At 38.8% G+C, this 57,671-nt stretch carries 45 protein-coding genes and 5 tRNA genes (1 of these 50 running past the window's edge); 37 read left to right on the top strand and 13 right to left on the bottom strand.

Annotation, left to right across the window (positions count from 1 at the left end):
• The 4 genes from yaaA to H9565_RS18810 form a co-directional block, all read left to right on the top strand.
• On the top strand, positions 1-622 hold the 3' portion of the coding sequence (yaaA, locus tag H9565_RS18825; RefSeq protein WP_215441917.1) for a peroxide stress protein YaaA. Its footprint begins 140 nt before the window's first position; 622 of the gene's 762 nt are visible here — the last part of the coding sequence; its start codon lies off the left edge, out of view; it ends in the stop codon at positions 620-622.
• Positions 623-638: 16 nt separating this feature from the next.
• Complete coding sequence (locus tag H9565_RS18820; protein ID WP_215441916.1) at positions 639-1,247, top strand: Crp/Fnr family transcriptional regulator; 609 nt, start codon at positions 639-641, stop codon at positions 1,245-1,247.
• 72 nt (positions 1,248-1,319) lie between these two features.
• Positions 1,320-2,117, top strand: a complete 798-nt coding sequence (locus H9565_RS18815) for an alpha/beta hydrolase (RefSeq protein ID WP_215441915.1) — start codon at positions 1,320-1,322, stop codon at positions 2,115-2,117.
• Positions 2,101-2,676, top strand: a complete 576-nt coding sequence (locus tag H9565_RS18810; RefSeq protein ID WP_215441914.1) for a hypothetical protein — start codon at positions 2,101-2,103, stop codon at positions 2,674-2,676. Before H9565_RS18815 ends, H9565_RS18810 begins: the two co-directional genes overlap by 17 nt.
• Positions 2,677-2,757: 81 nt before the next feature.
• Here the strand turns inward: H9565_RS18810 and H9565_RS18805 are convergent, their stop codons facing one another.
• A complete protein-coding gene (locus H9565_RS18805; RefSeq protein WP_215441913.1) occupies positions 2,758-2,886 on the bottom strand; it encodes a 30S ribosomal protein THX in 129 nt (42 codons plus the stop codon).
• 196 nt (positions 2,887-3,082) lie between these two features.
• Between H9565_RS18805 and H9565_RS18800 the strand changes: the two genes are divergently transcribed.
• From H9565_RS18800 to H9565_RS18790, 3 genes are all read left to right on the top strand, one after another.
• Positions 3,083-6,535 carry a pyruvate carboxylase gene (locus H9565_RS18800; RefSeq protein WP_215441912.1) on the top strand — a complete coding sequence of 1,151 codons (3,453 nt, stop codon included), beginning with the start codon at positions 3,083-3,085 and terminating at the stop codon, positions 6,533-6,535.
• A 16-nt stretch (positions 6,536-6,551) separates the two neighbouring features.
• Positions 6,552-7,217 (top strand): uracil-DNA glycosylase family protein, encoded by a 666-nt coding sequence (locus H9565_RS18795; protein WP_215441911.1) that lies wholly within the window; start codon positions 6,552-6,554, stop codon positions 7,215-7,217.
• 311 nt (positions 7,218-7,528) lie between these two features.
• Entirely contained in the window at positions 7,529-10,075 is a 2,547-nt protein-coding gene (locus tag H9565_RS18790; protein ID WP_215441910.1) for a phosphoenolpyruvate carboxylase, read from the top strand.
• Positions 10,076-10,130: 55 nt separating this feature from the next.
• Here H9565_RS18790 and H9565_RS18785 read toward each other — a convergent pair whose 3' ends face one another.
• From H9565_RS18785 to H9565_RS18740, 10 genes are all read right to left on the bottom strand, one after another.
• On the bottom strand, positions 10,131-10,274 hold the full coding sequence (locus H9565_RS18785) for a hypothetical protein (protein WP_215441909.1): 144 nt from the start codon (positions 10,272-10,274) through the stop codon (positions 10,131-10,133).
• Positions 10,275-10,375: 101 nt separating this feature from the next.
• The gene (gene trpA / locus H9565_RS18780; protein WP_215441908.1) at positions 10,376-11,140 is read right to left on the bottom strand and encodes a tryptophan synthase subunit alpha; all 765 of its coding nucleotides are present in this window, start codon (positions 11,138-11,140) and stop codon (positions 10,376-10,378) included.
• A 77-nt stretch (positions 11,141-11,217) separates the two neighbouring features.
• Positions 11,218-12,402 (bottom strand): tryptophan synthase subunit beta, encoded by a 1,185-nt coding sequence (gene trpB / locus H9565_RS18775; protein ID WP_215441907.1) that lies wholly within the window; start codon positions 12,400-12,402, stop codon positions 11,218-11,220.
• Positions 12,403-12,439: 37 nt separating this feature from the next.
• Positions 12,440-13,123, bottom strand: a complete 684-nt coding sequence (locus H9565_RS18770) for a phosphoribosylanthranilate isomerase (protein WP_246560810.1) — start codon at positions 13,121-13,123, stop codon at positions 12,440-12,442.
• A gap of 25 nt (positions 13,124-13,148) precedes the next feature.
• Positions 13,149-13,931, bottom strand: coding sequence for an indole-3-glycerol phosphate synthase TrpC (gene trpC / locus H9565_RS18765; protein WP_215441906.1), 783 nt, complete (start codon positions 13,929-13,931; stop codon positions 13,149-13,151).
• A gap of 27 nt (positions 13,932-13,958) precedes the next feature.
• Positions 13,959-14,954: an anthranilate phosphoribosyltransferase gene (trpD, locus tag H9565_RS18760; RefSeq protein WP_215441905.1), complete on the bottom strand. Its 996-nt coding sequence runs from the start codon at positions 14,952-14,954 to the stop codon at positions 13,959-13,961.
• 49 nt (positions 14,955-15,003) lie between these two features.
• A complete protein-coding gene (locus tag H9565_RS18755) occupies positions 15,004-15,567 on the bottom strand; it encodes an anthranilate synthase component II (protein WP_215441904.1) in 564 nt (187 codons plus the stop codon).
• A gap of 2 nt (positions 15,568-15,569) precedes the next feature.
• The gene (locus H9565_RS18750) at positions 15,570-16,967 is read right to left on the bottom strand and encodes an anthranilate synthase component I family protein (RefSeq protein ID WP_215441903.1); all 1,398 of its coding nucleotides are present in this window, start codon (positions 16,965-16,967) and stop codon (positions 15,570-15,572) included.
• Between the two features lie 241 nt (positions 16,968-17,208).
• Complete coding sequence (locus H9565_RS18745) at positions 17,209-17,796, bottom strand: YceI family protein (RefSeq protein WP_215441902.1); 588 nt, start codon at positions 17,794-17,796, stop codon at positions 17,209-17,211.
• A 34-nt stretch (positions 17,797-17,830) separates the two neighbouring features.
• Positions 17,831-18,280: a MarR family winged helix-turn-helix transcriptional regulator gene (locus H9565_RS18740; protein ID WP_215441981.1), complete on the bottom strand. Its 450-nt coding sequence runs from the start codon at positions 18,278-18,280 to the stop codon at positions 17,831-17,833.
• A gap of 160 nt (positions 18,281-18,440) precedes the next feature.
• Here H9565_RS18740 and H9565_RS18735 point away from each other — a divergent pair, with 160 nt between their 5' ends.
• The 25 genes from H9565_RS18735 to H9565_RS18615 all read left to right on the top strand — a co-directional run bounded on the left by H9565_RS18735 (position 18,441) and on the right by H9565_RS18615 (position 41,020).
• Positions 18,441-18,752, top strand: a complete 312-nt coding sequence (locus H9565_RS18735) for a rhodanese-like domain-containing protein (RefSeq protein ID WP_215441901.1) — start codon at positions 18,441-18,443, stop codon at positions 18,750-18,752.
• A gap of 146 nt (positions 18,753-18,898) precedes the next feature.
• Positions 18,899-20,173: a DUF2851 family protein gene (locus H9565_RS18730; RefSeq protein WP_215441900.1), complete on the top strand. Its 1,275-nt coding sequence runs from the start codon at positions 18,899-18,901 to the stop codon at positions 20,171-20,173.
• A 73-nt stretch (positions 20,174-20,246) separates the two neighbouring features.
• Positions 20,247-20,474, top strand: coding sequence for a PspC domain-containing protein (locus H9565_RS18725; RefSeq protein ID WP_038234885.1), 228 nt, complete (start codon positions 20,247-20,249; stop codon positions 20,472-20,474).
• A 47-nt stretch (positions 20,475-20,521) separates the two neighbouring features.
• On the top strand, positions 20,522-21,484 hold the full coding sequence (locus H9565_RS18720; RefSeq protein ID WP_246560808.1) for a potassium channel family protein: 963 nt from the start codon (positions 20,522-20,524) through the stop codon (positions 21,482-21,484).
• A gap of 110 nt (positions 21,485-21,594) precedes the next feature.
• Complete coding sequence (locus H9565_RS18715; RefSeq protein WP_215441899.1) at positions 21,595-23,667, top strand: amino acid carrier protein; 2,073 nt, start codon at positions 21,595-21,597, stop codon at positions 23,665-23,667.
• A gap of 96 nt (positions 23,668-23,763) precedes the next feature.
• A complete protein-coding gene (locus H9565_RS18710) occupies positions 23,764-24,564 on the top strand; it encodes a ComEA family DNA-binding protein (RefSeq protein WP_317195449.1) in 801 nt (266 codons plus the stop codon).
• 11 nt (positions 24,565-24,575) lie between these two features.
• Positions 24,576-25,745: an acyl-CoA dehydrogenase family protein gene (locus tag H9565_RS18705; RefSeq protein ID WP_215441897.1), complete on the top strand. Its 1,170-nt coding sequence runs from the start codon at positions 24,576-24,578 to the stop codon at positions 25,743-25,745.
• Positions 25,746-25,879: 134 nt separating this feature from the next.
• Complete coding sequence (gene rpsU, locus H9565_RS18700) at positions 25,880-26,074, top strand: 30S ribosomal protein S21 (protein ID WP_038234876.1); 195 nt, start codon at positions 25,880-25,882, stop codon at positions 26,072-26,074.
• A gap of 135 nt (positions 26,075-26,209) precedes the next feature.
• Positions 26,210-27,100 (top strand): tyrosine-type recombinase/integrase, encoded by an 891-nt coding sequence (locus H9565_RS18695; protein ID WP_215441896.1) that lies wholly within the window; start codon positions 26,210-26,212, stop codon positions 27,098-27,100.
• A gap of 45 nt (positions 27,101-27,145) precedes the next feature.
• Positions 27,146-27,448, top strand: a complete 303-nt coding sequence (gene hpf / locus H9565_RS18690) for a ribosome hibernation-promoting factor, HPF/YfiA family (protein ID WP_215441895.1) — start codon at positions 27,146-27,148, stop codon at positions 27,446-27,448.
• Positions 27,449-27,549: 101 nt separating this feature from the next.
• A tRNA-Thr gene (locus H9565_RS18685) sits at positions 27,550-27,623 on the top strand.
• 26 nt (positions 27,624-27,649) lie between these two features.
• Positions 27,650-27,731: transfer RNA gene (locus H9565_RS18680), tRNA-Tyr, on the top strand.
• A gap of 53 nt (positions 27,732-27,784) precedes the next feature.
• Positions 27,785-27,857: transfer RNA gene (locus H9565_RS18675), tRNA-Gly, on the top strand.
• Between the two features lie 69 nt (positions 27,858-27,926).
• Positions 27,927-27,998, top strand: a tRNA-Thr gene (locus tag H9565_RS18670).
• A 55-nt stretch (positions 27,999-28,053) separates the two neighbouring features.
• Entirely contained in the window at positions 28,054-29,241 is a 1,188-nt protein-coding gene (gene tuf, locus H9565_RS18665) for an elongation factor Tu (protein WP_215441894.1), read from the top strand.
• A 70-nt stretch (positions 29,242-29,311) separates the two neighbouring features.
• Positions 29,312-29,384: transfer RNA gene (locus tag H9565_RS18660), tRNA-Trp, on the top strand.
• 21 nt (positions 29,385-29,405) lie between these two features.
• On the top strand, positions 29,406-29,594 hold the full coding sequence (gene secE, locus H9565_RS18655) for a preprotein translocase subunit SecE (RefSeq protein WP_194526328.1): 189 nt from the start codon (positions 29,406-29,408) through the stop codon (positions 29,592-29,594).
• 9 nt (positions 29,595-29,603) lie between these two features.
• On the top strand, positions 29,604-30,155 hold the full coding sequence (gene nusG, locus H9565_RS18650; protein ID WP_038234863.1) for a transcription termination/antitermination protein NusG: 552 nt from the start codon (positions 29,604-29,606) through the stop codon (positions 30,153-30,155).
• 67 nt (positions 30,156-30,222) lie between these two features.
• The gene (rplK, locus tag H9565_RS18645; RefSeq protein WP_215441893.1) at positions 30,223-30,660 is read left to right on the top strand and encodes a 50S ribosomal protein L11; all 438 of its coding nucleotides are present in this window, start codon (positions 30,223-30,225) and stop codon (positions 30,658-30,660) included.
• Positions 30,661-30,680: 20 nt separating this feature from the next.
• A complete protein-coding gene (gene rplA / locus H9565_RS18640; RefSeq protein WP_215441892.1) occupies positions 30,681-31,370 on the top strand; it encodes a 50S ribosomal protein L1 in 690 nt (229 codons plus the stop codon).
• A 28-nt stretch (positions 31,371-31,398) separates the two neighbouring features.
• Positions 31,399-31,914 carry a 50S ribosomal protein L10 gene (rplJ, locus tag H9565_RS18635; RefSeq protein WP_215441891.1) on the top strand — a complete coding sequence of 172 codons (516 nt, stop codon included), beginning with the start codon at positions 31,399-31,401 and terminating at the stop codon, positions 31,912-31,914.
• Positions 31,915-31,967: 53 nt separating this feature from the next.
• On the top strand, positions 31,968-32,345 hold the full coding sequence (rplL, locus tag H9565_RS18630) for a 50S ribosomal protein L7/L12 (protein ID WP_215441890.1): 378 nt from the start codon (positions 31,968-31,970) through the stop codon (positions 32,343-32,345).
• 144 nt (positions 32,346-32,489) lie between these two features.
• Positions 32,490-36,299, top strand: coding sequence for a DNA-directed RNA polymerase subunit beta (gene rpoB / locus H9565_RS18625; RefSeq protein WP_215441889.1), 3,810 nt, complete (start codon positions 32,490-32,492; stop codon positions 36,297-36,299).
• A gap of 55 nt (positions 36,300-36,354) precedes the next feature.
• A complete protein-coding gene (gene rpoC / locus H9565_RS18620) occupies positions 36,355-40,653 on the top strand; it encodes a DNA-directed RNA polymerase subunit beta' (RefSeq protein WP_215441888.1) in 4,299 nt (1,432 codons plus the stop codon).
• 55 nt (positions 40,654-40,708) lie between these two features.
• Positions 40,709-41,020 (top strand): DUF3467 domain-containing protein, encoded by a 312-nt coding sequence (locus H9565_RS18615; protein WP_215441887.1) that lies wholly within the window; start codon positions 40,709-40,711, stop codon positions 41,018-41,020.
• Positions 41,021-41,082: 62 nt separating this feature from the next.
• Here H9565_RS18615 and H9565_RS18610 read toward each other — a convergent pair whose 3' ends face one another.
• On the bottom strand, positions 41,083-42,672 hold the full coding sequence (locus H9565_RS18610) for a peptide chain release factor 3 (RefSeq protein ID WP_215441886.1): 1,590 nt from the start codon (positions 42,670-42,672) through the stop codon (positions 41,083-41,085).
• A gap of 399 nt (positions 42,673-43,071) precedes the next feature.
• Here H9565_RS18610 and H9565_RS18605 point away from each other — a divergent pair, with 399 nt between their 5' ends.
• The 4 genes from H9565_RS18605 to H9565_RS18590 all read left to right on the top strand — a co-directional run bounded on the left by H9565_RS18605 (position 43,072) and on the right by H9565_RS18590 (position 53,851).
• Complete coding sequence (locus tag H9565_RS18605) at positions 43,072-46,143, top strand: T9SS type B sorting domain-containing protein (protein WP_215441885.1); 3,072 nt, start codon at positions 43,072-43,074, stop codon at positions 46,141-46,143.
• A gap of 14 nt (positions 46,144-46,157) precedes the next feature.
• The gene (locus tag H9565_RS18600; RefSeq protein WP_215441884.1) at positions 46,158-47,117 is read left to right on the top strand and encodes a PorP/SprF family type IX secretion system membrane protein; all 960 of its coding nucleotides are present in this window, start codon (positions 46,158-46,160) and stop codon (positions 47,115-47,117) included.
• Positions 47,118-47,127: 10 nt separating this feature from the next.
• Positions 47,128-49,065, top strand: coding sequence for an OmpA family protein (locus H9565_RS18595; RefSeq protein WP_215441883.1), 1,938 nt, complete (start codon positions 47,128-47,130; stop codon positions 49,063-49,065).
• 277 nt (positions 49,066-49,342) lie between these two features.
• Positions 49,343-53,851, top strand: a complete 4,509-nt coding sequence (locus tag H9565_RS18590; RefSeq protein ID WP_317195448.1) for a Calx-beta domain-containing protein — start codon at positions 49,343-49,345, stop codon at positions 53,849-53,851.
• A 358-nt stretch (positions 53,852-54,209) separates the two neighbouring features.
• Here the strand turns inward: H9565_RS18590 and H9565_RS18585 are convergent, their stop codons facing one another.
• Complete coding sequence (locus H9565_RS18585) at positions 54,210-54,407, bottom strand: hypothetical protein (protein WP_215441882.1); 198 nt, start codon at positions 54,405-54,407, stop codon at positions 54,210-54,212.
• Here H9565_RS18585 and H9565_RS18580 point away from each other — a divergent pair.
• On the top strand, positions 54,406-57,671 hold a 3,266-nt coding region (locus H9565_RS18580), incomplete at its 3' end, for a beta strand repeat-containing protein (protein ID WP_215441881.1). The two genes, H9565_RS18585 and H9565_RS18580, sit on opposite strands and share 2 nt — an antisense overlap.

Genomic DNA, 57,671 nt, shown 5'->3' with positions numbered 1-57,671 from the left:
TGAGCTTATGGGCATTTCGGATAATTTGGCGCAATTAAATTATGAAAGGAACCAGAATTTTGAGGTGCCCTTTACCTTAAAAAATGCGAGACCTGCCATATATGCTTTTAATGGTGATGTGTATCAAGGATTGGATGCTTATACCATGCCTTCGCATAAAATGGAAAAATTACAAGAAAGACTACGCATTCTTTCGGGTCTTTACGGTATTCTTCGTCCGTTGGATTTAATGCAGCCGTATCGTCTGGAAATGGGTACGCAATTAAAGGTGGGACGAAAAAAGAACCTTTATGAATTCTGGAAAAAGACACTGACCAATAAATTAAACGAAGAGCTGCAGGATGATGAACTTTTCATTAATCTAGCAAGTAATGAATACTTTAGTGCAATTGATAAAAAAACGTTGAAGGCACCGATCATTACTCCGGTCTTTAAGGATTGGAAGAATGATAAGCTCAAAATCATCAGTTTTTATGCGAAAAAAGCCCGTGGTTCTATGGTGCGTTACATCATAGATAAAGATGTGAACACTTTAGAGGAGCTTAAAGGCTTTAATTATGATGAGTATGAATACAGTGAGGCCCATACAGTTAAGGAGAACGAACCCGTTTTTATCAGGTAGTTAGTAAAATAACCTTATGAAAGAGCACTTTTCTGTTGAAGAAAACATCCTGTTTGATTTTTTCAACCAGGTATATCCTCTTACTGAAAAAGATTTTGAGCCTTTGGCTAAGGTTATAAGGAAGAAAAAAATAAAAAAGGGAGAATTTCTGTTGGATATAGGGCAAGTGGAAACAAAAACCAGTTTAGTTTTAAAAGGGTTTATCCATCAGTACACCATTATTGAAGATAATCTGTTTACAATCGATTTTTCTTTGGCGGGTATGAGTTTCAATAACTTTACAAGTTATATGGAGAACTCACCTTCAGATCAAGTACAGGAAGCATTAACTGATTCTGAAATTATCTATTTTGAAAAAGAAGATATAGATAAACTTCTATTAGAAAGCCACCCGTTTTCTATTATTTACACGAAGTTATTTGAACAAGTTCACCTAGAGCGGGAAAAGAGATCTTTAATACTACAGCATAAGAACGCCTACAAAAAATATGAGCTTTTTTTGAATACAATTTCTAAATCTAAAAGGTTTTTAGAGGAGGTACCTCAAAAGTTAATTGCCAATTATTTAGGTATGACTGCAGAAACCTATAGTAGGGTTAAAAAAACATACCTAAAAAACGCTTAGAAGGTAATTTCTTGATTTGGGATAAGTTTTAAGTTTTAAAGATTTTGGACTTTTGAAGCAAAGTCTAAGGCTATGAAACTTGGAACAATTCTTATACTCTCCATATTATTATTTAGCTGCTCTAATGATGATGATAGTTTTGAAGTCAATGGTAAAAAGGTACAATTTGTTGTAGCGTCTTCAATAATAAGTGACAGTTACCCTGTTCATGTATTTCTTCCGGAAAATTATAATACCAATTCAAAACATCAATTGATTATTGCTTTGGACGGAGACACAAGGTTTAATACAATTGCCGGTATTATATCGGATAAAGTACAAAGCGAAAGTATACCTTCTTGTATTTTGGTTGCTATTGGTAACAACAATCAGAGAAATAGAGATTATACTCCTACAGCTTATGCCCACGGTTCTGGTGGTGCTGAAAAATTCTATCAATTTATTAAAAATGAATTAATACCGGAATTAGAATCTAGGTACAGTATAGATCCATCCAATAATAAAACACTACTTGGCCATTCCTTTGGTGGACTATTTACACAATATGTAATGGCTCAAGAAAGAGCTTCAAACCCTTTCAATAAATTCATATCAAGCGGTACATCATATTGGTATGATGCTGGGGTTATATTTGAGTTTGAGGAGTCTTATGCTAATTCTCATAACGATTTGGACGTGAAATTCTACAATGGTATGGGCACCTTAGAAGGTGGGGTTATGTTGGCATCCTTTGCGGAAATGAATGAAAGGCTCAATTCTAGAAACTATCCAAATTTTAAGCATAGGAGTGAATTAATAGAAAAAAGTGGACACAGTGGTTCTGCTAGTGAAATATTTAAAAAGGGATTGGACTATGTATTTATCGATTAAAGCAATAGTGATTATTTTATTTCTCTTTTTTGGGTCAGCTTTATGCGCGCAGAAAACAAATGGTAATTCAACAGAGATAGGGGTGCTCGCGGCTGGTGATGAAGCTCTGTATTACGGTGCTTACGGTAAATATACTGTACCACTTTCCCAAAATAAACATCATTTTACTTTGGGATTTTCAATGGTTGCATATTTTGATTTTAAAGGAGAATCTGAGCCTGATGCATATTTAAAAAATGATGTAGATATGCGTTTAATACCAACGGCAAATTTTGGATACACTCTAAATTTTAATAAAATACAGTTAAGTGCTGAAGTACCTATTGGTGTAAGTTTTGCAAGTACAAAAGGAACCTTGGTCAATGAACGAATAGGCTTTGAAAGGGACTTTTCTAATAATGAAACTTTTTTTAACTACGGCTTGTCTTTTTCTCCAAAATATAAGCTTAGTAGCACCAGTAGTCTTGGGCTTTACAGTTTTTTTCCCTTAGTTAGTGATAAAGCGCAATCAGGATATCAAATCGGGATTGGCTGGACAATAACTTTTGGACATAAATAAATAAAACAATTCTAGTCTTATCTGCTATCTATAATCCTATAAACCCAGCGTAAAAACCAATCGCTTTACATCTAGAAACCATTATTTCTTTTTCTTTATATCAATTTTTTCTTCTACGGTGGGGCGTCTCTTGATTTTTCTTGGTCGCCTTGCTCCATAAGATCTATTTGCTATTTTACCTCTTCTTGATTTTTTGTCTCCTCTTCCCATAATATGTAGTTCTTTTCTTCAACATACAATATTAAGTCGGGAATGTCAAATGAAGGGTCTTAAAGTCACTTTGTTCGTCAGAAGAAACTTCACAAAATTCCTATAATTTATAAGAATATCATATTGTTATCCTAAAGCAAAAAAGTTAAGTTTGTTTGAATCGGTTTTTTAGGTACGAATTTAAACAACGCAACACATGAAAATAGAAAAGGTTTTAGTAGCGAACAGAGGAGAGATAGCTATACGTATTTTTAGGGCCTGTGTTGAAATTGGTGTTCGTACCGTTGGAATATATACCTATGAAGACCGGTATTCCTTGCACCGTTATAAAGCCGATGAATCGTATCAGATAGGTGAAGATAATGAACCTTTAAAACCCTATTTAGATATTGATGCCATTATTAAAGTGGCCAAGGAAAATAATGTAGATGCCATTCATCCCGGGTATGGCTTTCTTTCTGAAAATTCCAAATTTGCCCAGAAATGTGCAGATAACGGTATTGTATTCGTAGGGCCTAAAGTTTCCGTATTAAGGGCGTTGGGTGATAAAATTACGGCCAAAGAGGTAGCGGTTGCCAATAACATTCCTATTATACAAAGTAGTGATAAGGATTTAAAAGATATAAAAATTGCTCTTGCCGAAGCAAAGCGAATAGGTTATCCGCTTATGCTAAAGGCGGCTTCTGGTGGTGGAGGTCGTGGTATGCGGGTTATAAGAACTGAAGAGGAATTAAAAAAGGGATTTCCGGAAGCAAAAAGGGAATCGTTGAATGCTTTTGGTGATGACACCGTTTTCTTGGAAAAGTTTGTGGAGAATCCCAAGCATATTGAAATTCAGATTGTAGCGGATACCCATGGTAATATGGTTCACCTTTATGAGCGGGATTGTTCCGTGCAAAGACGGTATCAAAAAGTAATAGAATTTGCTCCGTCCATCGGGCTTCCCCAGGAAACGAAGGATAGTCTTTATAAATACGCCATTGCTATATGTAAGGCGGTAGATTATAATAATATTGGTACGGTAGAGTTTTTGGTAGATGATGATGGTAGTATCTATTTTATTGAAGTAAACCCACGCGTTCAGGTAGAGCATACGGTTACGGAAATGATTACCAATATCGATTTAATAAAGGCGCAGCTTTTTATCGCTGGAGGGTATAAACTATCGGACACGCAAATTAAAATACCCGATCAGGAGTCCGTTCAAGTTACGGGAATTGCCTTGCAGTGTAGAATTACAACAGAAGACCCTTCCAATGACTTTAAACCAGATTATGGTGTAGTTACAACGTATAGAAGTGCTTCTGGTTTTGGTATCCGTTTAGATGCGGGTAGTATTTATCAAGGTGTGGTTATTTCGCCCTTTTTTGATTCTATGTTGGTAAAGGTTTCTGCGCGCAGTCGTACGCTAGATGGTTGTTGCAGAAAAATGAGGAGAGCCTTGGCAGAGTTCCGTATTCGTGGTGTGAACACCAATATGGCTTTTCTGGATAATATATTGAAACATGATACTTTCCGTGAGGGTAAAGTAACGGTGAACTTTATAAAGAACGAGCCTAAACTTTTTGAGTTTGTAGAGCCAAGGAACAGGGCCAATAAACTAATTACATTTTTAGGGGAAACTATTGTAAACGGAAACCCGGACGTTAAAAATTACGACCCTAACCGTAAATTTACGAAACCAAAAGTACCGTTTTTTTCAAAAGCAGATACCTATCCCAAGGGTACAAAAGACCTGTTAACGGAAATGGGGCCTGAAAAATTCGCACAATGGTTGAAAGCGGAGAAAAAAGTCCATTTTACGGACACTACTATGCGTGACGCCCATCAAAGTTTGCTGGCCACACGTATGCGTACGGTAGATATGATGAAAGTAGCCGAAGGCTATGCCAAGAATCACCCTGAGATTTTTTCCATGGAGGTTTGGGGCGGTGCAACTTTTGATGTTTGTTTAAGGTTTTTACATGAAAATCCATGGGAGCGTTTGGCTCTTTTGAGAAAGGCAATGCCAAATGTGTTGTTGCAAATGCTAATCCGTGGTTCCAATGGAGTTGGTTATACTGCTTATCCTGATAACTTGATCGAGAAATTTGTAGAGGAATCTTGGAACACGGGTGTGGATGTTTTTAGAATTTTTGATTCTTTAAACTGGATGAAGTCCCTTGCGCCCTGTATTGAACACGTCCGAAAACGAACAGGCGGTCTAGCGGAAGGTTCTATCTGCTATACAGGCGATATTTTAAATCCGTCTAAAACAAAATATGACCTTAAGTATTATGTACAGTTGGCCAAAGATATAGAAAACGCCGGAGCGCATATTCTTGGGGTAAAGGATATGGCCGGACTTTTGAAACCTAATGCGGCTTTTGAGTTGATTCAGGCACTAAAATCCGAAATAAATATTCCCATCCATCTACATACCCATGATACATCGTCGGTACAGACAGCTACCTACTTAAAGGCCATTGAGGCCGGTGTAGATGTGGTAGATGTAGCTTTGGGGGGACTTTCCGGACTTACTTCCCAGCCTAATTTTAATTCGGTGGTAGAAATGCTTCGCTTTAACGAACGGGAGCATAAATTGAATACGGAAAAATTAAGCGAATATTCAGATTATTGGGAAGCTGTTCGTAATTACTATTACACTTTTGAGTCCGGGTTAAAATCCGGAACGGGAGATGTATATCAGCATGAAATACCAGGAGGACAATATTCCAATTTAAAAGGGCAAGCCATAGCTTTAGGTCTTGAGACCAAATTTACCGAGGTTACTAAAATGTATGCTGAGGTTAATCAAATGTTTGGAGATATTGTAAAGGTTACCCCTAGCTCTAAGGTAGTGGGAGATATGGCGCAGTATATGGTAAGCAATAACCTCACGGTAACGGATGTAATGGAAAAAGGACAGGATATTTCTTTTCCGGAATCTGTGAAAAGTTTTTTCCGCGGAGATTTGGGCCAGCCCGTGGGTGGATTTCCTAAAAAGTTGCAAAAGATTGTTTTAAAAGATGAAAAACCGTATTCCAATAGACCAAATGCCCATTTGGAACCTATAGATTTTGACAAGGAGTTCAAGGCTTTTAAAAGAAAGTTTAAAAAGGGCATGGGAAGAGAACTTGAAATGACGGATTTTCTATCCTTTAAGTTATATCCAAAAGTTTTCACGGATGCCTATAACAATCATGTAAAGTATGGTAATGTAGTGAACATACCTACCAAGAACTTCTTTTACGGTATGGATGTGGGTGAGGAGATAATGGTAGAATTGGAAGGTGGTAAAAACGTACTTATTTCTTTAATGCTCAAGGGTGAACCTGATGAGGCTGGCAACGTTAGTATTTTCTTTAAGATCAATGGCCAGTTGAGAAATGTGCTGATCAAGGATACCTCTGTAAAGGTAGAAAAACAGGAAAATGTAAAAGCGGATACGAGCGATCCAAAACAGATAGGGGCACCCTTGCAAGGCTTACTATCCAATGTGTTGGTAAAACCGGGTCAGGAAGTAAAACGCAACCAACCATTGTTCGTTATTGAAGCCATGAAAATGGAGACTACGGTAACGGCTACGGAAGAAGGTGTGGTGGCCAAGATTCAATTAAAGGGTGGTTCTTTGGTTAATTCGGAAGATTTGGTGCTGACGCTTAAATAGGTGTATTTTTGCATCTATGTTTTTACATGCACACCCTTACGAGCCTTTTATTTTTGAAGAAACGGAAAAGTTAATCGTTGGCACGCTTCCACCGCCTAGGTTTACTACGGGAGAGTTAAAGCCTGATGATGTAGATTTTTGCTATGGAAGTAGAAATGGTATGCTTTGGCCTATACTTGATCGTATCTTTGAGTTGGGGTTGGTATATGAAAACACCCATTTTGCTATTGAGCAACGCAAGAATTTCTTACTCAAGAATAAAATTGGCGTTTGTGATATTGTAGAAAGTGCCGAACGTTATAAAGTAGATGCGTCTGATTTAGGAATGCAAAATGTGCGCTTAAGAGACCTGCTTTTCTATTTGGAACAGTACCCTAACCTTAAAACCGTGCTCTTTATGGGGGGTAATAGCAAAAACGGACCCGAATATTTTTTTAGGAGACTTCTAAAACCTTTAGGGCATAAATTAAAAACAATTTCCGAACACGTACCACGAGTCTACGAATTGCAGTTGCCCAAATCCAAACGTACGGTTCGTACGGTTTCTTTAACGGCACCATCAGGAGCAGCAAATAGGGCAGTAGGCAGTTTAGATGCGTATAAAAGAATGAAAGCTGCAGATGCCAGTTTTAACACACTGGATTTTAGGGTGATGCAGTATCGTGAATTTTTCACCTCTTAAGAAGGTCTCTTCAGCCAGATTAAAATAGAATTCATATAACCGTAAACTAAAAAGAGTCCTGTCAGTTAAGACAAGACTCTTTTACGAGAACACTATATGAAAATGAAAAAATTTAAATCCGTATTAATTACATGGTAAATGTACCTAGATATGAGGTTGCCGGGTAATTATTGTTGTCAAGGCTGTTGTTTTTGTGGTGTAGTGTGGTATTTTTGTTATATGATGTATTGGAGTGGTAATAGTCATGGATTATTGCCGATATTTACCAATCGAAATCGATATATAATTGTCTTTAAATTTTAAAATAACATATGCCGCATTCAGAAAGATTGGTTGAGTTTAAAAAATCGGTCAACAATAAGTTTAACGTTTACAACAGCCTGTTCTTAAATTTGCCTTATCGCAATATTGAGAACGTTGGTATGCTTATTCCATTATTGTTGGATCAGTGCCAAAAAGGATTGGGTTCAGGTCTTAATCCCGAGGAAATTCTAGAAGGTTTTTTTAAGAATTATGCAGATATCGATTCTGAGAAAGACCAAATCGATTTTATGTTCAAAATCATACAGTACGTAGAAAGACAAGTAGTGTTGTATGATAGTGTTGAAGACGCTGCTTTTCCTAAACTACAGGAACACACCCGTTCATTATCCATTAAGGATTATTTTGAATTGGTTGATAAGAACAAAAGCTGGGATAAGGTGTCCAAGAAATTATCATCTTTTAGTGCTCGTTTGGTTTTAACGGCGCACCCAACGCAGTTCTACACACCTGCAGTTTTGGATATTATTGAAAAATTGCGTTCTCTTATTCTTGAAGATAAAATAGATGATATAGATGTAGCCTTGCAGCAGTTAGGTTTAACCTCGTTGATCAACTCTAAAAAACCTACTCCTTTAGATGAGGCCAAGAACATTATTTACTTCTTGCGCCACGTGTATTATAACGCGGTAGGTGATTTATATGCCTATATCAAAGAGAACATCAACAAAGCCGATTTTGAGAACCATAACATAATGAAGTTAGGTTTTTGGCCAGGGGGCGACCGTGATGGAAATCCGTTCGTAACTGCAGATATTACTAAAGATGTGGCAGATGAACTACGTCTTAACCTAATGAAGTGCTATTATAATGATTTGAAGATCATTCAGAAAAAATTGACCTTCAAAGATGTTCAAGAGCCTATTCAAAAGCTTCGTAGCAACTTATATACTGCTATGTTCGATTCCAAGAAAACAGTAGGATATGCAGATATTCTAGAGCCACTTCTTGAAATAAAAGAGCTATTGATCAGTAAATACCACAGCCTTTACTTAAAGGAGTTGGAGAACTTTATTGATAAGGTGAAAATTTTCAAAACGCACTTTGCAACCTTGGATGTAAGACAAGATCATAGCAAACATGTCTTGGCCATAGAAAGCATATTGAAGCAGAATAATTTGATTAAAGAAGATATCAGTGAGCTTTCGCAAGATGCATTGGTAGACCTTTTGATCAATAAAGATTTGACGGTTAATGCAAGCGATTACTCAGAAGATATCGTAAAAGATACCATTACCAATATAAAACAATTAAAGAGTATTCAAGACACTAATGGTGAGGATGGCTGTAACCGTTACATTATTAGTAATTCGGAGGATATCTTTTCAGTATTGTTTGTTTTTGGGTTATTCAGATGGTGTGGTTGGAAGAAAGAGGATATTAGTTTTGATATCGTGCCTTTGTTTGAAACTATGAACGGTATGGATGGTGCAGAAAACACCATGCAAACGCTTTTTAACCTTCCTGAATACAAAGCACATTTAGAGAGAAGAAATAACAACCAGACCATAATGCTCGGTTTTTCCGATGGAACAAAAGATGGCGGTTATTTGAAGGCCAACTGGGCGATTTTTAAAACCAAAGAAACCCTCTCCAAAGTTTGTGATAAAAACGGATTTAACGCTATTTTCTTTGATGGTCGTGGAGGTCCACCGGCCCGTGGAGGAGGAAAAACGCACCGTTTCTATGCGGCACAGACCAAGAGTATTGCCAATCATGAAATTCAATTAACTATACAAGGACAGACCATTACAAGTACCTACGGTACCAAAGAGCAATTTATTCACAACAGTGAACAATTGTTAACCGCAGGTCTTTCCAATAATCTTTTTGGTAAGGAAAATGTAATTTCCAAAGAACATAGAAAATTAATAGAACAACTTTCTGAACTTAGTTTTGAGAAGTACGATGCGCTTAAGCAACATGATAAGTTTATTTCTTACCTAGAGAACAGAAGTACTTTAAAATACTATCAAAAAGCTAACATTGGTAGTAGACCGGGCAAAAGAGGAAATAAGAAGAAACTGGAACTTACAGATTTAAGGGCTATTTCTTTTGTAGGTTCATGGAGCCAATTGAAGCAAAATGTACCAGGCTACTTTGGTTTGGGTACGGCAATCCAAACTATAAAGAACGAAGGCAGAATGTCTGAGCTTAAAAAACTGTACAAAGAAGTACCTTTCTTTAAGGCTTTGATGAGCAATAGTATGATGTCACTTTCCAAGTGTTATTTTGAGTTGACCTCATACATGAAGCAAGATGAGGAATACGGTGCATTCTGGAATATACTGCATGAAGAGTATCAGTTATCAAAGAAAATGTTATTGCAGATATCAGGCAGTAAAATTTTGATGGAAAACGAAGCAGTTTCTCGGGAATCCATTAAAATACGAGAGAACATTGTTCTTCCGTTGTTGGTTATTCAGCAATTTGCATTGCAAAAAATAGGAAAGGAAACGAGCTTTAAGGATGAGTATGAGAAAATCGTCACCCGTTCGCTCTATGGTAATATAAACGCCAGTAGAAACTCGGCATAATAAACGAAAAGCCCTTACGTGAGTAAGGGCTTTTTTATTTTAAAAGTGCTGTGCACTATTGCTTGTTTTGTTGATCTTTAATAGTATCCTTTTCAATATCAAAGGTATTGGTGTCAATACCCGTATTCCCGTTTGGGTTTGTAGGATTACTTTGTTCTACTTTTCTTTTAAATTTTCTCTTATCATCAATCATTCCCATGTTGTTACGTTTTTTAGTTCAGTCTTAAACTAAGAAATGTAATTGGCAATCAGGGTTAAAGGCTTTTTAAACCTTTGTTAGGGAGTGTTAAAGTCTGAGAATTATCTAATAGTTTTGGTAAAAGTTGAAATTCCGTCAACACCGTGGCCGTTCAAATGTTTAATAAATGCCGAACCGATAATTGCCCCTTTTGAAGATTTCGTAGCTTGCTCAAAAGTTTCGGAGTTACTTATTCCAAAACCAACAATTTGAGGGTTGTTCAATTTCATATCCGCAATGCGTTGGAAGTAAGCTTGCTGTTCATCGCCAAAGCCGGATTGTGCTCCTGTAACACTAGCGGAACTTACCATATAGATAAAACCGTTCGAAACCGAATCAATAAATCGAATACGTTCATCCGAAGTTTGTGGCGTAATCAAGAATACATTTATAAGGCCGTATTTTTCAAAAGTCGCTTTGTATTCGTTATGATACACATCAACTGGTAAATCGGGTATAATGAGTCCGTCTATACCTATTTCCTGACATTTTTTACAGAAGGCCTCAACTCCATATTGTAGCATAGGATTAAAATACCCCATGATAATTAATGGAATGGAAACAGATTCACGAATATCCTTTAATTGATCAAAAAGAATCTCGGTGGTCATACCGTTTTTAAGCGCTGCAGTGGAACTTTGTTGAATAGTGGGGCCGTCTGCAAGAGGATCGCTAAAAGGAAGCCCTATTTCAATCATATCCACACCGTTTTTTTCCAACTGTTGAATAATTTTCACAGTATCTCCTAATTTGGGGTAGCCTGCGGTAAAATAGATAGAAAGTAGTTTTCCGTCTTCGTTTAGTTTTTCTTTTATTCTATTAGCCATAGTTTAAAATGCTATTTCCTTTTGTGAGGATGGACCAGTTTAACCCGAATTACTTTGGATAACCTAGTCCAGATATTTTATAGATTAAAAAATTCAATGTAATTGTTGAGGTCCTTGTCACCACGACCGGACAGATTGATTACCACCACATCTTCGGGCTTGAATTTTCGGTGTTCAAGAACAGCCAATGCATGTGAAGATTCTATGGCCGGGATAATGCCTTCGGTCTTACACAACAGCAATCCTGCATTCATAGCATCCTCATCCGTAATCGATATAAATTCGCCACGGCCCGATGCAAACAAATTGGCGTGCATTGGTCCAACACCAGGGTAATCCAATCCTGCAGAAATGGAATAGGGTTCCGTAATCTGGCCATCATCGGTCTGCATCAATAAGGTTTTGCTTCCGTGAATGATACCCACTTTTCCTAATGCCGATGTGGCGGCACTTTCACCAGTATCTATTCCTTTACCAGCCGCTTCCACAGCTATGATACCCACTTCGGGAACATCCAAATAGTGGTAATATGCACCGGCGGCATTACTTCCTCCACCAACACAGGCCACTACGTAATCTGGATTTTCGCGACCTTCTTTTTCTTTTAATTGCCATTTGATTTCTTCCGAAATAACGGATTGAAACCGGGCTACCATATCCGGGTAAGGATGTGGTCCCACAACACTACCAATAATGTAATGCGTATCTACCGGGTTGTTGATCCAATCCCGAATGGCTTCATTGGTGGCGTCTTTTAAAGTTCTGCTTCCGGAGAGTGCCGGCCTAACTTCTGCTCCTAGCATTTTCATACGGGCTACGTTGGGGGCTTGTCTGGCAATATCAATTTCGCCCATGTATACGATGCATTCAATGCCCATAAGCGCACAGACCGTTGCGGTTGCTACGCCATGTTGTCCGGCACCTGTTTCGGCTATAATTCTGTTTTTGCCCAATTTCTTGGCCATAAGAATCTGACCAATAGTATTGTTAACCTTGTGTGCTCCGGTATGGCAAAGGTCTTCTCTCTTAAGGTATATTTTTGTGTTGTATTTCTTTGAAAGTCTATCCGCAAAATAAAGCGGGGTAGGGCGGCCTACATAATCTTTCAACAACTGGTCAAACTCCTCCTTAAAGGAAGGTTCCTGCATAATGCGAATATAGTTCTGCCGTAGTTCTTCGGTATTGGGGTAGAGCATTTCTGGAATAAAAGCACCTCCAAACTCCCCATAATATCCTTTTTCGTCCGCTTGATACGTTTTCATATTCATTCGTATTAGGTAAATGGCATCAACAGATGTACTACTGTTTTAGGCCAAGTTCTTTTTTAAATTCTTTTACTTTCTCAACATCCTTAAGTCCCGGTTCTATTTCAAACTTACTGTTTACATCAATAGCATGGCAGTATTTTCCTTCGGGTCTCTTCATAAATTCTTTTAGGGAATCTATTTCGTTTAGACCTATGCCGCCACTAAGGAAATAAGGTTTGGTTGAGGGATATTCCTTAAGTACTCCCCAATCAAAAGCATAACCGTTGCCACCCGGTAATTCTCCCTTGGTATCAAAAAGGTAAAACTCGCACACGGATTCGTACGGCTTCAAGATGTCAAAATCAAAATTATTTTTGATTGAGAACACTTTTATAATTTGTACCTGCTTGGCTTTAGCCCTAAGTTGCGCACAGTACTCCGGACTCTCGGAACCGTGTAGTTGTACCAATAAAAGTTCGTAATCTTCAATACGAGCAACTACAGTTTCAATACTGGCGTCTACAAATACACCTATCTTTTTAACGGTATGGGGTATAGGTTTCATTGGGCCTGAAAAATGCCTTTTGCTTTTGTCCCAAAAAATAAAACCAAGATAGTCCGGTTTTAGGTTGGCAATTTCAGATGTATTTTTCTTCATACCACACACCTTCAGTTTAATCGGGGCATTTTCTATGGTAGAAGGCCCTTCTTTTTTGGTCGTGTAATGATAGTCCATTTTAGTCATTGCTATTGGGTCGCAATTACGACAATTGTTTTATGAATTTCTTGGCGTGCTCACCAGGATTGTCCGTTTTCATAAAGTTTTCCCCAATCAAAAATCCTCGGAACCCGTAAGGTTTTAAGTCCTGAATAGCCTCAATAGAACTGATGCCGCTTTCAGAAACCTTTACAAAATCATCCGGAATTAGTTGCGATAGTGATTTGCTGGTCTCCAAGCTCACTTCAAAGGTTTTTAGGTTTCGGTTATTGACGCCAAGCATATCCAGGCTGGGCATAATACTTTTGTGCAATTCGGCTTCGTTGTGTACTTCCAATAACACATCTAGGTCCAGACTTTTTGCCAATTCTGAAAACGTTTTTATTTCTTCTTTGGACAAGATGGCCGCTATAAGAAGAATGACATCCGCTCCGTGGGCTTTGGCCTCTAAAATTTGATATTCGTTAATTATGAACTCTTTTCGCAATAAAGGCATTTGAACTGCTGCACGGGCCAATAATAAGTCATCTAAAGAACCGCCAAAATATTTTCCATCCGTTAGAACGGACATGCCGCAAACTCCGCCATTTTCGTATCCTGTAGCTACATCTTGAACGTTCAACCCTTGGTTGATTTCCGATTTTGACGGAGAGCGACGCTTATGTTCCGCAATGATACCGCTATTGCTGTTCCGCAGTGCATTGCTCAAAGACACCGTACTGCGCGAGAACAAAACCGATTTTTCTAATTGTGAAACTGGAATAAGTGCGCTTTTAAGGTCTATTTCCTTACGTTTGTCGGCTACTATTTTATCTAGAATGTTCATGCTTATGATTAGCTCTTGAATACTGTTTTAATTTTTACTCAACTCTTGCAACTTCCTTAAGGCATTTAGGCCTTTCCCGGCTAAAAGTGATTCTTTGGCTTTTTCAAAACCTTCTTTTGGAGTTAGGTTCTTTACCGTTGCAATGGCAATTCCAGCATTGGCACACACCACATTGTTCTGTGCTTCCGTACCACGGCCTTGTAGTACGTTCATAAATATCTGAGCAGAATCTTCAATGGAGTCGCCGCCCACAATCTGGGACTGCTGTATTTTTTGCACACCAAAATCTTCTGGCTTTAACATGCTTTCACTGTTGTTGGAAATGGTTTTTGTATTTCCGGTCAATGATATTTCGTCATACCCATCCAAAGCGTGGAGTACGGTAAATTTCTTATCGGTGTTTTGATAAAGGTAGCCGTACATACGGGCCAATTCTAAATTAAAAACACCTACCATCTGATTTTTTGGGAATGCAGGATTAACCATTGGCCCTAACATGTTAAAAAACGTTTTTACTGCTAATTCCCTTCGGATAGGGCCAACATTTTTCATGGCAGGGTGAAAAAGAGGGGCGTGTAAAACACAGATACCTGCTTCTTCTATGGATTTTTTCAAGAAATCTGCCTCATTACTGAATTTTATACCAAGAAATTCCATCACATTGCTACTTCCACATTTTGATGAAACCCCGTAGTTGCCATGTTTGGTTACATGAACTCCAGCTCCTGCCGTTACAAAGGAGGCAAGGGTGGAAATGTTAAAGGTATCTTTTCCGTCTCCACCGGTTCCGCAAAGGTCAATAGGGTCGTATTCAGAAAGGTCTATTGCCATACACAGTTCCAGAAGTGCGTCACGAAACCCTTCCAGCTCATCTACCGTAATACTACGCATCATGTATACCGTTAGGAATGCGGCAATCTGACTTGTATTGTAATCTCCTTTAGCAATGTTTACCAATACTTGTTTTGCTTCTTCCTTGGGAAGAATATCGTGATTGATAAGTTTATTTAATGTTTCTTTCATGATACTGTTCTAACTACTGTTTAATAAGTTCTCAGGGAAACGGTTTTATTTAATTCTTGACCCAATTAGACAGGATTGTTTTGCCTTCTGGGGTTAAAACCGATTCTGGATGAAACTGCACTGCGGAAACGTCATAAACTTTATGACGTAAGGACATAACCTGACCGTTTCCATCAATAGAAGTGGCTTCTAGGCTTTCCGGTAAATTAGGGTCTACTACCCATGAATGGTAGCGGCCCACCAATAATTTTTTAGGAAGTCCCTTAAAATTAGGATCGTCTTTGGTCAATGTAATTTCCGTAGCAATACCGTGATACACTTCATCTAAATTAATAAGAGATCCGCCAAAAACTTCGCATATGGCCTGTTGCCCCAGACACACACCAAAAATACTCTTTGTAGGAGCGTACTTGGCAATTATCTCTTTTAAAAGCCCTGCCTCATCTGGAATACCAGGGCCTGGTGAAAGCACAATTTTATCAAAAGCTTCAACCTCCTCCAAAGTCAGTTGGTCGTTACGTTTTACAATAACCTGACAATCTAGGTCCTCTAAATAATGAACCAAATTATACGTAAAACTATCGTAGTTGTCTATTACTAAAATCTTCTTCATGGTTATATGGTTTCAGCAATTTTCAATGCCTTGGTCAATGCACCTAATTTGTTGTATGTTTCTTGAAGTTCGTCTTCCGGATCTGATGCGGCCACAAGACCTGCACCCGCCTGGTAATGCAATTGGTGATTTTTGCTTAAGAAAGTACGGATCATAATGGCATGGTTAAAATTGCCATCAAAATCCATAAAACCAATGGCACCGCCATAGTAGCCCCTACTTGTTTTTTCATATTTTTCAATGAGTTGCATGGCCATGTGTTTTGGTGCGCCGCTAAGCGTACCGGCAGGAAATGTATCTGCAACCACTTTCATGGTAGGAATGTCTTTTTTCTTCTGACCCACCACTTTAGATACTAAATGGATTACGTGGGAAAAGAACTGAACTTCTCTATAATTGGCAACTTTTACCATGCTTCCGTTTCGGCTTAAATCATTACGGGCCAAATCTACAAGCATTACGTGCTCACTATTTTCCTTATCGTCTTCGGTAAGTTCTTTGGCCAGGATAGCATCTTGTTCATCATTACCGGTGCGTTTAAAAGTTCCCGCAATAGGGTGGATTTCAGCATTACCATCCTTTACAATAAGCTGTGCTTCCGGTGAGCTTCCAAAAATTTTAAAATCGCCATAATCAAAGTAGAATAAATAGGGAGAAGGGTTTACACTACGAAGTGCACGGTATACATTAAATTCATCTCCTTTAAAACCTTGGGAGAAACGGCGAGACAATACCAATTGAAAAACATCGCCCCGTTGGCAATGTTTCTTGGCCAACCGCACATGTTCCCTGTATTCTTCATCCTCTAGATTAGAAGTGGCTTCTCCATCCAAGGAAAAATCATAGGAGGCAAACGTACGTACGTTTAAAATGTGTGCAATTTCGGCAGTATTTTCCTCGGAGTTATAGCAATGTGCAAAAATATAGGCCTCGTTCTTATGATGGTCTATAGCAATGATGTTTTGGTAGACCGCATAATAGATATCCGGGATGGTTACGGAGTTGTCTTTCTTACTGATTTTAACATCCTCATAATAACGTACCGCATCATAGGCCATGTAGCCAAAAATACCGTTGTTTATGAATTTGAAATCACTTTCTTCGGCCTCAAATTTTTTGCTGAAATCATGAAGTACCTTTACAACATCCGTATCCGGATTTATTTCCGTTTCGTTGGAAGTCTGATCGGGAAAACGTTCAACAATAGTTTCGTTCTCTATTTTTATAGAGGCAATAGGGTTGCAGCAGATATACGAAAAACTATTGTCCGTCGCATGGTAGTCGCTACTTTCAAGCAAAATACTATTGGGAAAGCGGTCTCTAATTTTGAGATAGACGCTTACCGGCGTAATGGTATCTGCCAGAATTTTTTTGTGATAAGATTTTAATTTGTACTTCATGTTGATAGTATTCAAATGCAAAAGGCTTGTCGTGATGACAAGCCTTTATATAGTTTTACTACAATGGTGCTAGCTCACGATATCTGTCGAGAGTTGTTCCACCACCAAGTATTTGTGTTATTTCTGTTCATTGGCTCAAATATAGAAATCATTTTTAAAACCACAAACCTATTGTTTGAAAAAAACAAAACCCTGCAATCGTGTGAAAATGCAGGGCATGTATTTAAGCTTTTAAAGTAATTTAGAATTCCAAATCTACCACAAGATCAAACTCGTCATAAATAGTTTTGTCCCCTAAGTTTTCAAAGAAACTTCCAGAACCATATTTAATATCATAAGCTGTTCTGTCTACTTTTACAGATGCAGTTGCTTTGCTACCGTAAACGGAAACGTCAAAAGTTACGGGCTTGGTAATACCTTTAATGGTCAAGTCACCAGTAACTTCATAAGCATTTTTGCCAGTAGCCTTTACATTGGTGAAAACCAATTTTGCAGCTGTGTGTTTCTCCGTAGCAAAGAAATCTGCGGATTTTAGATGTCCTTCCAATTTACCTTTGGATTCCCCTTCAAGATCAGTAGCCACAAGTGTGGTCATATCCGCTTCAAATTCACCACCGGTAAGTTTGTCGCCATCAAAAATCAAAGTTCCTGATTTAAGGTTAACGGTACCATAGTGAGACCCGGTTACCTTATAAGCTTTCCAAGTAATGGTACTGGCATCTGTTTTTACTTCTTTTTTTTCTTCAGCTACAGGTTCTGTTGCTGTTGCTGTTGCTGTTGCTACCCCAAAGACCAAGGCAAGCGCTAAACTAAATACTCCTTTTTTCATAATTGATTTAAAATTTAATTAATAATTAGTGTTCCTATTCAAATTTATTAAGCAATGCGTTAAGTTGTTCCATTTCTTTATCCGAAATATTTTGAAGCACTTTGTCTTCCGCTTTGGACATTGAGGCGTCCATTTGTTTTAAAACCTCATGTCCCTCATCTGTTATACGTATTTCTACCTTTCTTCGGTTGGAGGGGCATACTTTTCTATCTACATATCCTTTTAATAGTAATTTGTCTACCAAACGTGTGGTGTTGCTCATCTTGGTGACCATACGTTCATTAAGTGTAGCCAAACTAGCAGGTTTGCCATTTTGACCTCTTAGTATCCGTAATACATTAAATTGTTGAAGTGATACACCGTAAGGTTTCAATGCCGTACTTAAGGCTTCGGTTATCATAGTATTGACCAAGAAAAGGTGAATCACCGTTCTACTTTTTAAAGGAATCTCTTTCTGGGTCTTTATAATATTTTCAACATTCATGTTGTTACAACTATTGTATATACAAATGTATGTTTTGTATTTCATTTGCTGTTATATTAAATCGGTAATTTTTTGTTAAATATTTTGGGAATGCCTTTGCATCAAAATCCGTAATTTTGAATTTTAATTGATATCCGCGGTAGCGATAAAAAAGAACGTTATGAATTTATCACAAGAAGAATGGGAAGAGCAACTAGAAAAGGATGATAACGCATTTGTCCTTGATGTTAGAACCCCTGAGGAAGTAGAAGAAGGGTATATACCCAACTCAACCAATATAGATTTTTATCTTGGACAGGATTTTTTGAACGAGATAGAAAAGCTGGACAAAAGCAAAAATTACTACGTGTATTGCCGTAGTGGTAATCGTAGCGGTCAGGCTTGTGCCATTATGAACAGTGTAGGTATAGAAAATGCCTATAATTTGGAAGGTGGCTTTATGAACTGGGACGGAGCTGTAGAAGGGGAATAATTTTTTTTATCCTCATAAAGTTTCAATAAAATAGAGTCCTCAATAGATGTCCGGTATGGGTGTCTTTGGGGACTTCTTGTTTCCCGTAATTTAGATTTTACATTTTTTGTCTTTACATTGTGCGTAGTAAAGCCAAACTTTTTGCCATGCGCGAAGATCTTCTTCATTTTATCTGGAAGCACAAAAAAGTACAGCCTGATCAATTGGTTACCGCCCAAGGGGAGTCTTTGACCATTTTGAATTTTGGTGCGCATAACCTATTGGCAGGGCCTGATTTCTTTAATGCCAAAATACGTATTGATGGTCAGGTTTGGGCGGGCAATGTTGAGATGCATATAAAATCATCTGATTGGTACGCCCATGGTCATGAGGAAGATGATAACTATAATAATGTAATACTGCACGTAGTATGGGATGATGATGCGGAGGTATTTAGAAAAGACAATAGCCTTATCCCTACTCTGGAACTCCGTAAATACATTCCGTTGCAACTCTTACAATCGTATCAAAAGTTATTTGATAAAAATGAAGTCCGTTTTATTAATTGCGAGAAAGATATTGGTGATGTTGATGACTTCTTGCTGAAAAATTGGTTGGAGCGACTTTATTTTGAGCGCCTAGAGGTTAAGGCTGAATTTGTGTTTGACTTGCTAGAGAAATCCAATAACGACTGGGAACAAGCGCTGTTTACGCTGCTTTTAAAAACCTTTGGGCTTAAAATAAACGGAGCTTCATTTTTGAGTCTGGGCTCCGCACTAGAGTTTTCTATTTTTAGAAAACAACAACAGAGCGTATTTCAGATGGAAAGTTTGTTGTTTGGTATGACGCATTTACTGGAGGATTCCAAGATTTTGGATGAACATTACATTCAATTGAGAAAGGAATATATCTATCAAAAGAAAAAGTATAATTTAAAGGATGAAAGTGTTCTAAAACCGGAATTCTTTAAACTAAGGCCGCCTAATTTCCCTACCATTCGTTTATCGCAATTGGCCAATTTGTACGGGGCACATTCCTCATTGTTTCAAAAGGTAGTCTCGGCATCAAGTTTAGACGAGATGTATGGGTTGTTCGAAGTTTCGTCCAGTACGTATTGGAACAGTCATTATACTTTTGGAAAAGAATCAAAAAAGAAGACTAAAAAGCTTACACCTAAGTTTATAGATTTATTAGTGGTGAATGCTATTTTGCCGCTTCAATTTTGTTATGCCAAATACCAAGGCAAGGAGGTTCATGAGCGCATTATCAACATTATATCAAAAATTAAACAGGAAGAGAATACCGTAGTTCAAAATTACAGTTTACATGGGCTTGTTTCTACCAATGCACAGGAAAGTCAGGCTTTGCTTCAACTGTACAATACCTATTGCACTCAGAACAAATGTCTACAATGTGCCGTAGGTACTCATTTATTGCGCTGAAATGGTTAAATTTGAACCTGAAGGTTTTGAAAATATGCTTTAACCGGCCATACTATAAGTTTCAAACATCAATATGAACATCTTCTATAAATTACTTTATTACTTTCAAAAGCGTGGTTTTGAGGTATGCCGTAGAATAGCCGAAAGGTTGGGAATACGGGCTAGGGTAGTTCGTACATCGTTCATTTACCTAACGTTCGTAACCTTAGGTTTTGGCTTTGCTCTTTATTTGTTTCTGGCATTTTGGTTGCGCATTAAAGATTTGGTATATACCAAGCGTACTTCCGTTTTTGATTTATGAAACTGACACAATTCTTCCAGTCCAGAATGAATATAGCCTTGACGTTAATGTCAAGTGTACTTATAGTAGGTGTTTTGGGCTATCGTTTTCTGTCTGATCTTACTTGGGTAGATGCGCTTTACATGACCATCATTACGGTTACTACAGTGGGTTTTTCCGAGGTTGGCCCAATGGATACCCAAGAAAAATTATTTACGGTAGTACTTATTATACTTAGCATTTTCATTTTTGCATTTGCCATTTCGGTCATTACCGAATATATTTTGAGCAGGAATTCGTTACAGGAATTAAAAAAGAAAAAAGTGAAGAATAAGATAGATAGTCTTTCTGACCACGTCATTGTTTGTGGTTTTGGTAGAAACGGAATGCAGGCTGTAGAGCGTTTAACGGCGTATAAGAAACCATTTGTGGTTATCGAAAGAGATAGGGAGGTTATTGAAAAGTATGATGAGGACCTCTTGTTTATAGAAGGCGATGCCAATGAAGACGAGATTTTGCAACTTGCCGGTATTGACCGTGCCCGTTATTTAATTACGGCGCTTCCGGATGATGCGGCCAACCTTTTTGTGGTGCTTTCCGCACGACAATTAAATAAATCCCTTTTTATAGTTACACGAGCATCATTGGTAACCTCACAGAAAAAATTGCTCTTGGCGGGTGCCGATAAGGTAATCATGCCGGATAAAATAGGGGGAGACCATATGGCTTCATTGATTGTAATGCCAGATTTGATAACTTTTATGGATAAGTTAGGGGTAGAAGGTGAGCATACCACTAATTTGGAAGAAGTAGCCATTGAGGATTTTAAAGGTCAGGTAGAGTGTAATTCCTTGCGGGATTTGGATCTTAGAAAACGAACGGGCTGTACTATAATAGGTTATATAGAGCCTAATGGAAATTATATCATTAACCCGGAGGCAGATTTGCAGTTACAACCTAAGAGCAAAGTTATAGTTCTAGGGAGACCTGAGCAGATACGAAAATTAAATGAAATGTTCCAAATTGGTTAGGATAGCTCTACGTTAATTGAACATTATTATTTGATTGTGTTAGTATTTTTTAAGATATTGCCGCAATTGTGTTAAAAACTAGAAAAAGAACTGAACCCACAAAAATAAATATGAAGAAATTTACCTTATTGTTTTTCCTACTACTAGGTGTAGTAGCCTTTTCTCAGGAACTAGTTGTACAAGGAAAAGTTTACAATCCGTCACACCAAATAAATGACGGTGTTATAGAGGTAAATGCAACGGGAGGAACGCCTCCATATATCTACAAGTGGAGCAATCAATCTACGGCATTGTCCTCTAAGAGAGCCAGTGGATTGGTAGAAGGTATTCCGTATACAATTACGGTTACGGATGCTGCAGGTGCTTCCATTACCAAAGAATTTGAAGTTGAGACCAATGCAATAGCTGAAGTTTTTAACGGAACCATGACTCCCGCTGTAAGCGCGTTAGGTTCCGTTCTTTTTTGGGACCCTTTTGCTGCAATTGGTATTTACGATCCGGTTGTTTATGCAGATGTTAAATTGGTGGGTACGCCAGGATGGACAAATAATATTCAAAATAAGTTTGTTCTCAAAAAATGGCTAAAGGCCGAAGGGTCTAAAGTTAAAAAGGGTGATGAAATTGCCGTTGTTTCCAGTAATGATGCCCAAGATGAAATTGTTACGGCTACGGCTAATGGCGAGTTGAAATATTTGGTGCAGGAGGGTAAAGTGATATATAATTCAGAAAATGCAAAGCATGTTATTGAGCAAGGTGCGCATTATTTGGCGGAAATAAAATATGATGAGCCATTAACTATGGTTCATCCAAACGGTGATCCTATCTCTAACGGTATACCGTTCATTGTAATTTGGTTAGTATTGGGAGCTACATTCTTTACCCTTAGAATGGGCTTTATAAACATTAAAGGATTTAGACATTCTATTGACTTGGCCAAGGGAAAATATGATGATCCGGATGCTCCAGGTCAGGTAACACATTTTCAGGCTTTGGCAACAGCGGTGTCGGGTACGGTAGGTCTAGGTAATATTGCCGGTGTAGCCGTAGCGGTTTCACTTGGTGGTGCGGGAGCTACCTTTTGGATGATCGTATGTGGTTTGCTGGGAATGTCCTCCAAATTTGTGGAGTGTACTTTAGGCGTGAAATATAGAGATATATTACCTGATGGAAGAGTTTTTGGTGGTCCAATGAACTATTTGAGATACGGGCTGGAGAAACGTAATATGAAAGGGTTTGGTAAGATTTTAGCCGGTTTCTTTGCGGTTTTGGCCATTGGCGCTTCTTTTGGTGGTGGAAACATGTTTCAGGCCAACCAATCCTTTGAGCAATTAGCAGGTCAATTCCCTGCTTTGGTAGGCCATGGTTTTTGGTTTGGTGTAGTAACGGCCATCCTTGTTGGAGTTGTGATTATTGGTGGTATAAATAGTATTGCAAAAGTTACCGGTAGGGTAGTGCCTATAATGGCTTCTATATATATCCTAGCCGCACTTGCGGTCATAATAATGAACATACAGAATATTGGCCCTGCATTTTCGGCCATATTTGAAGGAGCGTTTAGTCCGTCTGCCTTAAAAGGTGGTATTGTAGGGGTTCTGGTCATAGGTTTCCAAAGAGCGGCTTTCTCAAATGAGGCGGGCGTTGGATCCGCTGCAATCGCGCATAGTACAGCTAAGACCAATCATCCTCCATCCGAAGGTTTCGTGGCACTTCTTGAGCCGTTTATAGATACGGTAGTGGTTTGTACGCTTACCGCTTTGGTACTTATTTTTACAGGTATGCACGAGGTGGAAGGAATGGCAGGTGCGCAATTGACCTCGGATGCTTTTGGTAGTCAAATATCTTGGTTTCCATATGTTCTGGCGTTGGCGGTATTCCTTTTCGCTTTTTCCACTATGATTTCATGGTCCTATTACGGTATGCGTGCGTGGACTTATCTTTTTGGGAAGAGTAAAAAGTCAGAGATGATTTATAAAATGCTTTTCTTGGTATTTGTGGTTATTGGTGCTTCGGTAAGTTTAGGTGCTGTACTTGATTTTTCGGATATGATGATTTTGGCAATGTCCTTTCCTAATATTATTGGTCTTTATATTATGTCCGGTGAAGTTAAGGGCGATTTGAATGCCTACTGGAAAAAATTGAAGACCAACGAGCTTTTCAAGAAACAAATGGCCGCTAAGGAATAATAGTTTTTTTTTATTTCGCGGATGAAAAATTTTAAATCCCACTTCAGGTTCAATAAACAAGAACGGAGTGGGATTTTTTATTTACTTTTTATTATTGTGGCACTTCAGGTGGCTTATTTTGTGCTTCGTTCTATAGGGCCAACCGCTAGCAATAATGCTTTTGAGGAAAATGAACAGATCCAAGGTCAGATTGATAGTTTAAAAGCTCAGGAACAATTAAAAGATTCTGTTAAAATCTTTCCTTTCAACCCTAATTATATAACAGATTACAAGGGCTACGTTTTGGGATTGTCCGTAGAGGAAATAGATAGGTTGCTCCTTTTCAGGAAAGGGGGAAAGTTTGTGAACTCTGTGGAAGATTTTCAAAAGGTGACTAAAGTTTCGGATTCGGTACTGAATCTAATTTCCCCTTATTTCAAATTTCCGGAATGGACGAAAAATAAAAATAAACCTGCTTCGTCCTATACAACTAAAGATATTAGGAAGGAATCTACCCTGCAAATTTCCGATTTAAATTCAGCAACAACGGAAGAGCTTAAGAAAATCAATGGGATTGGAGTGAAATTATCCGCTAGAATCGTAAAATTTAGAGATAGGTTAGGCGGTTTTTTGGTAAATGAGCAGTTGTACGATGTTTATGGTCTAGAACCAGAAGTTGTAGAGCGTACTTTAGAACGGTTTCAGGTGATTAAAAAACCGGCTATTGAGAAAATAAATATAAATACTGCTTCGGTAAAATCACTGTCTAAATTAGTATATCTTCAAAAACACGTCTCTGAAGGTATAGTAAATTACAGAAATGTCAACGGAACTATACTTTCTTTTGATGAATTATCAAAAATAGAAGATTTTCCAATAGAGAAGATTGATAGAATTAAGTTATATTTGGCCCTATAAATTTTATGTCAATGCAAAGCATGTACTTTACGGAAGAGCATCAATTATTCAGAGAGAGTCTCCGAGATTTTTTAAAGAAAGAAGTAGTACCTCATATTGATAAGTGGGAGGCATCGGGAACCATAGAGCCTTTTATCTGGAAAAAGTTTGGTGAGATGGGCTATTTTGGTCTTGCAACGACCGAAGCTTATGGAGGAATGGGCTTAGATCTGTTTTATACCGTTATTTTCTTGGAAGAACTACAAAGGGTGAATTCTGGCGGTTTTGCCGCTGCCATGTGGGCGCATGCATATTTGGCAATGACCCATTTGAATAAAAATGCAAATGATGACCAAAAGAAAAGATATTTGACACCCAGTGTAAATGGGGAGAAAATAGGATGCCTTGGTGTAACCGAGCCTTTTGGAGGTAGTGATGTGGCCGGTATGCGAACAACTGCCATAAAAGAGGGTGATAGTTATATCATTAATGGGTCTAAAACATTTATTACCAATGGCGTATATGGTGATTATTGTATTCTTGCGGCCAAAACAGACCCTGCTGCAGGTAATAAGGGAATAAGTATTTTTATTGTTGATTTAAAGAGTGAGGGTGTTTCCGCCAATAAACTGAATAAGCTTGGTTGGAGGGCATCCGATACTGCCGAACTGGCTTTTGATAATGTAAAGGTGCCAGCAGAGAATCTTATGGGTGAGGAGGGAAAAGGCTTTACGTTTATAATGGAGGCTTTTGCTTTAGAGCGTTTGGTAATGGGGATAAATGCCCATGCTAGGGCTGAGTATGCTTTGGAGTATGCCTTGCAATATATGTCCGAAAGGGAAACATTTGGAAAATCAATTAATCAATATCAAGCATTGCGCCACAGGTTTGTAGACCTTCATGCCGATATGGAATTGTGTAAACAATACAACTATGGGGTTGTTTATAAAATGGATAAGGGTGAATATGTGGTCAGGGAGGCTACAATATCTAAATTAAAATCTACTGAAATGGCCGATAAGGTGGCTTATGACTGTCTGCAATTTTTGGGTGGTTATGGCTATATAGAAGATTACCCTATGGCACGTATGTTCAGGGACAGTCGTCTTGGGCCAATTGGTGGTGGAACGTCTGAAATACTCAAGGAGATAATTGCCAAAATCGTTATAGATAAAAAAGAATACAGAGCTCCAAAAGGGTAAGAAGCCCTTAAGTAGAAGGGTTTTCGTATTTTTTAGGGAATTGTTTCTTGGTATATTTGCAAATACGTAGTGCTCAATTGTAAATTAGTTTATATATTTGCCGCCTTAATCATAAAGAAAGGAGGTTGTAGCCAATGTTAATTATACCAGTAAAAGAAGGAGAAAACATCGATCGGGCTTTGAAACGTTTCAAGCGTAAATTCGATAAAACGGGTACGATGCGCAGATTGCGTAAGCGTCAACAATTCACAAAACCTTCCGTTGAGCGCAGAGCGCAGATACAGAAAGCAGAATACATTCAAGGTTTAAGAGATAAAGAAGAAATCTAAGAGACTTTGTTTAGTGTACAAATAGAAGAAGCCCATCATTTATGATGGGCTTTTTTTGTTTCAATAATTTTGTCTGTCTTCGCAATCTCCTTTTTACCGTAACGTTGTTAGTCTTACTATTGTTAACTTCGTAATATGTCTCAGGAATCCTTTATATCATATTTAGCGTTAGAAAAAAACTATTCTGCTCATACGGTAACGGCGTATAAAAGAGATTTGGAGGCGTTTAGTGCTTTTTGTGATGAGCATTATCAAAATAAAAATATTGATGATATAGCTTACGGAATCATAAGAAGCTGGATTGTGGTTCTGGTAGATTCAGGTATTTCCAATAGGTCTGTCAACCGAAAAATAGCCTCCCTAAAGGCATACTATAAATTCTTGCAGAATATAGGGGAGTTGGATGTGAATCCGTTAGCTAGGCACAAAGCTTTAAAAACATCAAAAAAAATAGAAGTTCCTTTTTCTGAAACTGAAATGGATAAAATCCTTTCCCAAATTGATTTTCTGGATGATTTTGAAGGAGTTAGGGATCGTTTGATTATTGAGTTGTTCTATACTACCGGAATGCGTAGGGCGGAGCTTATCAACTTAAAGCTTTTGGATATTGATTTTTCTCAAAGGCTTTTAAAAGTTTTGGGTAAAAGAAACAAGGAGCGTATGGTGCCCCTGTTGCCTTCTGTGGTAACGCTTTTGGAAAGGTATTTAATTGAAAGGGAAACACTTGGTGAAATAACCGATAAAGCTTATGTTTTTTTGTTGAAGTCGGGCAATAAACTATATGAAAATCTTGTTTATCGATTAATAAATAAGTATTTTAGTGAGGTGTCCTCTAAGGTTAAAAAGAGTCCCCATATCTTAAGGCACACTTTCGCTACCCATCTGCTTAATAAAGGGGCAGATATGAATTCGGTAAAAGAGCTGTTGGGGCATGCAAGTTTAGCATCTACCCAAGTGTACACACACAATAGCATTGCTGAATTAAAAAAGGTACACGCAAATGCCCATCCAAGAAGTAAGGGGTAGCAGCACTATTTTACATTACATTGTTTAACTTAAAAATTATAACCTATGAAAGTAAATGCGCAATCAGTCAATTTTAATGCGGATAGAACGCTTATAGACTTTTTACAAAACAGATTGGATAAGCTTGAGACCTTTTATGACAAGGTAATTAGCGCAGACGTGTACTTGAAAGTCGAAAACACGAGTTCAAAGGAAAATAAAATAGTGGAGATTAAATTGAACATCCCGGGAGATAAATTCATGATAAAAAAGCAATGTAAGAAATTTGAGGAGGCAGTTGACTCCGCTTGTAACTCCTTGGAAAGGAAGCTGATAAAACACAAAGAAAAATCTCGTGTTCAAGCATGATAAAATTTTTTCGAATTTTGTTTTGAATAAACAAAAAAACGTATACATTTGCAGTCCGTTAGAAATAGCGGACTTTTTTATGCCGAAAATAGCATAGAAAGGCCGATGTAGCTCAGCTGGCTAGAGCAGCTGATTTGTAATCAGCAGGTCGTGGGTTCGAGTCCCTCCATCGGCTCTAAAAGTTCTTTAAAAAATTGGTTTGGGGAGATACTCAAGCGGCCAACGAGGGCAGACTGTAAATCTGCTGACTACGTCTTCGCAGGTTCGAATCCTGCTCTCCCCACTTTTTTTAGAAAACCCGTTTTTCGGGTATTGAAATATTGGATTATTATAATTGCGGGAGTAGCTCAGTTGGTAGAGCGTCAGCCTTCCAAGCTGAATGTCGCCGGTTCGAACCCGGTCTCCCGCTCTAATAGCCAAGGTAATGTTTGTGGTTTCAAAATCTACAGCGTTGAACCTTGAACCTTGAACCTAATAAGCCGACGTAGCTCAGGGGTAGAGCGTTTCCTTGGTAAGGAAGAGGTCACGGGTTCAATTCCCGTCGTTGGCTCAATAAAGGCATTATTTGTACACTAATATATAACTAAGATTAAAATTCATTAAAAATGGCAAAGGAAACTTTTGATCGTTCCAAACCGCACTTGAATATAGGTACTATTGGACACGTAGATCACGGTAAAACAACATTGACTGCTGCTATTACTACAGTATTGGCAAATGCAGGTTTGTCTGAGCTTAGAAGCTTTGACTCTATTGACAACGCTCCTGAGGAAAAAGAGAGAGGTATTACTATTAACACTTCTCACGTTGAGTACCAAACAGCTAACCGTCACTACGCTCACGTTGACTGTCCTGGTCACGCCGATTACGTAAAGAACATGGTTACTGGTGCTGCTCAGATGGACGGTGCTATTCTTGTTGTTGCTGCTACTGATGGTCCTATGCCACAAACACGTGAGCACATCCTTTTAGGACGTCAGGTTGGTATTCCAAGAATCGTTGTTTTCTTGAACAAAGTTGACATGGTTGATGATGAGGAGCTTTTAGAGCTTGTTGAGATGGAAGTAAGAGAATTGCTTTCTTTCTACGAGTATGATGGTGATAACGGTCCTGTAATTTCTGGTTCTGCCTTAGGTGCACTTAACGGTGAGCAAAAATGGGTTGATACTGTAATGGAATTGATGGAAGCTGTTGATAGCTGGATCGAATTGCCTGCTAGAGATGTTGATAAAGACTTCTTGATGCCTGTTGAAGATGTATTTACGATTACTGGTCGTGGTACTGTTGCTACTGGTCGTATTGAGACTGGTGTAGCTAATACTGGTGATCCAGTTGAAATTATTGGTATGGGAGCTGAGAAATTGACTTCTACTATCACTGGTGTTGAGATGTTCCGTAAGATATTGGATAGAGGTGAAGCTGGAGATAACGTAGGTATCTTGTTGAGAGGTATTGAAAAAGCTCAGATTAGCAGAGGTATGGTTATCTGTAAGCCAGGTTCTGTTAAGCCACACGCTAAGTTTGAGGCTGAGGTTTATGTTCTTAAGAAAGAAGAAGGTGGTCGTCACACACCATTTCACAATAACTACCGTCCACAGTTCTACGTAAGAACTACTGATGTAACTGGTAATATTTCTTTGCCTTCAGGTGTTGAGATGGTTATGCCTGGTGATAACCTTACTATTACAGTAGAGCTTATTCAGCCTATTGCTCTTAGTGTAGGTCTACGTTTCGCTATCCGTGAAGGTGGTAGAACAGTAGGTGCCGGTCAGGTTACTAAGATTATAGACTAATTTAGTATTATAGGATAATGTATTTTAAGGGTGTTCTGCTTTAGTAGGACACCTTTAAATGCAATTATAAACGGGTGTAGCTCAGTTGGTAGAGCACTGGTCTCCAAAACCAGGTGTCGGGAGTTCGAGTCTCTCCTCCCGTGCGAATTTAAGTAAGAATCATTATGTTAACGTATATAAAAGAATCTATAGAGGAGCTTCGTAACAATGTTACTTTGCCTTCAAGGGCCGAATCATCCAATCTTATGGTTGTGGTTGCGGTATTTTCTATTTTGTTCGCCTTGGCAACTTGGGGGGTAGATAGTGCATTCAGCAAATTGGTTCGTTTGTATTTCGATAACATCTTAAACTAGTCGATCGCTATGTCAGAAGTATTGGAAAAGAAATGGTACGTAGTGAGAGCTGTCAGTGGGCAAGAGAATAAAATCAAAGGCTATATTGAGAGTGAGGTAGAGCGCCATGGTTTTTCTGATTATTTAGAAGATGTGCTTGTTCCTACGGAAAAAGTGATTCAGATTAGAAATGGAAAAAAAATCAATAAAGAAAGGGTTTATTTTCCGGGATATATAATGATCAAGGCCAATCTAGGTGGTGAAATGATTCATATTATACGTTCTATTACGAACGTAATCGGTTTCTTGGGGGAAACAAAAGGAGGTGATCCTGTTCCGTTAAGAAAGACCGAAGTGAACAGAATGTTAGGTAAGGTAGATGAGTTGGCTGTTAATACAGATACGGTAGCTATACCTTTCACGCATGGTGAAACGGTTAAGGTTATTGATGGTCCGTTTAACGGATTTAACGGCACAGTTGAGAAAATCAACGAAGAGAAGCGTAAGCTTGAGGTAATGGTTAAGATTTTCGGAAGAAAAACACCATTGGAATTAAGTTATATGCAAGTAGAGAAAGTATAAGTTAAGTGTTACATATTTAAAGTTGTGTTGCTTCCAATTTGATACAGCTTAAATTTAATTTTAAACAATGGCAAAAGAAATAGGTAAAGTAGTTAAACTACAAGTTAGGGGAGGTGCAGCGAATCCGTCGCCACCGGTTGGACCCGCCTTAGGTGCTGCCGGTGTTAACATCATGGAGTTCTGTAAGCAGTTCAATGCTCGTACGCAGGACAAACAGGGTAAGGTATTACCTGTTGTTATCACCGTATATAAGGACAAGTCTTTTGACTTCGTCGTTAAAACACCACCAGCGGCAGTTCAGCTATTGGAAGCGGCTAAGATTAAAAAAGGATCAGGTGAGCCTAATCGTGTAAAATCTGGTAATGTTACTTGGGATCAAGTTAAAGCAATTGCCGAGGACAAAATGGTAGACCTTAATGCGTTTACGGTAGAATCTGCAATGAGCATGATAGCCGGTACTGCAAGGTCTATGGGTCTTAAAGTTGCAGGTAAGCGACCTTTCTAAAATCTTAAAAGCAATTTGAAATGGCAAAATTAACTAAGAAACAAAAAGAGGCCCACGCCAAGATAGATAAAGATAAACTTTATTCTGTAGGTGAAGGTGCAGCTTTAATAAAAGAGATTACCAATACAAAATTTGATGCGTCTGTAGATTTGGCTGTGCGTTTGGGTGTAGATCCAAGAAAAGCAAACCAAATGGTACGTGGGGTTGTAACACTTCCTCATGGTACTGGTAAAGATGTAAAAGTTTTGGCTTTGGTAACACCAGATAAAGAAGCAGAGGCTACTGAGGCCGGTGCTGACTTTGTGGGATTAGATGAGTATTTGGATAAAATTAAAGGCGGTTGGACAGATGTTGATGTTATCATCACTATGCCAAGCGTTATGGGTAAATTAGGTCCTTTAGGTAGAGTTTTAGGTCCAAGAGGTCTTATGCCTAATCCAAAGACGGGAACAGTTACTATGGATGTTGCGAAAGCTGTATCTGATGTAAAGGCTGGTAAAATTGACTTTAAAGTTGATAAAACAGGTATCGTTCATGCTGCTGTAGGGAAAGCTTCTTTCTCTGCGGATAAATTGGAAGAAAACGCTAGAGAGTTGTTAGATACTCTAGTAAAGATGAAACCTGCAGCTGCTAAAGGTGTTTATATGAAAAGTATTTTCATGTCAAGTACCATGAGCCCAAGTGTTCAGTTAGATCCAAAGACCGTTTAATCGAACTGGGTAGTTCAAAATTTACAGTATGACAAGAGAAGAAAAAGCAAACGTAATACAGGATTTGACTTCACAGTTGGCCGAAAATTCAACTATTTATTTAGCTGATATATCAGGTTTGAACGCAACGCAAACTTCAGATTTGAGAAGAGCTTGTTTCAAAGCTGACGTAAAATTGGCAGTAGTCAAAAATACATTGCTTGCAAAAGCAATGGAAGCTTCCGAAAGAGAATTTGGTGAACTTCCCGGAGTGCTTAAGGGCAATACTTCGTTAATGTTCTCCGAAGTAGGTAACGTTCCAGCAAAACTTATAAAGACTTTTAGAAAGAAGTCAAATAAGCCTTTGTTGAAAGGAGCCTATGTTGAGGAATCAGTATATATTGGTGATGAGAATTTGGATGCGCTTGTAAGCATCAAGTCTAAAGAAGAAATGATCGGTGAGGTTATTGGATTGTTGCAATCCCCAGCCAAAAACGTTATTTCTGGACTTAAATCTGGCGGTGGTAAACTGGCAGGTATCCTTAAAACATTATCAGAAAGATAAGAACGCACTAGTAAACTAAGTATATTTTAAAAATTTATTAAACGATAGTAAAAATGGCAGATTTAAAAGATTTCGCAGAACAGTTGGTTAACTTGACCGTAAAAGAGGTAAACGAGTTGGCTGATATATTGAAAGAAGAGTACGGTATTGAGCCTGCAGCTGCAGCTGTAGCTGTTGCCGCTGGTGGTGGTGGTGAAGCCGCTGAAGCCGCTGAAGAAAAGTCAGAATTTGACGTAATCTTGAAAGCAGCAGGTGGTTCTAAACTAGCTGTAGTTAAATTGGTTAAAGAATTAACTGGTCTTGGATTGAAAGATGCTAAAGACATCGTAGATAGTGCACCTAAAGCTGTAAAAGAAGGTGTTTCTAAAGACGAAGCTGAAGGAATCAAAAAATCTTTGGAAGAAGCAGGAGCAGAAGTTGAGCTTAAATAGTATCAGCAACCATAACAATTTGGTTTAGGTCTTTCTTCGCTTATGGCGGAGCTAGACCTAAGCCTTTTTATACAAGTAAGACCCACGTATATGAAGAAGTATACGACCCCTTTTTAGTATTCACGTTCAAAATACTGTCCATAGATGTTCACACAACAGACTGAGAGAATAAATTTTGCATCCGCTAAGAACACGCCGGAGTATCCGGATTTCTTGGACATCCAGATAAAATCGTTTCAAGACTTTTTTCAGTTAGAAACAAAATCTGATGAAAGAGGCAATGAAGGCTTGTACAATACCTTCATGGAAAACTTCCCTATTACGGACACCAGAAACCAGTTCGTACTTGAATTTTTAGATTACTTCATAGATCCGCCAAGATATTCTATCCAAGAATGTATAGAGCGTGGTCTTACATATAGTGTTCCGTTAAAAGCACGATTAAAATTATACTGTACCGATCCTGAGCACGAAGATTTTGAAACTATCGTGCAAGATGTGTATTTGGGTACTATACCTTATATGACACCTAGTGGTACATTTGTTATCAATGGAGCGGAAAGGGTTGTAGTTTCTCAGTTGCACCGTTCTCCAGGTGTTTTCTTTGGTCAGTCATTTCATGCAAACGGTACCAAATTATATTCTGCCAGGGTTATACCGTTTAAAGGTTCGTGGATAGAATTTGCAACAGATATTAACGGTGTAATGTATGCGTACATTGATCGTAAGAAGAAGTTGCCAGTAACTACTCTTTTCAGAGCTATAGGTTTTGAGAGAGATAAAGATATTCTTGAGATTTTCGACCTTTCTGAAGAGGTTAAAGTTTCAAACGCCGGTCTAAAGAAAGTATTAGGTCGCAAATTGGCTGCGAGGGTTTTGAACACTTGGCACGAAGATTTTGTTGATGAGGATACCGGCGAAGTTGTTTCTATAGAAAGAAACGAAATTGTTATTGATCGTGATACGGTTTTGGAAAAGGACCATATTGCGGAGATTTTGGAAGCTGACGTAAAAACTATCCTTCTTCACAAGGAGAGTAATGCACAGTCAGATTATTCTATAATCCACAATACATTACAGAAGGATCCAACAAACTCAGAAAAAGAAGCTGTTGAGCACATTTATCGTCAATTACGTAATGCCGAGCCGCCCGATGAGGAGACTGCTCGTGGTATTATAGATAAATTATTCTTCTCTGATCAACGTTACAACTTAGGTGAAGTTGGTCGTTATAGAATGAACAAGAAATTACAGTTGGATATTGGAATGGACAAGCAGGTCTTGACCAAAGAAGATATCATAACTATTATTAAATACTTGATCGAGCTTATTAACTCTAAAGCAGAGATTGATGATATTGATCACCTTTCTAACCGTCGTGTTCGTACGGTTGGTGAGCAGTTGTCGTCTCAGTTTGGTGTTGGTCTTGCCCGTATGGCAAGAACTATTCGTGAGCGTATGAACGTACGTGATAACGAGGTGTTTACCCCAATAGATTTGATTAATGCAAAGACCTTGTCTTCTGTAATTAATTCATTCTTTGGAACTAACCAGTTATCTCAGTTTATGGATCAAACCAATCCGTTGGCAGAGATTACGCACAAACGTAGATTATCGGCACTAGGGCCAGGTGGTCTTTCTAGAGAGCGTGCAGGTTTTGAGGTTCGTGATGTTCACTACACGCACTACGGTAGACTTTGTCCTATTGAAACTCCTGAAGGTCCAAACATTGGTTTGATATCTTCACTTGCAGTTTTTTCTAAAGTAAACCCAATGGGCTTCTTGGAAACTCCTTACCGCAAGGTAGATAACGCTAAGGTGAATACAGAAGAGTTTGTATACCTGAGTGCTGAGGAAGAGGAAGGAATGAAAATAGCTCAGGCTAACATTCCTTTAAAAGAAGACGGTCAGATAAATACAGATAAGGTTATTGCACGTGAAGAGGGAGATTTTCCTGTTGTTGATCCAAGTGAAATCAACTATACGGATGTTGCTCCTAACCAGATTGCGTCTATTTCCGCATCGCTTATTCCTTTCTTGGAACATGATGATGCCAACCGTGCATTGATGGGATCTAACATGATGCGCCAAGCCGTACCATTGTTAAGACCACAGGCACCAATTGTAGGTACCGGTCTTGAACGTCAGGTTGCTTCTGACTCTAGGGTATTGATTAATGCAGAAGGAGATGGTACTATAGAGTATGTAGATGCCAAAATGATTACGGTAAAATATGATCGTACCGATGCTGAGCGTTTGGTAAGTTTTGAAGAAGATTCTAAATCATACAACTTGGTTAAGTTCAGAAAAACTAACCAAGGAACCAGTATTAACTTGAAGCCAATTGTAAGAAGAGGTGATAAAGTTAAAAAAGGTCAGGTTCTGTGTGAAGGATATGCTACAGAAAAAGGCGAATTGGCACTAGGCCGTAACCTTACCGTGGCTTTCATGCCTTGGAAAGGGTATAACTTTGAGGATGCAATCGTAATCTCTGAAAAAGTAGTTCGTGAAGATATCTTTACATCTATTCACGTAGATGAGTATTCTTTGGAAGTTAGAGATACAAAATTAGGTGCAGAGGAGCTAACCCATGATATTCCTAACGTTTCTGAGGAAGCTACTAAGGATTTGGACGAAAACGGTATGATCCGTATTGGTGCAGAGGTTAAGCCTGGTGATATCCTAATTGGTAAGATTACTCCAAAAGGAGAGTCTGATCCAACTCCTGAAGAAAAATTATTAAGAGCAATTTTTGGAGATAAAGCGGGCGATGTTAAAGATGCATCTTTAAAAGCTTCGCCATCTCTAAGAGGTGTTGTTATTGATAAGAAGTTATTCTCTCGTTCTGTAAAGGATAAGCGTAAGCGTTCCGAAGATAAAGAAGAGCTTAACAAGTTAGAATTAGAGTACGAAGTAAAGTTTCAAGAGTTGAAAGACATCTTGATAGAGAAGCTTTTTACTTTGATCAATGGTAAGACGTCTCAAGGTGTATTGAACGATTTAGGTGAAGAAGTATTACCAAAAGGTAAGAAGTATACACTTAAAATGTTAAACTCCGTAGACGATTTTGCTCACTTGGTAGGTGGTAGCTGGACAATGGACAAGGATACCAACGAGTCTGTTGCAGATTTGCTTCACAACTATAAGATAAAGCTTAACGATCTTCAAGGAAACCTAAGAAGAGACAAGTTTACAATTTCTGTTGGTGATGAATTACCTGCAGGAATTATGAAGCTGGCTAAAGTTTATGTTGCCAAAAAGCGTAAGCTTAAAGTTGGGGATAAAATGGCGGGACGTCACGGTAACAAAGGTATTGTATCCCGTATCGTACGTCAAGAGGATATGCCTTTCTTGGCAGATGGAACACCAGTTGATATTGTATTGAACCCATTAGGTGTACCTTCTCGTATGAACATTGGTCAGATTTACGAAACCGTATTAGGTTGGGCCGGTCTTAAGTTGGGTAAAAAATATGCTACACCAATTTTTGATGGTGCTACATTAGATCAAATTAATGAATACACAGATGAAGCTGGTATTCCAAGATTTGGACATACCTACCTTCATGATGGTGGAACAGGTAAGCGTTTTGATCAGCCGGCTACAGTTGGAGTGATTTATATGCTAAAACTTGGTCACATGGTAGATGATAAAATGCACGCACGTTCTATAGGACCTTACTCTTTAATTACACAACAGCCATTGGGTGGTAAAGCTCAGTTTGGTGGTCAGCGTTTTGGAGAGATGGAAGTTTGGGCTCTTGAGGCATATGGTGCTTCGGCAACTTTACGTGAAATATTGACCGTTAAGTCGGATGATGTTATCGGTAGGGCCAAGACCTATGAGTCAATAGTTAAGGGCGAGACCATGCCAGAACCCGGTTTACCGGAATCTTTTAACGTATTGATGCACGAACTTAAAGGTTTGGGCTTAGATATCCGTTTGGAAGAATAGAATCCGATTGTAGCGATTGAAGAACACACATTTTAATTAGTATCACCATTAGATTATGGCTAGAATAAAAGATAATAATCCAATAAAAAGGTTTGATAAAATTTCTATCGGATTGGCCTCTCCAGAAGCAATTTTGGCGGAGTCAAGAGGAGAAGTTCTCAAGCCTGAAACTATCAACTATAGAACGCACAAGCCAGAGCGTGACGGTCTTTTTTGCGAGCGTATTTTTGGTCCTGTTAAGGATTATGAATGTGCCTGTGGTAAATACAAAAGAATTCGTTACCGTGGTATTGTTTGTGACCGTTGTGGTGTTGAGGTTACGGAAAAGAAAGTACGTAGAGATAGAGTAGGGCACATTAACTTAGTGGTTCCTGTAGCTCATATCTGGTACTTCCGTTCGTTGCCAAATAAAATAGGTTACCTTTTAGGATTACCTTCCAAGAAATTGGATATGATCATTTACTACGAACGTTATGTAGTAATTCAACCGGGTATTGCCAAAGGGCCTGAAGGTGAAGAAATCAATAAGATGGATTTCTTGACCGAAGAAGAGTACTTGACTATTCTGGAATCTATTCCAGTTGAAAATCAATATTTAGAAGATACGGACCCTAACAAGTTTATCGCTAAAATGGGTGCGGAATGTCTTATAGATCTTTTAGCTCGTATAGACTTAAAAGAACTTTCGTACCAGTTACGTCATAAGGCGAACACTGAAACTTCTAAACAAAGAAAAACAGAGGCGTTAAAAAGACTTCAAGTAGTTGAGGCGCTTCGTGAATCTCAAGAAAATAGGGAAAACAGACCAGAGTGGATGATTATGAAGGTAATTCCGGTGATTCCGCCAGAATTGCGTCCATTGGTACCACTAGATGGTGGTCGTTTCGCTACTTCGGATTTGAACGACCTTTACAGAAGGGTTATTATTCGTAACAACCGTTTAAAAAGGTTGGTAGAGATCAAGGCTCCTGAAGTAATTCTTAGAAATGAGAAACGTATGCTTCAAGAAGCGGTAGATTCTCTTTTTGATAATACCAGAAAAGCTTCAGCAGTAAAAACGGAATCTAACAGACCGTTAAAATCGCTTTCAGATTCATTAAAAGGTAAGCAAGGTCGTTTCCGTCAAAACCTTTTGGGTAAACGTGTTGATTATTCTGCACGTTCGGTAATTGTTGTTGGACCGGAAATGAAATTGTTTGAATGTGGTCTTCCTAAAGATATGGCTGCCGAACTTTATAAGCCTTTTGTTATCAGAAAACTGATAGAAAGAGGTATTGTAAAAACGGTGAAGTCCGCTAAGAAAATTATAGACAAGAAAGAACCAGTTGTTTGGGATATTCTTGAAAACGTACTAAAAGGGCATCCGGTACTGTTGAACCGTGCTCCTACGTTGCACCGTTTGGGTATTCAGGCGTTCCAGCCAAAACTTATAGAAGGTAAGGCAATACGTCTTCACCCATTGGTTTGTACGGCATTTAACGCGGATTTTGATGGTGACCAGATGGCGGTTCACCTTCCATTAGGACCCGAAGCCATTTTAGAGGCTCAGTTATTGATGTTGGCATCGCATAACATCTTGAACCCTGCAAATGGATCACCAATTACCGTACCTTCTCAGGATATGGTATTGGGTCTGTACTATATGACCAAAGAAAGAAAGTCTACACCTGAAGTTCCTATCGCGGGAGAAGGTCTTACTTTTTATTCAGCGGAAGAAGTTGAAATTGCCTTTAATGAAGGTAAAGTAAACTTGAACGCAGGTATCAAAGTTAGAGCTAAGGACTTTAATGAAGAAGGAGAGTTGGTTTACAAAATAATACCCACCACCGTAGGTAGAGTTTTGTTCAACATGGAAGTTCCGGAGGCAGCAGGGTACATTAACGACGTATTGAACAAAAAGTCTTTAAGAGATATTATTGGTGGAATTTTGGCTGTAACTGATGTTCCGACCACTGCCGATTTCTTGGATAAGATTAAGACAATGGGATATGAGTTCGCTTTTAAAGGTGGACTATCATTTAGCTTGGGTGATATTATTATTCCTCAAGAGAAGCATGAAATGATTGCCGATGCCAATGTTCAGGTAGAAGGTATTATGACCAACTATAACATGGGTCTTATTACTAACAATGAACGTTACAATCAGGTAATTGATGTTTGGACATCTACCAATGCCATGTTAACGGAACTTGCTATGAAGCGTATTCGTGAGGATCAGCAAGGATTCAACTCGGTGTACATGATGCTTGATTCTGGTGCAAGGGGTTCTAAAGAGCAGATTCGTCAGTTAACAGGTATGCGTGGTTTGATGGCCAAGCCTAAAAAATCTACTGCCGGAGGTGGTGAGATTATTGAAAACCCAATTCTTTCTAACTTTAAGGAAGGTCTTTCCATCCTTGAATACTTTATTTCTACTCACGGTGCTCGTAAAGGTCTTGCGGATACTGCCCTTAAAACGGCGGATGCAGGTTACTTAACACGTCGTTTGGTAGATGTTTCTCAAGATGTAATCATTAACATTACAGATTGTGAGACTTTAAGAGGGGTTGAAGTTTCTGCCCTTAAGAAGAATGAAGAAGTTGTAGAATCTCTTGGAGCTCGTATCTTAGGTAGGGTTTCATTACATGATGTATTTGATCCGTTAACTGAGGAGCAATTACTTGTTGCTGGTCAGGAAATAATGGAGGCCGATGCTAAGAGAATTGAAGAGTCTCCTGTTGAGAAAGTAGAAGTGCGTTCTGCATTAACATGTGAAGCGCCTAAAGGAATTTGTGCTCAATGTTACGGTAGAAACCTGTCTACCAATAAAATGGTACAAAGAGGTGAGGCAGTAGGTGTTGTAGCAGCACAATCCATTGGTGAGCCAGGTACACAGCTTACGTTACGTACATTCCACGTGGGTGGTATTGCAGGTAACATTTCTGAAGATAACAAGTTGATCGCTAAATTTAGCGGTGTAGCGGAAATAGAAGATTTAAGAACGGTTATAGGAACGGACAATGAGGGTAATCCTGCCACTATTGTTATTTCTAGAACCTCTGAAATCAAAGTTGTAGATAAGAAAACCGGTATTACTTTAAGTACTAACAATATACCTTACGGTTCGCAATTGTTCATAGAGAATGGCGCAACCATTACTAAAGGCGATGTTGTTTGTTCTTGGGATCCATATAACGGTGTAATTGTTTCTGAGTTCCCAGGTAAGATTGCTTACGAGAATATTGAGCAAGGTGTTACTTATCAAGTAGAGATTGATGAACAGACTGGTTTCCAGGAAAAAGTAATCTCTGAATCTCGTAACAAGAAATTGATACCAACTCTGTTGATCCAAGATAATAAAGGTGAAACATTACGTTCGTACAACCTTCCGGTTGGATCGCACATTATGGTAGATGATGGAGATAAGATTAAAGAAGGTAAGACACTTGTTAAGATACCACGTAAATCTGCTAAGGCAGGTGATATTACCGGTGGTCTTCCAAGGGTAACCGAACTTTTTGAAGCGCGTAACCCTTCTAACCCAGCGGTTGTTTCAGAAATTGATGGTGTTGTTTCTTTCGGGAAAATCAAAAGAGGTAACCGTGAGATCATTATTGAATCTAAGTTAGGTGAAGTCAAGAAATACTTGGTAAAGCTTTCCAATCAGATTTTGGTACAGGAGAACGATTATGTTCGTGCCGGTATGCCATTGTCAGATGGTTCTATAACTCCAGAGGATATCCTTAAGATCAAAGGCCCATCAGCAGTACAACAGTACTTAGTGAACGAAGTTCAAGAAGTATACCGTCTGCAGGGTGTGAAGATTAATGATAAGCACTTTGAGGTTGTTGTTAGACAGATGATGCGTAAAGTTCGTATTCAAGATCCGGGAGACACTATCTTTTTAGAAAACCAATTGGTTCATAAGGATGACTTTATTCAGGAAAACGATGAGATCTTTGGTAAGAAGGTTGTTGTAGATGCAGGTGATTCAGAAAACCTTAAACCTGGTCAGATTATTACTGCTCGTGAATTGAGAGATGAAAATTCTGTCTTGAAACGTTCGGATAAGAATCTAGTTACGGCCAACGATGCGGTTGCGGCTACGGCTACGCCAATTCTACAGGGTATTACACGTGCGTCTCTACAGACTAAATCGTTTATATCTGCAGCATCTTTCCAAGAAACTACTAAAGTATTGAACGAAGCTGCTGTAAGTGGTAAAGTAGATACATTGGAAGGCTTGAAGGAGAATGTTATTGTTGGACATAAGATTCCAGCAGGTACAGGTATGAGAGACTATGAGAACATCATAGTTGGCTCTAAAGAAGAGTATGATGAAATCATGGCGCGCAAAGAGGCCTTGAAATTTTAAACTCAAATAATTAAAACCCTCAATAGTTTCTATTGAGGGTTTATTTTTTTTACATATGAGCGAAAAAGAACAAAAACAGAACCAAATCAATATTGAACTTGATGAAAAGACAGCTGAAGGAATCTATTCCAATCTAGCGATCATCAATCATTCAGTATCAGAATTTGTAGTAGACTTTATAAGCATGATGCCAGGCGCTCCCAAAGCCAAGGTAAAGAGCAGAATTGTTCTGACTCCGCAGCATGCGAAAAAGTTTTTAAAGGCTTTGAATGATAATGTAAATAGGTTTGAAGCTGCTCACGGAACTATTAAGGACTACGAGCAACCTCCAATACCAATTAATTTTGGGCCAACAGGAGAAGCTTAAGAATAAAAAATGCCCTTTGTTACTACAAAGGGCATTTTTTATTTTATAAGTTTTTCCGGTTTCTAATCGAACTCAGAAACAAAATGAAGTTTTACGCTAGGGTATTTTTGTTGGGTCATTTGTAAAGAGAATTGAGAATCGGCCAAGAATACCAATTGATTTCGCTTGTCCTTGGCTAAAAATTTCTGTTTCACTCTTTTGAATTCTTTAAATTCTTCGTTCTTGGGGTCTGATGCTTCTACCCAACAAGCTTTGAAAACAGGAAAGTTTTCATAGGTACATTTGGCACCATATTCATGTTCAAGACGGTATTGAATAACCTCAAACTGAAGTGCTCCTACAGTTCCTATAACCTTTCTGCCGTTCATTTCCAGTGTAAATAACTGCGCTACACCTTCATCCATAAGCTGGTCAATGCCCTTGTAAAGCTGTTTGGACTTCATTGGGTCTGCATTGTTAATGTACCTAAAATGCTCAGGAGAGAAGCTTGGGATTCCTTTGTAGTGTAGTTCCTCTCCTTCGGTTAGGGTGTCGCCTATTTTAAAATTACCTGTATCATGAAGCCCGACAATATCTCCGGGATAAGATATATCCACGATTTCTTTTTTCTCGGCAAAAAACGCATTAGGACTTGAGAATTTTAGTTTTTTTCCATTTCTAACATGAAGGTAGGGTTTGTTTCGTTCAAACGTTCCGGACACAATTTTAATAAACGCTAAACGGTCACGATGTTTTGGGTCCATATTGGCATGTATCTTAAATACAAAACCGGACATTTCCTTTTCATTTGCCTCAACAACTCTTTCTTCAGCTTTTTTAGGGCGAGGAGATGGGGCAATTTCTATAAAACAATCCAATAGCTCCCGAACACCAAAATTATTAAGGGCAGAGCCAAAGAATACGGGCTGTTGCTCACCTTGCAAATAGCTTTCTTTATCAAAATCAGGATATACGCCTCTTACCAACTCTAAGTTATCACGAAGTTCTTCGGCGGCATTGTTTCCTATAATTTTCTCGAGTTCAGGGCTTTCAATAGAGTCAAAGGCTATAGTTTCCTCAATATTTTTTTTACTATCGCCGCTAAAAAGATTAATGTTCTTTTCGTAGATATTGTAAATACCTTTAAAATCATAACCCATACCAATTGGGAAACTTAAAGGGGTAACGGATAGGCCAAGTTTTTGCTCCAAATCGTCAAGAAGGTCAAAAGCATCGCGCCCCTCTCTATCCAATTTATTTATAAAAACAATTATAGGAATGTTTCGCATTCTACAAACCTGCACCAATTTTTCGGTTTGCTCTTCCACACCTTTGGCAACATCAACCACAACTATAACACTATCTACAGCTGTAAGTGTTCTAAAGGTATCTTCGGCAAAATCTTTATGCCCAGGGGTATCAAGAATGTTTATTTTCTTATCCTTATATATAAAGGCAAGTACGGATGTGGCAACGGAGATACCTCTTTGGCGCTCTATTTCCATAAAGTCACTCGTGGCCGTTTTCTTGATTTTATTGTTTTTTACAGCACCCGCCTCCTGAATGGCACCACCAAATAACAGAAGTTTTTCGGTTAATGTGGTCTTACCGGCATCCGGGTGGGAAATTATTCCAAAGGTTCTACGCCTTTGAATCTCGTCTTTAAAACTCATGAAGAAAATTTGTGCAAAAATACATTAAATTCTAGTTATGACCTGATTTATGTTGAGTTAAAACCAAGCCTTGAGGCTAAGATTTAGGTGGTTTTTTGTGTTAAGTGATAGGGTTTGGTATATATCGATGAACGGCAGAAAATCCCGATTTTCGTTGGTTATAGTTTAGGTTTGTGCATGATAATAGGGAAATGAAAACTATGTAAATTGTATTGTTTTCAGCCCTTTACCGAATATATTTGTCTTTGGAGGATTATTCATAATTTATACTTTCAAAACAATTTGGTTAACGAAATATTAGATATATCTTGCACCTAGAATTGAAGTCTCCCAACTTCTTGCCAACCACATTTTTGACCTACACGCCATGGTGATTAGTTTAATAAAAGCTAAACATTTATGGAAAACTTTACTCTACTGAATTTTAAGAACAAAACGTTCAAGGCATTTACTTATGTACTTGCTGTAGTCCTTTTTGGGATAAATAGCTCCTTTGAAAATTTCTCCGATACTTTAGATTCGGAAAAAGAGACCAATGAAGAAGTGCAACCAGCTTACATGTTTGATGCTGATGGTTGTACCCGTTTGGACAATAAAGAGATTAGACCGGGAGATTTTGGTTTTCCTGATGGGGTTACGGATGGTAGCCTTTCAGCGGATAATGTAGATGTGAGTTCCAAGTGGGGACTTCCAGCAGGTTCTATTTTGGTAAGTGTACAAGGAGCAAGTACAAAAAGTTCTTTGGGGCTTTTTGAGGTTAATAAAGATTTACCGGCCACTTTTACTTTCTCGGGAACCGTGCCGGTACAAATTATAGCAGAGCACTCAGCTCGTGTAGATTCTAACCATAGAGATGGTATTCTTTCTTTGGATAATGTAGAGTATGTCCAGACCACAGCTTTGCCTGCAGGAATTATTTCTGGTAATGAAACCAATGATTACTTTGTAGAAAACACAACGGCAGCTCCTATATATGGTCCTGACCGTTTTGTATGGTTATCACAAGGTTTGGCAAATGAAATACAGTTCTATACTACTTCTAGTTTTCCTGTAAACGGTATTCGTTTAAGAGTTATACCTGTTATATGTCCGGATACGGATGGTGATGGTGTTAACGATAATGTAGATTTGGATGATGATAATGACGGTATTTTGGATACAGTTGAAGATCCTAATATTGACGGTGATGATAATCCGCTAACGGACCCCTATGATTTAGATGAAGATGGTATTCCAAATCATTTGGATATTGATTCGGATAACGATGGTATTCCTGACAATGTAGAAGCTCAGACTACAGATGGTTATATAGCACCAAACGATGACGATGCTGCTACTTATGATTCTAATGACGGACTTAATTCTGCGTATCCTGATGGGTTGACCCCCGTTAATACTGATAGTAGTGATGTTGAGGATTATCTAGATGCAGATAGTGATAATGATGACGTTCCGGATAATAACGAAGGAAACGATTTTAATTTTGACGGTATTCCTGACCAGACTTATACCGGAATAGATACAGATGGAGATGGTCTAGATGATGGTTATGAAGGTAGTGATGTTAATGACGGTTATGATGTTAATGATGAAATTGATGACCCTGCCAACGACTTGCCTGATACGGATGGTACGGAAGATGTAAACTATCGTGATTTGGATGATGATGGTGATGGAATAAACACACCGGATGAAGATGCAGATGAAGATGGGGATCCTACTAATGATGATTCAGATGAAGACGGTACACCAGATTATCTTGACTTTGATGAGGATACTACTACAGATACAGATGGTGATGGTGTTCCGGATATAACGGATTTGGATGATGATAACGATGGTATTTTAGATACGGTAGAAGACCCTAACACAGATGGAGATGATAATCCATTAACGAACCCATTGGATACAGATGAAGATGGTATTCCTAATCATTTGGATATTGATTCTGATGATGACGGTATTCCGGATAACGTTGAGGCACAAACTACGGATGGTTATATAGCGCCTAATGAAGATGATGAAGCAACATATGCTGCTAACGATGGTTTAAACTCAGCTTACCCAGATGGTCTTACTCCGGTGAATACAGATGGGGAAGACACGGAAGATTATATTGATTTGGATAGTGACAATGACACTGTTCCTGATAATAACGAAGGCAATGACTTCAATTTTGATGGCAAGCCAGATCAGACTTATACCGGAATAGATACGGATGGAGACGGTTTAGATGATGGTTATGAGGGCAGCGATGTTAATGATGGTTTTGATGTAAACGATGAAATTGATGACCCGGTCAATGACTTGCCTGATACAGATGGTACAGAAGATGTGAACTATCGCGATTTGGATGATGATGGTGATGGCATTGATACACCAGATGAAGATATTGATGGAGATGGAGACCCTACCAATGACGATACGGACGAAGACGGTACACCAGATTACCTGGATCCGGATTCTAATCCTAACGATAAGGATACGGATGGTGACGGTGTTCCGGATAGAGTAGATTTAGATGATGATAACGATGGTATTTTGGATACGGTTGAAGACCCAAACACAGATGGTGATAATGACCCATTGACCAATCCTTTGGATTCTGATGGAGATACTATACCTAACCATTTAGATATTGACTCAGATGATGACGGTATTCCGGATAATGTTGAGGCACAAACTACGGATGGCTATATTGCTCCAAACGATGACGATGAAGCAACATATGAAGCCAATGATGGATTAAATTCCGCATACCCTGATGGATTGACGCCTGTTAATACAGATGGTACAGATGAAGAGGATTACTTGGATTCGGATAGTGATAATGATTTAGTGTTTGATCATAATGAAGGAAATGATTTTAATTTTGATGGAGCACCTGATCAATCCTTTACAGGTACGGATACGGATGGAGATGGTCTTGATGACGGTTACGAGGGTAGCGATGTTAATGATGGTTTTGATGTAAACGATGAAATTGATGATCCAGCAAACGATTTACCGGACACGGATGGTACCGAAGATGTAAACTATCGTGATTTGGATGATGATGGTGATGGAATTGATACGCCGGACGAAGACGGAAATAACAACGGAGACCCAACTGATGATGATTTGGATGGTGATGGTACGCCTTCATACCTAGATCCAGAAGAGGATACTGAAATTGTAGTGATGCAAATGGTAACCCCTAACGGAGATGGTAAAAATGAATTCTTGTGGATTGAAAATGTTGATAAAGCTTTAGATAATAATCTTAAGATTTTCAATAGATGGGGTGTTGCTGTATACGAAGGAGATGATTACAATAACCAGAACAATGTGTTCGATGGTAGATCAAAAGGAAGGTCTACAATAGCTGGTCAGGATTATTTACCGGCAGGGGTTTATTTTTATATCTTTAAGTACAATACTGTAAATAAAGCTAATATAACTGATAGTGGTTATATTTACATCAGCAAATAATCTATAAAGTAGGTATGATTATAAGAAATAAACTACTAGCAGGCCTATTCTTGGTATTGGTCTATTGTCAAACGGCTTCGGCCCAACAAGATGCCCAGTACACTCAGTATATGTTTAATACAATGAGCGTTAACCCTGCCTATGCAGGTTCTAGGGGGCAATTGAGTATTGCAGGCCTATACAGGTCGCAATGGGTAGGTTTAGATGGATCTCCAGAGACTTTTACCATCAATTTACACTCTCCCATAAGGAACAGTAAAGTAGGTTACGGGTTGTCTATAGTGAACGATAAAATAGGAGAGGGCACTGTTCAAGAAACTTATATAGATGGGTTGATCTCATATTCAATTGACGTTTCTTTAAAAGGAAAACTATCTTTTGGATTAAAGTTGGGAGGTAATATTCTCAATTTGGATTTTGAACAATTAAGACAGAGACCAGGTTTTGAAGAAGCTGTAGGTACCGATAATATTGAAAACCGATTTTCTCCTAACGTAGGACTGGGAATGTACTACCATACCGATAAATTTTATGCGGGACTTTCTGCTCCCAATTTGTTAGAGGTAGAACATTTTGATTCGGCCAACTCGGATGCTAACCAAATTGACTTTTTGGCTAAAGATCGTGTTAACTTTTACTTGATTACTGGATACGTTTTTGATTTAAATGATAACTTTAAATTTAAGCCAGCTCTATTGACAAAGGTTGTAGGTGGTGCACCGCTTCAGGTAGATGTCTCAGCTAATTTTCTGTTTGCAGAGAAGTTTTCTTTTGGTGCAGCTTACAGATGGGATGCCGCTGTAAGTGCTCTTGCTGGTTTTCAGATATCTGACCAAATTATGTTAGGGTTAGCATATGATAAAGAAACAACAGACTTTGGTAGTACACAGTTCAATAGCGGATCTTTTGAAATTTTTCTAAGATGGGAATTAGTGAAATCATTTGAAAAACTGGTTTCTCCGCGTTTCTTCTAAACCTTGCCTTATGATGAAAAAAATACACATTCTTTATGTTTTGGTCTTTTTGATGGGCACGAGTTGTTTTGCCCAAGAAAAATTGATTACCAAGGCCAATGAAAAATATGACGAATACTCTTTTAGTCCGGCTATCGATATTTATAAAAAAGTACTGGATAGGGGATACGTTTCGGCAGACCTTCTCAAAAAATTAGGAAACTCTTACTATTACAATGCAGATTACGAGGATGCGTCAAAAACATACAAAAGACTGGTAGACGAGTATCCGGGAGAAATAGGTCCGGAGTATTACTTTAGATATGCACAGACCTTAAAAACTTTAGAGGAGTACGATGCTTCCAAAGAAGTTATGGGCAAATTTTTGGAGGCCACTTCAGATGATGGAAGGGCTACTGCATACAAAGACGAGAAAGACTATCTAAACGATATTAAAAGAAATTCGGGTAGATATAACGTATCGCCTTTTCAATATAATTCTCCGTACTCGGAGTTTGCACCTTCTTTCTATAAAGAGGGTCTAATTTTTTCTTCGGATAGGGACACCGGTAATTTTGCTCGCTATCGTCATACTTGGAATTCAAAGGATTTTTTGGATTTATATAAAGTAAACGCAGATAGTATTTCTCAAGGTACTGTTATTAAGTTTGGGGACCATGTAAATACAAGATTACACGAATCAACATCAACAGTAAACAAGGCCGGGGACGTTTTATATTTCACTAGAAATAATTTTAAGTCCGGCAAATATGTAAAAGACGAAAAAGGAGTAATACGTCTTAAAATTTTCAAGGCTAAAATGGTAGAGGGTGTATGGTCTAATGTAGAGGAACTACCCTTTAATAGCAATGATTACTCTGTAGCCCATCCCACATTAAGTGCAGATGAAAAGACCTTATATTTTGCATCGGATATGCCCGGTTCTTTAGGGGAATCTGATATTTTTAGGGTTTCCATAAACGATGATGGAACTTACGGTACTCCTGAAAATCTAGGTCTGGTAATTAATACGGAAGCTAGGGAAACCTTTCCTTTTGTTTCTAGCGAAGATGTCCTTTATTTCTCTTCTGATGGCCATCCTGGTCTTGGGGGCTTGGATATTTTTGCTACTAAAGTAGCCAACGGAAAGTTGGATGGAAACGTTATGAACGTAGGTGAACCCGTTAATGGAAGAATGGATGATTTTACGTTTATCTTTAACGAAGAAACTAAAAAAGGGTATTTTGCCTCTAACCGCTCGGAAGGGCAGGGAGCAGATGATATTTACGCTTTCTTGGAAACCAAATCGTTGGTGATTGACTGTGAACAGGCTATTTCCGGGGTAGTGCGGGACAAAATATCCAATGAGCCTTTAATTGGGGCATCGGTTAAGGTCATCAATGAAAATAATGACGAAATAATGTCGGCCATTACAGATGCTGAAGGTAAGTATAGCTTATTGGTAGATTGTACCCAAGGTAATTTTGTAAGAGCTATGACAGAGGGGTATATTCCATCTGAAGAGTATTTAGGAAAATCTGATGGGGAACCTAAAACCATAGACTTTTATCTAGAGAGAAATTCTATTAGTGCTGGTTTTGGAGATGATTTAGCCAAACTATTACAATTGAGTACCATCTATTTTGATTTTAATAAATACAACATTCGTAAAGATTCTGAAATAGAGGTTGAGAAGGTAATTGCTGCCATGGAGAAATACTCTAGTTTGAGAATCAAAGTCAATTCCCATACGGATAGTAGGGGTAAAGACTCTTATAACTTATGGCTTTCTCAAAAACGGGCCGAAGCTACAGTTAACTATATGGTAAAAAGAGGGATAGCCAAAGAAAGATTGGATAGTGAAGGTTTTGGTGAAACTAAATTGATTAACCAATGTGCCAATGGTGTCAAATGTTCGGATAAGGACCATGAACTGAACAGACGATCGGAATTTATTATTCTGGAATAGTATATCTAAGAAATACAATACCAAAGGCAGCTACTTTAAAGTAGCTGCCTTTTTTGTTCACGGTACTGTACAAAGTAGATAAGTATTTAATCGATAATGCGTCTATTTTAAAGGCAATTCAACATGCTTTAAAATACCTAAACATTGTAAAAACTATCAGTTACGCTCACTATTGGGGTCTTCACAACAAATTTTTCTTAAGTAGTTCTAGTACGGATATATTTGCTGGGTTAAGTGCTCGGTCCGTTCGGTCGGCATCTATTCAAAGCTTCAAAAAGTGCTAAAAATAGTGTATAACCATACTAGAATTCTTTATGTTTTTTTGGCGATGCTGTGTTCGTTACAGTTGGTCGCACAAGAAACCTATCGCGATAATTTTAGCAGTGTATCTTACTCAAATAATAATGGCAGTTCTAACTTTTCTACAAATTGGATAGAAACTGGCGATTCAAATAATGGCCCCACCAGTCAATATATTAGAATAAGTAGCAATAGGCTGGAATTATACTATATATGGTCAGAAACTATTCGTAGATCAGTAAATCTTAATGGAGCTGCAACAGCAACTCTTAGCTTTGATTATACGAGTATAAGCCTAACAGGGGGAAGAGCTTTGGGAATACAGGTTTCTAACAATGGAGGAGCGTCATATACAACAGTAGGTACCATTAACGGAAACAACACCACAGGAACTTATACTCGGGATATATCAGGATTTATTTCCGCAACCACAACGATACGATTGGCGAGATCAGGTAGCAATTGGAATAATAATGACTACGCCTTTATCGATAATTTTCAGATTTCTGCAACTTTTCCAGCACCTATTCCTGTTCTGGAGGTAGATGACATAACAGTAGATGAAGACGGGGGCAATGCTACTTTTACGGTACGGCATACAGGTACGAACGCTACAGCTCCTTTTACGGTCAATTACAGAACGGTAGATGGGTCTGCAATTGATGGTAACGATTATACTTCTGCTTCTGGTATTTTAAACTTCAATGGTACGTCAGGTGATACGGAAACTGTTACCGTTCCCATTTTAGATGACGGTACTATTGAGAATCCGGAAAATTTCATATTGGAATTCACTCTAGCATCAGACCCTCAAGTAGACATTAGTGATACAGCTACAGCAACGATTATAGATGATGACGCCTTAATAATGACTAATGGCGGTAGTGCAACTACATGTAGCGATACCTTTTTTGATCCAGGCGGACTCTCTAATTATTCTAATAATCAAGATGTAACCTATACCATATGTCCGGATACAGCTGATACATATTTGAATGTCAACTTTACCAGTTTCGAGATAGTTTCTGGAGATATACTCTATATTTATGATGGTAATTCAACGGGAGCTACTTTAATAGGTCAGTATGATAGTGCCAATGTACCCACTTCAATAAATTCTTCGGCTGCTTCAGGCTGTCTAACGTTTAGGTTTGTTTCTAACGGAAATAACACCGGAGCTGGTTGGGAGGCAGAAATCAATTGTTTTCCTGACGGTCCCATTATTATAATTGAGGACATTACAATTGATGAAGATGTGGGTAATGCCGTGTTTACCGTAAGGTCTACAAGAGCTGCGCACGGAAGAAATATATTTTTGTTTGGTTTTGTTGAAGCCCCATTTACGGTAGATTTTGAGACCGTAGACGGATTGGCTTTGGCAGGAAGCGATTATACCGCCACATCAGGAACGCTAACCTTTACAGGAGAGTTAAATAATGTTCAGACCATTTCTGTACCTATAGCCAATGATGGTATTCCGGAATTTGCAGAAGATTTTGATATTGTCTTTACTGGAGCAAATGCCCAGTATGCAGTTGTAAATTATAACGATGCGGGTAAGGGTACCATAAATTCTCAGATCTTAGCAAATGACCCATTAACACTGTTTCAAGAATTTGATGGGTATTATGATTACTCAACTACCGGAGGTACGTTACGTACAAGTCCCAATGGGGCTAGTCCTTGTGCGGTTACTACATCATCGTCCAATAGTTTGGTATCTCCTGTTCCGGCAACAGCTTCTGTTGAAAGGGCTTATCTGTATTGGTCTCATTCTAGTACGGTTCGTGATGCAGATGTAACTTTTGAAGGACAAAGTGTTTCTGCTAACTTTCTATATCAGACATCTTTGGGCAATAGAAACTTTTTTGGTTATGTAAGTGATGTAACCACTATAGTTCAAGGCGTATCCAATTTATCAAGTAATGTTTTTGACTTTAGTGGTCTTACCATTAATAATACGGGAGAATATTGTACAACAAGTACGGTTCTTGGTGGCTGGGCGTTAATGGTTTTTTATGAAGACCGTTCTTTGCCAGCAGTAAATATAAACTTATACCAGGGTTTTGATGGTTTAAGTAATGATGGTAATTCGTTTACGCTAGATTCTTTTTATGCCATATCGGGAACAGGCGCCAAAGCTTCATTTTTATCGTGGGAAGGTGATCCAGATTTGAATGGATCTAGTTCTGGCTCTACCAATCCTGAAGAACTGTCCATTACCAATCAAAGAAATCAAAATTTTATTCTTACGGGAGATGGAGGTCAAACAGGTAATAACTCCTATAACTCTACAATTTATGACAATACGGTAGGTCCTCCGGTTTATAATAATGCTGCTACTTACGGTGTAGATTTAGATACTTATGATATTTCATCATTTATTCAACCGGCAGATAGTGAGGTCACAGCAAATGTTGACGTAGGTCAGGATTTTGTGATTTCTGCAGCGGTGGTATTGAAAGTGCCGTCCAACTTAATTGCAGGTCGTGTTTTTGAAGATGTCAATTATCCGGGTGGCGCAGGCCGTGATCAATTGGCCTCTGGAGGAGTAGGAATTTCGGGTGCAATCGTAGAGCTTTTTGATTCTTCTGGTAATTTTATACAAAGAAAAAATACAGAGGCGAACGGAAATTATTCGTTTGGAGGCATGGCAGATGGAGACTACTTTATAAAAGTAGTGAGCTCAACGGTCCGGTCTACTAGAGATAGTGGAGCAAACTGTTCTGCATGTTACCCCGTTCAGACATATAAAACCGAAATGATATCTGGTAGTATCGTAGATGTAACAGATGAAGTTGGGGGAACTGACCCAACAGCAACTCAGGATGTATCATTGGGTGTTTTTAATAATGCTCAAAGCATAGCTAGTGTTGAGGTGGCCGGTAACGGTGTTGTAGGTATTAATTTTGGATTTAATTTTAATACTATAGTAAATACAAACGAGAACGGACAAGGTTCACTTACTCAGTTTATATTGAATTCAAATGCAATAGGAGAAGTTGGTTTGGATATTGAAGCGAACGGTATATTTGATCCAGCGACAGGTGAGGACACTTCAATATTTATGATACCAACTACTAGTGATCCATTAGGACGAACGGGCGATGCCAATTTTGCGAATGGATACTTTAATATTGCCATGTCCAATCCCAACGATTTTCCGGTAATAACTGGTACCAATACTGTTATTGATGGGCGTACGCAAACTGCTTATTCGGGTAACACAAATACAGGAACTGTTGGTTCTGGAGGAACAGGGGTAGGAGTTTCAAATACGAATCTGCCCAACTTTGACCTACCGGAAATTGAATTGTATAGTCCCTCAGGTGATGTATTGCAATTAAACGGCACAAATGTGGTAACTCGTAATATTGCTGTTCGTGCCAATAATAATGCAGGAATTATTATTCAGGGTGGGTCTGCAACTGTGTCGCACAGTTTACTGGGTGTGAATGCTCGTGGCAATGCATCGGGAAATATAGATTATGGCGTGGAAATTATTGGAGGAACATCTATTGTAGACAGCAATTATATAGCAAGAAATACGGATGAAGGTATTTTGGTGAACGGAGGAACGTCTACCCTAATACAAAACAATCATATTACGGACAATGGAAACAACGCTTGTTTTGATAATATAAAAATTAGTGGTGGGTCTGGAATTATAATTCAGCAAAACTTAATTGATAGAGCTGCTTCCCTAGGCGTAGATGCAGAAGGAATAAGCGGTTCTTTGACCATTACGGAGAATACAATTTCCAACTCGGGTCAAGATGGAGGTAAATGTTCGGGAGATGATGCAAATGTAGGTATTCGTTTGGATGGAAGTAATTCGTCTGTAACCAATAACATTATAACTTCCAGTGGCGGGGCGGGTATTGTTCTAAGTGGCGGGAATACATCAGGAAACTTAATCTCTAGGAACTCAATTTACGCAAACGGTACGGCAATTCCTGCTCTAGGAATAGATATTGATTTATCTGATGGTTTTGGTGATGGGGTAACCATTAATGACTCCGGAGACTCGGATAGTGGTCCCAACGGTGTCCTAAACTTCCCTGTAATTACAGGGGCGTATGTTTCAGGGTCAAATCTGGTAGTAGAGGGTTGGTCAAGACCGGGAGCTACTATAGAGTTGTTTGCAACTGATATTAATGAAGGAACTGCCACTGCAGGAGATAATAGATTGGGCATGACCTATGATTATGGAGAGGGACAACGGTACCTAGGCACCATGGTAGAAGGTTCTGCTTCCGATTCGGAATCAAGGGTTACCGCTTATAGCGATGATGATAATAATACGGACAATACCAACAAGTTTAAATTCAGTATTCCACTTCCTTCAGCTATTGGTTTAGGTAACACGGTAACTACTACGGCTACATTGGCAAACTCTACTTCTGAGTTTTCTCCTTTAAGTATAATTAAGGCGTATACTGTTATTACGAATAGGCGAATAACTTACAGAGTAAAGCCAAATTAACAATGTTATATAATGGTTAAATATGAAATGTAAGTTTGTCCAAATTTAAACAGTTCTACGTTCGTTTTAGACACCATTTTTAGCCTTTACTTTTCTACATATTACACTATTCTCGTAAACATATGACCCTCTGTAGTATAGCGATATTATTGGACTTATCGACGATTAACACAGGAAAAAAATAAACCAAGACCTCATTTTTCAGTACGTATACAATAGGAATTCACACTTATACAACAATTATTTTCCATTGCAGGTACTAAGATTAATTTTGTAAAGTGTAATTGGATCATTCTCAATAGGATTGGTTCAACACAACCCAAAAAACTGAATAACTTAACCAAAGTTTGACATAGGTTTATTCTTTATAAACCAAGTGGCATTTAGGGTGTTCTTCATCCTCTTCGCCATACCAAAAGGCACTTCTAAGGTGCAATGTCCGGGGGCGGAATTCAGATATTTTTTTTGGAATAAAAAGTACACTGCGTCTAAAGCTAGTTCGCATGGTAAGGATAAAGATTTTGAACAATACGGTTTCAAGTAAAGTAATGGTCATGAAAAAAATAAGTATAATCTTAGTTTTCCTAATCTCCGGATTAGCATTTGCACAGACTACGGTCAGTTTGGAAGACCAATGTAACTGTGAGGTGCTAAGCGGTACCGATGTTACAGCTCCAGGATTAACTACTCCTGCAGGTGCTGACATAGGTGATATTTATGTAAATACGGATACAGGGACTATCTATTTTTGGGATGGTGATTCTTGGGAGCTGACCTCTTCCGATGACCAGCAGCTCCAAAACTTTACTTTTGATGGTTTAAGCGGAGAACTTACGCTTTCCCTTGAAAATGGGGGCACTGCATCAGTTATTTTACCGGTGGAGACCATTACTACCTTAACGGCAACGGCGCCTACAGGAAATGCTATTGGAGTTTATGAAAACGAGAACGGTGATTTAGTTACAATTAATGAAACAATAACGGATATAAGTGATGAAGGCGATGGTAATGTAACATTTACAAATGAATTAGGAGCCCAAGTAACTGTTTCCAAGTCTGATATCACGGATTTAGGAGGAGGTCTTTATGAGTTCACTAATGGTGACGGAACAAATGTTACTATTGACACCAACGGAATGTCTATTGGCAATATCGTTCCAGGAAATCGTATTGCAACCGTAATCGAGGCAGATGGGTCAACAACAGATATCAACGAAACAATTACGGACATCACCGGAACTTCAAACTCCGGTAATGAAATCGGTGTATACCAAAAAGAGGACGGAACTACGGTTTCCATCCAGGAGAGCATCGTACGTATAGAAGATAACAATGACGGGAACATCACTTTAGTGGATGAAGAAGGAAATACTGTAACGGTTTCCAAATCGGACATTACGGATTTGGGAGGCGGTCTTTATGAGTTCACTAATGGTGACGGAACAAATGTTACTATTGACACCAACGGAATGTCTATTGGCAATATCGTTCCGGGAAATCGCATTGCAACTGTAACCGAGGCAGATGGGTCAACAACAGATATTAACGAAACAATTACGGACATCACCGGAACTTCGACCAACGGAAACGAAATCGGTGTATACCAAAAGGAAGACGGGACAACGGTTTCCATCCAGGAGAGCATCGTACGTATAGAAGATAACAATGACGGGAACATCACTTTAGTGGATGAAGAAGGAAATACTGTAACGGTTTCCAAATCGGATATTACGGATTTAGGTGGCGGCCTTTACCGTTTCACCAATGGCGATGGAACGGACGTGGATATCAACACGAACGGAATCGATATTACTAATGTTATTGCGGGTAACCTTATTGCCACGGTAACGGAAGCGGACGGTACGGTAACGGAAATAGATGAGACGGTTACGGACATCACCGGAACTTCAAACTCCGGAAACGAAATCGGTGTATACCGTAAAGAGGACGGGACCACGGTTTCCATTCAGGAGAGCATCGTACGAATAGAGGATAACAATGACGGGAACATCACTTTGGTTGATGAGGCCGGAACAAGTGTAACGGTTTCCAAATCGGACATTACGGATTTAGGAGGCGGTCTTTACCGTTTTACCAATGGCGATGGAACGGACGTGGATATCAACACGAACGGAATCGATATTACTAATGTTATTGCGGGTAACCTTATTGCCACGGTAACGGAAGCGGACGGTACGGTAACGGAAATAGATGAGACGGTTACAACATTGTCTACAGCTGATAATATTACATATACTTATGTTTCGGAAGATAATACTTCAACCAGTTTTGATGGTACGGATGATCAAGAAGCAACGGAGGTTAATTTAACAAATCCATTAGATGTTGATGGGGACAGTGTTAATGAAAATACGGTGGAAGAAGCAATTATTGATTTGGCAGCCAACGCTAGCGATAACCAGAATTTAACGGGTGCTACTTTAAGCGGAACAAATCAACTTCAAATAGATATAGAAAGAGGGAGTTCTGCAAATGTAGATTTATCATCTCTTGTAGAAACCGTAATTGCTGGTACAGGAGCTATTTCGGTAACTGATGACGGCAATGGAAACTACACGGTTAATTCAACAGATTCAGATGAAGACGAAACCAATGAGCTTACATTAATAGATAGTGGGGCACCAACAATAACACCGTCAAATGCTGGGGTAACTTATGTAGACGAGGTTGCTGGGCAGTTATATGTTTTTGACGGTACTAATTGGAACCAAGTGGGGGGCAATGCCAGTCCTGATTTAGATGGTGACCCGAACAATGAGATTCAAACTATATCCTCTACGGACGGTTCTGTAACTTTAAACCAAACAGGTAATGATTATGACCTTTCCGTAGCTGCTGCCGATGGTACGGAGACTATCGTACAATCTGGAAATGCAAATGTTTCTGTAGCAGGAGATGGTTCCGCAGGAAACCCATACCAAATCAGTAGTGTGGATTTAGATGAGCAAAATGCTTCGGAAGTTCCGTTGGATGCTCCTTTTGATGTGGATGGCGATACGGTAAACGAAACTACGGTTCAGGAAGCTTTAGAGGATTTGGCCAACAACGCCAGTGACGACCAACAGATAACAAGTGCAGTGGGTACCGCTAACGAAACGGTGGACATCGACTTAGAGCGAGGTGGTTCAACTACTATCAACATTCAGGATGCGGATGCCGACCCAACAAACGAGATTCAAGATGCTACGGAGGTAGCTTTGAACACTCCTTTTGATGTTGATGGCGATACGGTAAACGAAACTACGGTTCAGGAAGCTTTAGAAGATTTGGCCAACAATGCCAGTGACGACCAACAGATAACAAGTGCAGTAGGTACGGCTAACGAAACCGTGGATATCGACTTAGAGCGAGGTGGTTCTACAACGATAAATATTCAGGATGCGGATGCCGATCCAACAAACGAGATTCAAGATGCTACGGAGGTAGCTTTGAACACTCCTTTTGATGTTGATGGCGATACGGTAAACGAAACTACGGTCCAGGAAGCATTGGAGGATTTGGCCAACAACGCCAGTGACGACCAACAGATAACAAGTGCAGTGGGTACCGCTAACGAAACGGTGGACATCGACTTAGAGCGAGGTGGTTCTACAACGATAAATATTCAGGATGCGGATGCCGACCCAACAAACGAGATTCAAGATGCTACGGAGGTAGCTTTGAACACTCCTTTTGATGTTGATGGCGATACGGTAAACGAAACTACGGTTCAAGAGGCATTAGAGGATTTGGCCAACAACGCCAGTGACGACCAACAGATAACAAGTGCAGTGGGTACCGCTAACGAAACGGTGGACAT

The organism is Zobellia russellii, assembly GCF_018728565.1.
Lineage (GTDB): Bacteria > Bacteroidota > Bacteroidia > Flavobacteriales > Flavobacteriaceae > Zobellia > Zobellia russellii.
The sequence above is the reverse complement of the archived record's forward strand: the minus strand, read 5'-3'. Positions and strand labels throughout refer to the sequence as shown.

Coding starts and splice junctions, on each gene's coding strand:
- H9565_RS18815 (WP_215441915.1), top strand. CDS start 1,320: ATGAAACTTGGAACAATTCTTATACTCTCCATATTATTATTTAGCTGC.
- H9565_RS18600 (WP_215441884.1), top strand. CDS start 46,158: ATGATTATAAGAAATAAACTACTAGCAGGCCTATTCTTGGTATTGGTC.
- H9565_RS18705 (WP_215441897.1), top strand. CDS start 24,576: ATGCAAAGCATGTACTTTACGGAAGAGCATCAATTATTCAGAGAGAGT.
- rplL (WP_215441890.1), top strand. CDS start 31,968: ATGGCAGATTTAAAAGATTTCGCAGAACAGTTGGTTAACTTGACCGTA.
- H9565_RS18810 (WP_215441914.1), top strand. CDS start 2,101: ATGTATTTATCGATTAAAGCAATAGTGATTATTTTATTTCTCTTTTTT.
- H9565_RS18790 (WP_215441910.1), top strand. CDS start 7,529: ATGCCGCATTCAGAAAGATTGGTTGAGTTTAAAAAATCGGTCAACAAT.
- H9565_RS18615 (WP_215441887.1), top strand. CDS start 40,709: ATGAGCGAAAAAGAACAAAAACAGAACCAAATCAATATTGAACTTGAT.
- secE (WP_194526328.1), top strand. CDS start 29,406: ATGTTAACGTATATAAAAGAATCTATAGAGGAGCTTCGTAACAATGTT.
- tuf (WP_215441894.1), top strand. CDS start 28,054: ATGGCAAAGGAAACTTTTGATCGTTCCAAACCGCACTTGAATATAGGT.
- H9565_RS18805 (WP_215441913.1), bottom strand. CDS start 2,886: ATGGGAAGAGGAGACAAAAAATCAAGAAGAGGTAAAATAGCAAATAGA.
- H9565_RS18785 (WP_215441909.1), bottom strand. CDS start 10,274: ATGGGAATGATTGATGATAAGAGAAAATTTAAAAGAAAAGTAGAACAA.
- rpsU (WP_038234876.1), top strand. CDS start 25,880: ATGTTAATTATACCAGTAAAAGAAGGAGAAAACATCGATCGGGCTTTG.
- trpC (WP_215441906.1), bottom strand. CDS start 13,931: ATGAACATTCTAGATAAAATAGTAGCCGACAAACGTAAGGAAATAGAC.
- rplJ (WP_215441891.1), top strand. CDS start 31,399: ATGACAAGAGAAGAAAAAGCAAACGTAATACAGGATTTGACTTCACAG.
- H9565_RS18695 (WP_215441896.1), top strand. CDS start 26,210: ATGTCTCAGGAATCCTTTATATCATATTTAGCGTTAGAAAAAAACTAT.
- H9565_RS18795 (WP_215441911.1), top strand. CDS start 6,552: ATGTTTTTACATGCACACCCTTACGAGCCTTTTATTTTTGAAGAAACG.
- H9565_RS18605 (WP_215441885.1), top strand. CDS start 43,072: ATGGAAAACTTTACTCTACTGAATTTTAAGAACAAAACGTTCAAGGCA.
- H9565_RS18585 (WP_215441882.1), bottom strand. CDS start 54,407: ATGACCATTACTTTACTTGAAACCGTATTGTTCAAAATCTTTATCCTT.
- H9565_RS18750 (WP_215441903.1), bottom strand. CDS start 16,967: ATGAAGTACAAATTAAAATCTTATCACAAAAAAATTCTGGCAGATACC.
- H9565_RS18740 (WP_215441981.1), bottom strand. CDS start 18,280: ATGAATGTTGAAAATATTATAAAGACCCAGAAAGAGATTCCTTTAAAA.
- H9565_RS18800 (WP_215441912.1), top strand. CDS start 3,083: ATGAAAATAGAAAAGGTTTTAGTAGCGAACAGAGGAGAGATAGCTATA.
- H9565_RS18610 (WP_215441886.1), bottom strand. CDS start 42,672: ATGAGTTTTAAAGACGAGATTCAAAGGCGTAGAACCTTTGGAATAATT.
- trpB (WP_215441907.1), bottom strand. CDS start 12,402: ATGAAAACGTATCAAGCGGACGAAAAAGGATATTATGGGGAGTTTGGA.
- rplA (WP_215441892.1), top strand. CDS start 30,681: ATGGCAAAATTAACTAAGAAACAAAAAGAGGCCCACGCCAAGATAGAT.
- nusG (WP_038234863.1), top strand. CDS start 29,604: ATGTCAGAAGTATTGGAAAAGAAATGGTACGTAGTGAGAGCTGTCAGT.
- H9565_RS18820 (WP_215441916.1), top strand. CDS start 639: ATGAAAGAGCACTTTTCTGTTGAAGAAAACATCCTGTTTGATTTTTTC.
- hpf (WP_215441895.1), top strand. CDS start 27,146: ATGAAAGTAAATGCGCAATCAGTCAATTTTAATGCGGATAGAACGCTT.
- trpA (WP_215441908.1), bottom strand. CDS start 11,140: ATGGCTAATAGAATAAAAGAAAAACTAAACGAAGACGGAAAACTACTT.
- H9565_RS18745 (WP_215441902.1), bottom strand. CDS start 17,796: ATGAAAAAAGGAGTATTTAGTTTAGCGCTTGCCTTGGTCTTTGGGGTA.
- H9565_RS18730 (WP_215441900.1), top strand. CDS start 18,899: ATGCGCGAAGATCTTCTTCATTTTATCTGGAAGCACAAAAAAGTACAG.
- H9565_RS18735 (WP_215441901.1), top strand. CDS start 18,441: ATGAATTTATCACAAGAAGAATGGGAAGAGCAACTAGAAAAGGATGAT.
- H9565_RS18770 (WP_246560810.1), bottom strand. CDS start 13,123: ATGGACTATCATTACACGACCAAAAAAGAAGGGCCTTCTACCATAGAA.
- H9565_RS18715 (WP_215441899.1), top strand. CDS start 21,595: ATGAAGAAATTTACCTTATTGTTTTTCCTACTACTAGGTGTAGTAGCC.
- trpD (WP_215441905.1), bottom strand. CDS start 14,954: ATGAAAGAAACATTAAATAAACTTATCAATCACGATATTCTTCCCAAG.
- rpoB (WP_215441889.1), top strand. CDS start 32,490: ATGTTCACACAACAGACTGAGAGAATAAATTTTGCATCCGCTAAGAAC.
- rpoC (WP_215441888.1), top strand. CDS start 36,355: ATGGCTAGAATAAAAGATAATAATCCAATAAAAAGGTTTGATAAAATT.
- H9565_RS18725 (WP_038234885.1), top strand. CDS start 20,247: ATGAACATCTTCTATAAATTACTTTATTACTTTCAAAAGCGTGGTTTT.
- rplK (WP_215441893.1), top strand. CDS start 30,223: ATGGCAAAAGAAATAGGTAAAGTAGTTAAACTACAAGTTAGGGGAGGT.
- H9565_RS18755 (WP_215441904.1), bottom strand. CDS start 15,567: ATGAAGAAGATTTTAGTAATAGACAACTACGATAGTTTTACGTATAAT.
- H9565_RS18595 (WP_215441883.1), top strand. CDS start 47,128: ATGATGAAAAAAATACACATTCTTTATGTTTTGGTCTTTTTGATGGGC.
- H9565_RS18720 (WP_246560808.1), top strand. CDS start 20,522: ATGTCAAGTGTACTTATAGTAGGTGTTTTGGGCTATCGTTTTCTGTCT.